Source organism: Zobellia uliginosa (genome assembly GCF_900156625.1).
GTDB classification, from domain to species: domain Bacteria; phylum Bacteroidota; class Bacteroidia; order Flavobacteriales; family Flavobacteriaceae; genus Zobellia; species Zobellia uliginosa.
This window is the reverse complement of record NZ_FTOB01000004.1, coordinates 288,358-346,028: the sequence shown is the minus strand read 5'-3', so window position 1 is coordinate 346,028 and position 57,671 is coordinate 288,358. Positions and strand designations below refer to the sequence as shown.

At 43.3% G+C, this 57,671-nt stretch carries 48 protein-coding genes (2 of these 48 only partly in view); 28 read left to right on the top strand and 20 right to left on the bottom strand.

Annotated features, from left to right (window positions below; all coding sequences use genetic code 11):
* Both radC and BW980_RS13940 read right to left on the bottom strand, forming a co-directional pair.
* Nucleotides 1-268 carry the start of a RadC family protein gene (gene radC, locus BW980_RS13945; RefSeq protein ID WP_076455822.1) on the bottom strand. The gene continues 431 nt to the left of window position 1, outside the view, so only the first 268 of its 699 coding nucleotides appear in the window; it begins with the start codon at nt 266-268; its stop codon lies off the left edge, out of view.
* 109 nt (nt 269-377) lie between these two features.
* Complete coding sequence (locus BW980_RS13940; RefSeq protein ID WP_076456271.1) at nt 378-1,736, bottom strand: UDP-N-acetylmuramate--L-alanine ligase; 1,359 nt, start codon at nt 1,734-1,736, stop codon at nt 378-380.
* A 257-nt stretch (nt 1,737-1,993) separates the two neighbouring features.
* Here BW980_RS13940 and BW980_RS13935 point away from each other — a divergent pair, with 257 nt between their 5' ends.
* The 6 genes from BW980_RS13935 to BW980_RS13910 all read left to right on the top strand — a co-directional run bounded on the left by BW980_RS13935 (nt 1,994) and on the right by BW980_RS13910 (nt 15,521).
* Entirely contained in the window at nt 1,994-4,879 is a 2,886-nt protein-coding gene (locus tag BW980_RS13935; protein ID WP_076455821.1) for a gliding motility-associated C-terminal domain-containing protein, read from the top strand.
* 3 nt (nt 4,880-4,882) lie between these two features.
* Nucleotides 4,883-5,821 carry a PorP/SprF family type IX secretion system membrane protein gene (locus tag BW980_RS13930; RefSeq protein ID WP_076455820.1) on the top strand — a complete coding sequence of 313 codons (939 nt, stop codon included), beginning with the start codon at nt 4,883-4,885 and terminating at the stop codon, nt 5,819-5,821.
* A gap of 2 nt (nt 5,822-5,823) precedes the next feature.
* Nucleotides 5,824-7,968: an OmpA family protein gene (locus BW980_RS13925; protein WP_076455819.1), complete on the top strand. Its 2,145-nt coding sequence runs from the start codon at nt 5,824-5,826 to the stop codon at nt 7,966-7,968.
* Nucleotides 7,969-8,109: 141 nt separating this feature from the next.
* The gene (locus BW980_RS13920) at nt 8,110-8,421 is read left to right on the top strand and encodes a cupin domain-containing protein (RefSeq protein WP_076456270.1); all 312 of its coding nucleotides are present in this window, start codon (nt 8,110-8,112) and stop codon (nt 8,419-8,421) included.
* Nucleotides 8,422-8,456: 35 nt separating this feature from the next.
* Nucleotides 8,457-9,242 (top strand): SDR family oxidoreductase, encoded by a 786-nt coding sequence (locus BW980_RS13915; protein WP_076455818.1) that lies wholly within the window; start codon nt 8,457-8,459, stop codon nt 9,240-9,242.
* Nucleotides 9,243-9,476: 234 nt separating this feature from the next.
* A complete protein-coding gene (locus tag BW980_RS13910; RefSeq protein ID WP_076455817.1) occupies nt 9,477-15,521 on the top strand; it encodes an alpha-2-macroglobulin family protein in 6,045 nt (2,014 codons plus the stop codon).
* A 13-nt stretch (nt 15,522-15,534) separates the two neighbouring features.
* On the opposite strand, the gene BW980_RS13905 is transcribed toward BW980_RS13910, so the two are convergent.
* The 4 genes from BW980_RS13905 to BW980_RS13890 all read right to left on the bottom strand — a co-directional run bounded on the left by BW980_RS13905 (nt 15,535) and on the right by BW980_RS13890 (nt 18,977).
* Nucleotides 15,535-15,900: a hypothetical protein gene (locus BW980_RS13905; RefSeq protein ID WP_139327682.1), complete on the bottom strand. Its 366-nt coding sequence runs from the start codon at nt 15,898-15,900 to the stop codon at nt 15,535-15,537.
* A 193-nt stretch (nt 15,901-16,093) separates the two neighbouring features.
* On the bottom strand, nt 16,094-16,615 hold the full coding sequence (locus BW980_RS13900; protein WP_076455815.1) for a DUF4136 domain-containing protein: 522 nt from the start codon (nt 16,613-16,615) through the stop codon (nt 16,094-16,096).
* A 67-nt stretch (nt 16,616-16,682) separates the two neighbouring features.
* Entirely contained in the window at nt 16,683-17,684 is a 1,002-nt protein-coding gene (gene obgE, locus BW980_RS13895; RefSeq protein WP_076455814.1) for a GTPase ObgE, read from the bottom strand.
* A gap of 186 nt (nt 17,685-17,870) precedes the next feature.
* Entirely contained in the window at nt 17,871-18,977 is a 1,107-nt protein-coding gene (locus tag BW980_RS13890) for an adenylate kinase (protein ID WP_076455813.1), read from the bottom strand.
* A gap of 110 nt (nt 18,978-19,087) precedes the next feature.
* Between BW980_RS13890 and BW980_RS13885 the strand changes: the two genes are divergently transcribed.
* The 5 genes from BW980_RS13885 (at nt 19,088) to BW980_RS13865 (ending at nt 23,998) form a co-directional block, all read left to right on the top strand.
* A complete protein-coding gene (locus BW980_RS13885) occupies nt 19,088-20,260 on the top strand; it encodes a 5-(carboxyamino)imidazole ribonucleotide synthase (RefSeq protein ID WP_076455812.1) in 1,173 nt (390 codons plus the stop codon).
* 4 nt (nt 20,261-20,264) lie between these two features.
* Nucleotides 20,265-20,756 (top strand): 5-(carboxyamino)imidazole ribonucleotide mutase, encoded by a 492-nt coding sequence (gene purE, locus BW980_RS13880; RefSeq protein WP_076455811.1) that lies wholly within the window; start codon nt 20,265-20,267, stop codon nt 20,754-20,756.
* A 31-nt stretch (nt 20,757-20,787) separates the two neighbouring features.
* Nucleotides 20,788-21,189 (top strand): hypothetical protein, encoded by a 402-nt coding sequence (locus tag BW980_RS13875; protein ID WP_076455810.1) that lies wholly within the window; start codon nt 20,788-20,790, stop codon nt 21,187-21,189.
* 22 nt (nt 21,190-21,211) lie between these two features.
* A complete protein-coding gene (locus BW980_RS13870) occupies nt 21,212-23,230 on the top strand; it encodes a M3 family metallopeptidase (protein ID WP_076455809.1) in 2,019 nt (672 codons plus the stop codon).
* Nucleotides 23,231-23,476: 246 nt separating this feature from the next.
* Entirely contained in the window at nt 23,477-23,998 is a 522-nt protein-coding gene (locus tag BW980_RS13865; protein ID WP_076455808.1) for a 5' nucleotidase, NT5C type, read from the top strand.
* Here BW980_RS13865 and BW980_RS13860 read toward each other — a convergent pair.
* Nucleotides 23,995-24,351 carry a rhodanese-like domain-containing protein gene (locus tag BW980_RS13860; protein ID WP_076455807.1) on the bottom strand — a complete coding sequence of 119 codons (357 nt, stop codon included), beginning with the start codon at nt 24,349-24,351 and terminating at the stop codon, nt 23,995-23,997. The two genes, BW980_RS13865 and BW980_RS13860, sit on opposite strands and share 4 nt — an antisense overlap.
* Nucleotides 24,352-24,471: 120 nt before the next feature.
* Here BW980_RS13860 and BW980_RS13855 point away from each other — a divergent pair, with 120 nt between their 5' ends.
* Together BW980_RS13855 and BW980_RS13850 are read left to right on the top strand one after the other, a co-directional pair.
* On the top strand, nt 24,472-25,026 hold the full coding sequence (locus BW980_RS13855) for a sigma-70 family RNA polymerase sigma factor (protein ID WP_076456269.1): 555 nt from the start codon (nt 24,472-24,474) through the stop codon (nt 25,024-25,026).
* A gap of 2 nt (nt 25,027-25,028) precedes the next feature.
* A complete protein-coding gene (locus tag BW980_RS13850) occupies nt 25,029-25,256 on the top strand; it encodes a hypothetical protein (RefSeq protein ID WP_076455806.1) in 228 nt (75 codons plus the stop codon).
* On the opposite strand, the gene BW980_RS13845 is transcribed toward BW980_RS13850, so the two are convergent.
* Nucleotides 25,253-26,077: a UbiA prenyltransferase family protein gene (locus BW980_RS13845; RefSeq protein ID WP_076455805.1), complete on the bottom strand. Its 825-nt coding sequence runs from the start codon at nt 26,075-26,077 to the stop codon at nt 25,253-25,255. The genes BW980_RS13850 and BW980_RS13845 overlap by 4 nt on opposite strands.
* 125 nt (nt 26,078-26,202) lie before the next feature.
* Here BW980_RS13845 and gcvP point away from each other — a divergent pair, with 125 nt between their 5' ends.
* The 4 genes from gcvP to BW980_RS13825 all read left to right on the top strand — a co-directional run bounded on the left by gcvP (nt 26,203) and on the right by BW980_RS13825 (nt 31,756).
* On the top strand, nt 26,203-29,055 hold the full coding sequence (gene gcvP / locus BW980_RS13840; RefSeq protein WP_076455804.1) for an aminomethyl-transferring glycine dehydrogenase: 2,853 nt from the start codon (nt 26,203-26,205) through the stop codon (nt 29,053-29,055).
* A gap of 166 nt (nt 29,056-29,221) precedes the next feature.
* Nucleotides 29,222-30,277: a 3-oxoacyl-ACP synthase III family protein gene (locus BW980_RS13835; protein ID WP_076455803.1), complete on the top strand. Its 1,056-nt coding sequence runs from the start codon at nt 29,222-29,224 to the stop codon at nt 30,275-30,277.
* A gap of 43 nt (nt 30,278-30,320) precedes the next feature.
* Nucleotides 30,321-30,857, top strand: a complete 537-nt coding sequence (locus BW980_RS13830) for a class I SAM-dependent methyltransferase (RefSeq protein ID WP_076455802.1) — start codon at nt 30,321-30,323, stop codon at nt 30,855-30,857.
* Nucleotides 30,858-30,904: 47 nt separating this feature from the next.
* Nucleotides 30,905-31,756, top strand: coding sequence for a glycosyltransferase family 2 protein (locus tag BW980_RS13825; RefSeq protein WP_076456268.1), 852 nt, complete (start codon nt 30,905-30,907; stop codon nt 31,754-31,756).
* A 69-nt stretch (nt 31,757-31,825) separates the two neighbouring features.
* On the opposite strand, the gene BW980_RS13820 is transcribed toward BW980_RS13825, so the two are convergent.
* The 7 genes from BW980_RS13820 to BW980_RS13790 form a co-directional block, all read right to left on the bottom strand.
* On the bottom strand, nt 31,826-32,335 hold the full coding sequence (locus BW980_RS13820; RefSeq protein WP_013993810.1) for an OmpH/Skp family outer membrane protein: 510 nt from the start codon (nt 32,333-32,335) through the stop codon (nt 31,826-31,828).
* Between the two features lie 143 nt (nt 32,336-32,478).
* Nucleotides 32,479-33,300, bottom strand: a complete 822-nt coding sequence (locus tag BW980_RS13815) for an OmpH/Skp family outer membrane protein (RefSeq protein WP_076455801.1) — start codon at nt 33,298-33,300, stop codon at nt 32,479-32,481.
* Between the two features lie 91 nt (nt 33,301-33,391).
* The gene (locus BW980_RS13810; protein ID WP_076455800.1) at nt 33,392-36,004 is read right to left on the bottom strand and encodes a BamA/OMP85 family outer membrane protein; all 2,613 of its coding nucleotides are present in this window, start codon (nt 36,002-36,004) and stop codon (nt 33,392-33,394) included.
* A gap of 4 nt (nt 36,005-36,008) precedes the next feature.
* Nucleotides 36,009-36,749, bottom strand: a complete 741-nt coding sequence (locus BW980_RS13805) for an isoprenyl transferase (protein WP_076455799.1) — start codon at nt 36,747-36,749, stop codon at nt 36,009-36,011.
* A gap of 176 nt (nt 36,750-36,925) precedes the next feature.
* Nucleotides 36,926-37,624: a type IX secretion system protein PorG gene (gene porG, locus BW980_RS13800; RefSeq protein WP_076455798.1), complete on the bottom strand. Its 699-nt coding sequence runs from the start codon at nt 37,622-37,624 to the stop codon at nt 36,926-36,928.
* Nucleotides 37,625-37,725: 101 nt separating this feature from the next.
* A complete protein-coding gene (locus BW980_RS13795; RefSeq protein ID WP_076455797.1) occupies nt 37,726-38,607 on the bottom strand; it encodes an NAD kinase in 882 nt (293 codons plus the stop codon).
* A 102-nt stretch (nt 38,608-38,709) separates the two neighbouring features.
* Nucleotides 38,710-39,366, bottom strand: coding sequence for a CBS domain-containing protein (locus BW980_RS13790; RefSeq protein WP_013993804.1), 657 nt, complete (start codon nt 39,364-39,366; stop codon nt 38,710-38,712).
* A 93-nt stretch (nt 39,367-39,459) separates the two neighbouring features.
* Between BW980_RS13790 and BW980_RS13785 the strand changes: the two genes are divergently transcribed.
* The 6 genes from BW980_RS13785 to clpX all read left to right on the top strand — a co-directional run bounded on the left by BW980_RS13785 (nt 39,460) and on the right by clpX (nt 44,943).
* A complete protein-coding gene (locus BW980_RS13785) occupies nt 39,460-40,173 on the top strand; it encodes a pyridoxine 5'-phosphate synthase (protein WP_076455796.1) in 714 nt (237 codons plus the stop codon).
* Nucleotides 40,174-40,944 (top strand): alpha/beta fold hydrolase, encoded by a 771-nt coding sequence (locus tag BW980_RS13780; protein WP_076455795.1) that lies wholly within the window; start codon nt 40,174-40,176, stop codon nt 40,942-40,944.
* 113 nt (nt 40,945-41,057) lie between these two features.
* Nucleotides 41,058-41,408, top strand: coding sequence for a phage holin family protein (locus BW980_RS13775; protein WP_076455794.1), 351 nt, complete (start codon nt 41,058-41,060; stop codon nt 41,406-41,408).
* A 96-nt stretch (nt 41,409-41,504) separates the two neighbouring features.
* Nucleotides 41,505-42,827: a trigger factor gene (gene tig, locus BW980_RS13770; protein ID WP_076455793.1), complete on the top strand. Its 1,323-nt coding sequence runs from the start codon at nt 41,505-41,507 to the stop codon at nt 42,825-42,827.
* 102 nt (nt 42,828-42,929) lie between these two features.
* The gene (clpP, locus tag BW980_RS13765; RefSeq protein WP_046287895.1) at nt 42,930-43,610 is read left to right on the top strand and encodes an ATP-dependent Clp endopeptidase proteolytic subunit ClpP; all 681 of its coding nucleotides are present in this window, start codon (nt 42,930-42,932) and stop codon (nt 43,608-43,610) included.
* Between the two features lie 97 nt (nt 43,611-43,707).
* Entirely contained in the window at nt 43,708-44,943 is a 1,236-nt protein-coding gene (clpX, locus tag BW980_RS13760) for an ATP-dependent Clp protease ATP-binding subunit ClpX (RefSeq protein WP_076455792.1), read from the top strand.
* Between the two features lie 123 nt (nt 44,944-45,066).
* On the opposite strand, the gene BW980_RS13755 is transcribed toward clpX, so the two are convergent.
* The gene (locus BW980_RS13755) at nt 45,067-45,630 is read right to left on the bottom strand and encodes a hypothetical protein (RefSeq protein WP_076455791.1); all 564 of its coding nucleotides are present in this window, start codon (nt 45,628-45,630) and stop codon (nt 45,067-45,069) included.
* Between the two features lie 73 nt (nt 45,631-45,703).
* On the bottom strand, nt 45,704-47,218 hold the full coding sequence (locus BW980_RS13750; protein ID WP_076455790.1) for a GH3 auxin-responsive promoter family protein: 1,515 nt from the start codon (nt 47,216-47,218) through the stop codon (nt 45,704-45,706).
* 77 nt (nt 47,219-47,295) lie between these two features.
* Here BW980_RS13750 and BW980_RS13745 point away from each other — a divergent pair, with 77 nt between their 5' ends.
* From BW980_RS13745 to BW980_RS13740, 3 genes are all read left to right on the top strand, one after another.
* Nucleotides 47,296-48,090, top strand: a complete 795-nt coding sequence (locus tag BW980_RS13745) for a DUF2797 domain-containing protein (RefSeq protein ID WP_076456267.1) — start codon at nt 47,296-47,298, stop codon at nt 48,088-48,090.
* A 123-nt stretch (nt 48,091-48,213) separates the two neighbouring features.
* The gene (locus BW980_RS22835; RefSeq protein WP_245800053.1) at nt 48,214-48,384 is read left to right on the top strand and encodes a hypothetical protein; all 171 of its coding nucleotides are present in this window, start codon (nt 48,214-48,216) and stop codon (nt 48,382-48,384) included.
* Nucleotides 48,385-48,915 (top strand): TVP38/TMEM64 family protein, encoded by a 531-nt coding sequence (locus BW980_RS13740; protein WP_245800051.1) that lies wholly within the window; start codon nt 48,385-48,387, stop codon nt 48,913-48,915.
* Nucleotides 48,916-48,927: 12 nt separating this feature from the next.
* Here BW980_RS13740 and BW980_RS13735 read toward each other — a convergent pair whose 3' ends face one another.
* Nucleotides 48,928-51,642, bottom strand: coding sequence for an AsmA family protein (locus tag BW980_RS13735; protein ID WP_076455789.1), 2,715 nt, complete (start codon nt 51,640-51,642; stop codon nt 48,928-48,930).
* Nucleotides 51,643-51,806: 164 nt separating this feature from the next.
* Nucleotides 51,807-52,517 carry a queuosine precursor transporter gene (locus BW980_RS13730; RefSeq protein ID WP_076456266.1) on the bottom strand — a complete coding sequence of 237 codons (711 nt, stop codon included), beginning with the start codon at nt 52,515-52,517 and terminating at the stop codon, nt 51,807-51,809.
* Between the two features lie 106 nt (nt 52,518-52,623).
* On the opposite strand from BW980_RS13730, the gene BW980_RS13725 reads away from it, so the two are divergent.
* Nucleotides 52,624-54,723: an OmpA family protein gene (locus BW980_RS13725; protein WP_076455788.1), complete on the top strand. Its 2,100-nt coding sequence runs from the start codon at nt 52,624-52,626 to the stop codon at nt 54,721-54,723.
* 74 nt (nt 54,724-54,797) lie between these two features.
* Here BW980_RS13725 and sppA read toward each other — a convergent pair whose 3' ends face one another.
* Nucleotides 54,798-56,561, bottom strand: coding sequence for a signal peptide peptidase SppA (gene sppA / locus BW980_RS13720; protein ID WP_076455787.1), 1,764 nt, complete (start codon nt 56,559-56,561; stop codon nt 54,798-54,800).
* A gap of 71 nt (nt 56,562-56,632) precedes the next feature.
* On the opposite strand from sppA, the gene folK reads away from it, so the two are divergent.
* Nucleotides 56,633-57,671, top strand: the 5' portion of a protein-coding gene (gene folK / locus BW980_RS13715) for a 2-amino-4-hydroxy-6-hydroxymethyldihydropteridine diphosphokinase (RefSeq protein WP_076455786.1). It continues 107 nt past the right edge of the window; 1,039 of the gene's 1,146 nt are visible here — the first part of the coding sequence; its start codon is at nt 56,633-56,635; its stop codon lies off the right edge, out of view.

The following is a 57,671-nucleotide window of genomic DNA, read 5'->3' as shown; positions in this document are numbered from 1 at the left end:
TGGTTACCGCCTTGGCCTCACCAATACCCTTGAACGCCATCAGTTGTTTTAAGGATAGTTTACCCAGTTCATTTAGATTGTTGTTCGCCGAAGCCAAAATTCTTTTGGCCAGCTCAACGGCGCTTTCTTCCCTACTGCCGGAGCCGATCAAAATAGCGACCAGTTCGGCGTCGGATAACACCGACCTTCCTTTACGGACCAATTTTTCACGTGGTTTATCATCGTCCGACCAATGCTTGATCGAGAACGAGACTGGCTTTTCATGCATGATATAAATATAATAAACTCTAATTCCTTATAAGAGCCCTATACCCCGCAAAACATATAATCACCTAAGCAAGAGCTTCTTTACACCGCGCTCCCAAGCAAAACTCCCGTTACGAAGTGAACTTCCCTTTCAATTCGTTTAGGTCCAATCCCCCATAATTACCCGAACTCATTAAAAGCAATACCGAGTTGTCGTAATCTTGACCAAAGACAAAGTCTTTAAAATCTACCGCATTGGTATAGATCTTAAGGTCATTTCGCTCAAAAGCTTCCGAAATTTGTTCGGGAGTGACTTCCTTTAGTTTTTTAATGGCAACGGACTCTGGCAAATAGAAAATCACCGCTTCGTCGGCTGCATCCAAAGCCCCTTTGTATTCCTTCAAAAACTCTGGATTAAAACTGCTATACGTATGCAATTCCAAACAGGCAATTAGTTTCCTGTTCGTATATTGCTCCTTTACCGCTTTTGTAGTTGCAGCCACTTTACTTGGTGAGTGTGCAAAATCTTTATACGTTACGGAAGTTTTTCCTTCCGCAATTTTCTCAAGGCGCTTTGACGCTCCTGAAAACGTTGCAATGGCTTCATAGAAATCGTCTTCATCTACGCCCATGTTCTGGCAGATCCACTTGGCACCTGCCAAGTTGCTCAGGTTGTGCTTCCCAAAGACTTCAATAGGCATTGGCCCTTCTGGCGTCTCCAAAAAAGTGGTACCATCTTCTATCGAATATTCGGGCGTGGCATAAGGTAATTTTCGGATGGCATTTTCCGAAGCCTCGACCACCTTTTTAACTTCGGGATCTTCCTCGTTATAGGTTATGCTTCCTCCTTTGACAATGCTATCCACAAAAATCCGGAACTGCTCTACGTAGTTTTCGAAAGTGGGAAAAACATTGATATGGTCCCAAGCTATTCCACTTAAAAGCGCAATATTCGGTTTGTACAGATGAAATTTGGGCCTGCGGTCTATGGGGGAAGAAAGGTATTCGTCTCCTTCCAAAACCATAAAATCGTTATTATCGGTCAGATGTACCATCCGTTCAAAACCCTCCAACTGTGCCCCTACCATAAAATCAACTTCCCTATCGTGATAGTTGAGTACATGAAGAATCATTGAAGTTATCGTAGTTTTTCCATGACTGCCCCCGATAACCACCCGGGTCTTGTCTTTTGAATGTTCGTATAGAAATTCGGGGTAGGAATATATTTTAATCCCCAACTCTTGGGCCTTTAGCAATTCAGGGTTATCTTCCTTTGCGTGCATCCCCAGAATTACAGCGTCTAAATTTCCATGGATCTTTTCTGGATACCAGCCAAAACTTTCAGGAAGGAGCCCCTTCGCTTTCAATCGTGATTTGGACGGCTCAAAAATGACATCGTCACTTCCTGTTACCACGTCACCTTTATGTGCTAGGGCCAAAGCCAAATTGTGCATGGCACTACCACCAATTGCAATAAAATGAATCTGCATAAACGCTGTATTTGCAACAAATATAGGCATTGATTTCCCGAAAAAAAATAGCAAATCCAGCTACCGTTCATCGATGCACCACCCTGATAAAACCAAGGAAACATCGACAAAATACACTATTTCACATAGCTCCTGCTACGTATTTAATAAGATTCACCCTTCATTTTTCCCCATTGACAACATTTATTCCCTTACACCTAATCGACGAACTACATTTGTTTTCAGACAAAATGCACCTTGTCCCCTAACATCATAAAATGACCGACCGAACTTACATGAGAAGCTTTTTGCAATTGGCACTGCCTTTATGCCTGATCTTATTCTCCGTAAATGCAATGGCGCAATGTGCGGGTACCGACAACTCCGTAACCATATGTGAAAAAGATGCCGACGACACCTATAAAACATTCAACCTTTTCACGGTTTTGGGAGGCACCCCAGACCCTGGGGGCACTTGGTCAACCAACGACCCGGCCAACTTTTATGCCCTAGACCGTAATACCGGTATCGTCAACCTATGGGAAGTTAAGAATTCAGGGGCACACGAATTTACCTACACCAATACCTGCGGTGGCTTGGAGGAATCGGCGGTAGTGACCGTAATGCTCGGCGGCTATCCCGGCGAAGACAACATAGATGGTTCCGCAGATGCCTGTGGAGACGACCCCGCGGTAAACCTCCATGGTTTTATTGGAGATGAAACCGAAGGAAAGTTCCAAGATTTCAATGGCACTTGGGATGCGATTACCCCCGAGGCCATTCCCCACTTATCGCTAAACTTCTTCAATGCCGAATTGGCCGGCCCCGGTATTTACGAATTCACCCACACCGTACCCGCCGTAGGCTCTTGCCCTAGTAGACAGGTTACCTTATTACTGGAAGTACAAAGACCTGCTAATTCAGGAATAGGCTCTGGGCTAACGCTTTGTACCACTGATGATTTATCTGGTTATACTGATTTTGATTTAAATAGTCTTTTAGAAGACGAGGACAATAATGGTACTTGGTCAGAAGGAGCAGAAACGAACCAATTATCCGACCTTACAGACCATAATATAGATATACAGGCTATTAGAGACAACCACATCTACGGCTCTTTCTCTTTTACCTATACGGTATACCCTTCTCATGCTGTTTGTGATATACATAGAACAACCGTAGAAATTAATATTCTACCGGCATTTCGCGGCACGATGACGGCACCTAACTTTTGTGAAGGCCCTCCAAGGTACAGAATAGACATTACGGATTATGACGACACATTAATTTCCGATGGCACCTATACCGTTAGCTACCGATTGGATTCTGACAGTGGATTTCAAACAGATGCCGCTCAACTCACATTAAATACAGACCGGACCGGTTTTTTTGAAGTCGATGCCAACTCTGTTCAAAAAAATGAAACTACTACGTTATCGATTACTTCCTTAGGGGAAGATGTTTGCAGCGATATTCAAATTACGCCAATACAATTTATAGTAACCGACCCCATAGCCCATGTAACGGATACGTGCGAAGACGAAGATATTCTAGTTACTTTAGGCGATATTTTCGACCCATCTTTTACCCGAGCAAACGGCACTTACGATATAAATTATACCATTACCGCACCTAGTGGAGCGGAAACCGCACATATTGCAAGCGCCATTACCTTCAATTCGGGGAATGCAGAATTTGCCATACCCTCTTCCCAGATTACGGAAACCGGAGAATACGATTTTGATTTTAAAGTGGATAACGGGTTCCCTATGGAATGTGACATTACCAGCACTGCAATAATTACCGCTATACCAGAAGCAATACAGTTAGATGTAGTGGTAGATAATTCATGTAACGCTACAGGTATTGACGTTTTAGTAACCGCCCCTACCCTCTTGGACGGAACGTATATCGTCACTTATGAAGTTGTTTCTCAAGAAACCAATGCCGTTTTAATAGATAATACCATTAATTTCTCTGGTGGTACCGCAGATTATCAAATTGACGTAGCTACCCTAGAACAAGGTAATTATACGGTTACTGTAAAAAGCACTCAAAACGATACAACGCCTTGCAGGACCCAATTTGATTTCGAAGTCAATGAAAACTTTGCCATAGAAGGCGTACCGGCCCTACCGGAAGCCGAACCCTTACAAACCCTTTGCCTTGCCTCTTTTGCCCCAGCCTTACCGACCCTTCAGGATATTGAGGTAGAAGCCAACGGTGAAATTCTTTTCTATGATACCGCCACAGATCTAAACATTCTTCCCTTGGATACCGAACTTGTAGATGGGGAAGATTACTTTATATCGAACATTGACCCGAACAACAATTGTGAAGGTTCTGACCGAATTCAGGTTACCGTTTCGCTCTCCGACCCCGAAATGCCCACATTAGTAGAAGGAAGCCCGACATTCTGTGGTTCCGAAAACCCTACTGTCGGCCTTTTAAACGCTAGCGTGGCCAGTAGCGACGGTATTGCCTGGTACGATTCGGCTATTGGCGGAAACGTTCTCGACAACAACGAGGGCCTGACCCATGGCAAAAGTTATTTTGCCGCTACGGAGGTCAACGGAAAATGTCAAAGTTCCGGACGTATAGAAGTTATCCCTATCGTTTACGAGCTCGAGGCCGCTTCCCTTGAATTTTCAACACTGGCCCTTTGTGGATTGGACGACCCCACCATAGCGAACCTACGTGAGGCCGAAAGCAACAATCCGTACGACGTACTCTGGTACGACACCCCTGAAAACGGCTCTCCCCTCGACGGAAGCACTCTACTGGTTAGCGGTACCACTTATTACGCCGAAAGCTACAATCCTGACACCGGCTGTATGAATCCCGACAGAAAGGCCATAACCGTTGACCTTACCAATTGCGACCCCGAAGATTACGGGTTTTTCGTCCCTGACGGGTTTTCACCTAACGGCGATGGCAGAAACGACACCTTTTTTATACCGAACATCGAAGTCATATTTCCCGAATTTACACTTGAGATCTTAAACCGTTACGGCACCTCCCTTTTTAAGGGAGACCGGAACAACCCCGCTTGGGATGGTAAAAATGGAAGCGGAACGGCCCCGAACGGAGTGTATTTCTATATCATAAATTATAACAAAGAAGGTCATAACCCAGTACAGGGCCGATTGTACCTCAACCGCTAAACCATGAAAGAAATAAAACGCTATCTTGTTTTTCTGATGTTGGTATGTGCTGCGGCCCAAGGGCAACAAGACCCTCAATACACCCAGTATATGTACAACATGAACGTTGTAAACCCTGCGTATACCACCAACGAACTAGGAATGCTCAACTTTGGGGCCCTCTATCGATCACAATGGAAGAATGCCGTGGGTAGTCCAAAAACATTGACTTTCTTTGCCCATGCGCCTATGAGCGACAAGGTAGAGATGGGACTCTCCTTTATCACCGATAATATTGGCGATGGTGCCCTGAAGGAAAATAACATCTATGCCGATTTTGCCTACATCCTAAAGTTGGATGAAAAGAGCAACCTATCTCTGGGTTTAAAAGGTGGTATTACCACTTTCGAGACCAATTTCAATGGCTTTATGCTTCCTGAGTTTCAAGACGACCCCGCTTTTAACGAAAACCTCAACAGCACTTTTCCGAATGTAGGCGTTGGCGCTTTTTACCATAGGCAGAATTTCTATGCCGGAATTTCCGCACCGAACCTATTGACGACGAAGCATCTGGAAAACAAAGACGGCATCAACCGCATCGGCTCTGAAAAAATTCACTTCTTTATGACTTCGGGTTATGTTTACGAACTGAACCCCGACCTAAAATTAAAACCATCGGTACTGGCCAAAATGGTTCAGGGCGCCCCGTTGACTTTCGACCTTTCGCTTAACGCCCTTTTCCTAAACCGCTTTGAAGGCGGATTGTCGTATCGCTTGGAAGACTCGGTAAGCGCCATGTTCAATATTGCGGCCACACCGGCTTTGCGTATTGGCTATGCCTACGATTACACCCTATCGAACCTCAGTACCTACAGCTCCGGTTCCCATGAAATTTTCATCCTTTTTAACCTCGATTTACTGGGCCTAGGCAAAGGATACGACAAATCCCCAAGATTCTACTAAACATGAAAAAAATACTCTTCATATGTTTTATTCTGGGGCTTACGGTACCAACCCTTGCCCAGCAAGAACTTAAACGCGCCGACACCTATTTTGAACGCGCCTATTACAGTGACGCCATTCCCCTGTACGAACAATTATTGCCCCGCAACAAAAGTTCAAAACTCATAAAAAACCTCGCGGATTGTTATTACCGCACCTTCAACATGAAGTCGGCCGCCCGTTGGTACGGCTACCTGGTTTCCAACTACGGGGAAAACCTTGATGAAAGCTACTATTTTAAGCTCAACCAATCACTAAAGTCCATCGGGGAATACGAAAAAGCCCAACAAACACTGTTGGATTTTTATACCGAACACGATCAGGGCGACAAGGCATCACAGCTAGCCGAAGACTACACTTATATTGAAAATGTTCGCGCCATAGGTGACCGTTTTAAAATCGAAAACCTCAACCTCAACACGGCAAGCTCTGAATTCGGGGCGGCAAGAATAGATTCAAACCTGATCTATAGCGCTTCTCGAAAACAGGCTTCCGCCCTACCCAAACTATACCGATGGAACAACGAAAACTACCTTGACATCTATTCCCATCCTATCGATAAAATCGGTATGGGCGACAGCTTAAGTACCTCCCTAAGCAACAAGATCAATTCAAAAATGCACGAGGGCACCTTTGCCATTACCAAGGATAGAAAAACAATATATTTCACCAGAAACAGCAAAAAGAAGACCGAAGACGATAAAATCAGCAACCTAAAGATCTACCGCGCCGAATATATGGATGGTGCTTGGAAAAACGTCATAGCCCTCCCCTTCAACAGCGACGATTTCTCTACGGAACACCCCGCTTTGAGTCCTGATGAAACCAAACTCTATTTCTCATCGGACCGCGAAGGTGGCTTTGGATCTTTTGACCTATATGTGGTCAGCATCCAAAAAGACGGTTTCTTTGGAAACCCTATTAATTTAGGTAAAGAGATCAATACCGACAAGAAAGAGCAGTTTCCGTTTGTAGACAACAAGGGCAACCTCTATTTTGCCTCAAATGGCCATCCCGGTTTCGGACTGTTGGATGTTTTCGTTTCGAAAATGGAAAATGGAAATTTTGCAAGGCCAGACAATCTTGGACTTCCCGTAAACAGCGGGTACGACGATTTTTCCTTGTCTTTGGACCCCGATTCCGGTACCGGTTATTTTTCATCGAACCGACCTGGCGGGAAAGGGAGCGATGACATCTACTCCTTTTTGGAAACGAAGCCCTTGGTCATAGAAAATTGCAAACAGTTCCTTACCGGTGTTTTAACCGACAGAACTACCAAGCTGCCCTTGCCCGGTGCCTATATTGAGCTTGTAGATGCCAAGGGAAAGCTTATCGAAAAAATAACGATGGCTAAGGATGCCTCGTTTAAATTTCAGCTTAGCTGCTCCAGTGAATACCGTATAAAGGCCTATAAGGAAGGGTATGAAGACAATTCGAAGTATATTTTTTCAGATACCGAAAGAAACGCCGTAAAAGACGGTTCCCTTTCCCTATATTCAATTGAAGAACGGGAAGCGCAAAAGGCAAAAGAACTACTCGCCCAAAAAGAAGCAGCCGAAAAAGAAGCCTTGGCCCAGATAAAAAGGCAAAAAGTGCAAGAAAAAGCCGCGGAACTCGAACGGATCAAAAAAGAGCAAGAAATGGCCCTCAAGCAAAAGGCCGACCAAGAAAAGGAAAAACGGGAGCGTTTGAAAAAAATCGATGAGATCATTGCAAAAGAAGACGCCATTGTCAAAGAAAAGAATCGCATCGTCATCAAGACCGAGGAAATCCATTTCGACTATAGCCTCTGGTACTTACGACGGGAAGCGCGTGAACGCCTGGCAAAGGTCATTGCCATCATGAAACAAAACCCAGGCATGATCATCGAAATAGGTACCCATACCGATATTCGGGGCAATGCCGAATACAACCGCGACCTCTCCCAAAAAAGGGCCGATTCGGCAAAGGAATTCATGGTCAAGAACGGCATAGCCCCAGAGCGGGTCATAGCCAAAGGCTATGGTGAATCTAAGCCCATTGTAAAATGTGAAACCGAAGAAAGCTGTACCGAAGAAGACCATGAGTGGAACAGAAGGTGCGAACTCGTCGTCGTAAAATGGGAATAAGCCCATAAAACACCCGTAGGGGCACAAGTTTCTACAAACGATAATTACCATTCCAAACTTTGCCCCAAATCAGAAAATATGGTTTGGGGCTTTTTCTTTTCTGTAGGTATTCTTTATATCTTCGTTAGACAATCATTCACTATGAACCTATCCGATATTCCTTCAAAAGAAATTATGCCGGGCTACCACGGTAAATTGGTGCATTCCGAAAACATGTCCATTGCCTTTTGGACGGTGGAAGAAGGGGCCGAAGTACCTGAACACTCGCATATGAACGAACAAATAATGCACGTACGGCAAGGCCGTTTTGAATTTACGCTCGATGGAGACACAAAAATTTACGAGGCCAACGACATCGTTATCATACCGCCCCATAGTCTCCATAGCGGCAAGGCCCTCACGCCCTGCAAACTTATAGACGTGTTTAGTCCCGTACGGGAAGCATACCGATAAAAACTGAATTAAAAATTCCCAAAAAATCTTACACTATGAATATCTCCCTAAAAGGTAAAAACGCACTAGTGGGCGGCAGCTCAGGTGGAATAGGCAAGGCCATAGCCCAACAACTGGCCGAAAGCGGGGCAAGCGTCACCCTAATGTCAAGAAGTGAGGAAAAGCTCAAAAAAACAGTACACGAACTACCGACCGACCAAGACCAGAAACACAGTTATTTGGTGGTCGATTTTTCAGATTTTCACGGCTACCGCGAAACCATATACCACTATTTTGAAAACCACAGTGTCGATATCTTGGTCAACAACACCCAAGGTCCTTCGGCCGGAAGTGCCCTAGAAAAACAGACTTCCGATTATCAGGAAGCGTTCGACCTTCTTTTTAAGACCGTTTCCTACACTACCGAACTGGCACTAGAGCACATGAAGAACAACAAATGGGGCCGGATCATAAACGTCGCCTCGGTTTCGGTAAAGGAACCCTTGTCGTATTTGGCACTTTCAAACACCATCAGGGCCGCCGTAGTTACCTGGGGCAAATCGTTGGCCAATGACGTGGGACCTTACGGAATAACCGTAAACAGTGTACTTACGGGCTACTTCGACACCGAACGCATTGCCCAACTTAATGCAAGGAAAGCGGAGCAATTGGGCATTTCGGAAGACGAAGTACTTGCCGATATGGAGTCGCGAGTCCCGGTTAAACGTATTGGAGACCCAAAGGAATACGGGTATCTCGCCGCTTTTTTGGCCTCAGACCAAGCGGCCTATATCACCGGCACCCAAATACCCATCGATGGCGGACTCTTAAAAAGTTTATAAGCGATTTGCCTATAGACCCTTCTTCTAGCGACACGAAGGAAAGATGATTTTATAAGCAAAAAATATCGTCTATAAAATCTAATATTTTAAGGCATCTGCACGTTAGGATTTTAAACTAATAAGTTGTTTCCTATTGTTCAAAATACCCCATTCACTAACCCAATGCCCTCGTTCACTCATTTAGAGTTTTGGTTGGCACTGATTTTGCCCAGTTTTGCCCTATAATCTTATACTATGAAAAAATTGTCCTTCATATTTACCCTAATCCTTTTTTCGCAAATGCTACCAGCCCAAGACAACGGAGATTCCTATACATCGCTTTGGAAAAGCGTGCAAAAACTAGAGAACGAGGCGCTGACCAAGTCAGCCTTAAAAGTTGTGGAAAGTATTTCCGAAAAAGCGAAAAAGGAAAAGAATTCAGAACAGATCATAAAAGCCTTACTGTTTACCTCCAAATATGCCATCACCTTAGAGGAAGACGCCCAACTGAATATTGTCAACCGTTTTAAATCCGAAATCGAAAAATCCGATTTCCCTACGAAAAACATTCTAGAGAACTATTTGGCCAATCTCTACTGGCAATATTTCCAAAACAACCAATATCAGTTTTACGACCGTACCACTACCGAAACCAAGGTAGACAGCATCGATTTTCGCACGTGGGACCTCACTACCCTATTCCATGAAATAGACATTCATTTTAAGGCTTCCCTTGAAAACAAAAACGAGCTTCAAAATACCGGTTTAGAAAGCGTCAAAGAATTATTGACCCAACAGGAAAACTCGGCGACCTTCCGCCCTACGCTTTACGATTTGCTCGCCCATACGGCGCTTCAAATTTATAAGACTACCGAAACCGCGATTACCCGACCCGCGGACAAATTCGAAATCAACGATCCGGAAACCTTATGCGAGGCCTACCAGTTTGTGCATCATGACTTGAGCACAAAAGACGAAACTTCGCTACAGGCGAAAGCCCTGCAAACCTATCAAGAACTTATACGTTTTCACTTCGATGACCCCAAGTTGGAACCTTTGGTCATGGTCGATATCGAGCGTATGAATTTCGTGTACCGGAACGCCACTTTCCCTAACAAGGATACCTACTATGAGGAAACCTTAAAAAATTCGATAGAACACCTAAAGCACCATGAACTTTCTGCGCTCTACAACTATGAACTGGCCGTACTGTACAATATTCAGGGAAAAACTTATCATTCTAAAACCAACAAGGAAACCCGCTGGAAAAAGAAAGAAGCACTAAGCTTATGCGATAAGGTTATTGCCGAATTTCCAGGCAGTATGGGCGCCGAAAAATGTAAGGCGCTACGGACAGAGATCCTTGCTCCAAGTCTTTCCCTTGTAATGGAAAAGCATATTCCGGTGAACCAGCCTGCAAAACTATTGGTCAACTATAAAAACCTAAAGGAATTACAACTGACCGCCTATGTGGTCAACAACGACCAAGCCAAGCAACTACGGGATCTCTACCCACAACACAAGCAATACGACTTTATTCAAAAACTGAAACCGGCAAAAACCTGGTCGGCTCCGTTGAAAAACGAAAAAGACTACCAACAACACAACATAGAGGTATTGCTTCCACCACTGGAAAACGGACAATACGTCATCTTAGCTTATCCAGAAAAGAAAAGCGATAAAAATTTTGCCTTCAGTCAAGTTCAAGTGACCAATATGGCCTTGACAGAAATCAATAGCAACACGGAACAACGCTACCAAATCATCGACAGGACTACGGGCCTCCCCATTTCGAACGCAAAATTGAGGTTTACCTATCTTAAAAATTACAACAGACCTTATCTGACCAAGACAAAACATACGGATAAAGTAGGTTTTGTAACCCTACCCCTTACCGATGACTCTTGGAACGATGTAAATATTAAAGTGGAGTATAATGGTGAGACTGCCTTCTTCGGGGAATATTATGTAAACAATAAACGTATAGAACACAAAAACAACGATGTTCAGAAACGCATCTTTTTATTTACCGATCGAAGCATATATAGACCGGGACAACCTGTCTACTTCAAAGGAATCCTTATGGAAACTTTTGAGGAAAAATCAGAGGTTGTAGCGAATGAAGCCGTCACCGTGGGCCTTTACGACGTGAATGGTCAAAAAGTATCGGACCTTGAGTTCACCACCAACGAATTCGGTTCTTTTAACGGAGAATTCATCTTACCGAATTCAGGACTTACCGGGGAATTCCGTATAGAAGCCGATAACCTTTCAAAAACGGCCGGGTATGCCCAATATTTCTCCGTAGAGGAATACAAGCGTCCGAAATTTGAAACCTCGTTCAAACCGGTCACCGGGAGCTACAAAGTAAACGACAGTATTACCGTAACCGGTGTCGCTACGGCATATGCCGGAAGTAAAATTACCGATGCCAAAGTGAGCTATCGCGTAAAACGCGCCGTGTATTTTCCACGTTGGTTCTATTGGCGAATGCCCTATTACGATAGCCCTCCCCAAGAAATAGCCCAAGGCGAAACAACTACGGACGCTTCGGGTAACTACGGCATCACCTTTAAGGCCATCCCCGACAATAGTACATCAAAAGAAAACCTGCCCACCTTCAATTATGAAATTACTGCCGACGTTACCGACATCAACGGAGAGACCCATAGCGCCACTACCTTTGTATCGGTAGGCTACCATTCGGTAGTTGCCCTTATTAATGCTCCCGATCAGTGGGACAAGGGCAAAAACGAAGATCAAATACACATTTCGACCACGAACCTTAACGAACAGCCCGTTCCAACAAAAGGAACATTGAAAATGTACAAACTACAGGCCCCCGATCAAGTTTTACGGAATAGGCCATGGCCGGCACCGGACTATAAAAACTGGAGCAAAGAAGAATACCGTACCTTGTTTCCTCATGAGGCTTACGACAAAGAGGACAAAGCCGTAAACTGGAACAAAGGCAAACTGGTCTGGCAAACCGATTTCGATACTGAAAAATCTACACAGTTCGGCATTAAAAACCTTGAAAATTACGCATCGGGAAAGTATATCATAGAACTTGAAACCAAGGATAAATTTGGCCAACTTGTTCAAGAAAAAACAATAACCACGCTTATTGGCCAAAACGACAAGCAACTGGCGGACAACCGCCTGTTCGATATCAAAACGGACAAACAACGCTATAATGTCGGCGATAAGGTAGAAGTTACACTTTACTCCAATTCAAAAGATCTGACGGTAACGGTTTTTGTTGAAAAAGGGAGAAAGCTTGTCGACATCCACAAAGTACAATTGAGCCAAAACTCAAAGTCTATTAGTATACCCGTTACCGAAGATGATTTGGGCGGCTTCGCCATCAATTATATGTATTCTGCCTATAATTCGTTTCAATCGGGCAATCTTTCGATAATCGTACCTTACCCTGAAAACCAACTCGAAATTGAAACCACCACTTTTAGAGACAAATTGCAACCGGGGACCGATGAAACCTGGTCGTTTAAAATAAAAGGACCTGAAGGCGAAAAAACATCGGCAGAGCTTTTGGCCAGCATGTACGACGCCTCCTTAGATGTTTTTCGGTATCATTCATGGAATTTCAATCCGCTGGCACGCCGTTCGTATTACGCTTCCCTCTATACCAATGTCCGTACAAGTTACGGAACGGACTCATTTCGCACTTATCTTGAAATACCTCACCATAACTACCCTTATCAAGGATTCGACTCCTTTAACTGGTTTGGATTACAATTTGGGCATACCAACTATTATCGTAACTCCTTATCGAGAAAAATGTCGATGACCGAAGAAGCTCCCCTAGGTATCACGGCAGAGGAGTCAGAATTGGAAGATGTTGCCGAGATATCGATCCAAGCTCCCCAAGCGAACGAAATGGATATAACGGCCCCTACCCCGGCACAAGTACAACCTGGTTCAAAAAACAATCCGGAAGCCCTACAAATCCGAAAAAATCTTCAGGAAACAGCCTTTTTCTTTCCTGAACTACGCACCGATAAGGAAGGTAATGTTTCTTTTAATTTCACTACGCCGGAAGCCCTTACCAAATGGAAACTGCAATTGATGGCACATACCAAATCTTTACAGAGTTCGGTAAGGACGCTTCAGACCGTTACCCAAAAAGAATTGATGGTCATACCCAATGCCCCCCGCTTTCTACGGGAAGGCGACAACATTACCATAAGTAGTAAAATTGCGAACCTAAGCGATAAAAAATTATCGGGACAAGCCCAATTGGTTCTCGTTGATGGTATTTCCGGAAAGGATATCTCGGATCAGCTTTTAAATGCAAAGACCGAACATGCCTTTACTGTAGATTCCTTAGGAAACACCCAGGTATCATGGCAATTGCAAATACCCGAAAACCTACAGGCGGTTCAATACACCGTAATAGCCAAGGCAGGAAATTTTAGCGATGGCGAACAAAGCCTACTTCCTGTATTGACCAACCGCATGTTGGTGACCGAGACCCTTCCCCTATGGGTACGAAGCGACCAGACCAAAACCTTTGTTCTGGACAAGCTAAGGAACCACACCTCGACCACCCTTAAGAACCACAAACTGACCCTTGAGGTGACTTCCAATCCGGCATGGTATGCCGTACAGGCGCTCCCTTACCTAATGGAGTACCCTTACGAATGTAACGAGCAAACCTTTGCCCGATATTACGCGAACAGTTTGGCAAGCCACATTGCAAATTCGAACAAAAGAATTAAGGAAGTATTCGACCAATGGGCCAATTCCGATGCCCTGATCAGCAATCTTGAAAAAAACCAAGAGCTGAAATCGCTCTTGATCCAAGAAACCCCATGGCTAAGGGATGCCCAATCGGAAACAGAACAGAAAAAGCGCATTGCCCTCTTGTTCGACCTCAACAAAATGAAGAACGAAGAGGCCAATGCCCTGAACAAACTCCAACAAAACCAAATGTCCAATGGAGCCTGGCCATGGTTTAATGGTGGGCGTGAAAACCGCTTTATCACCCAACATATCGTTACGGGACTTGGTCACTTGCAAAAACTTTCCGTCGTGCCCCAAGAAAAAGCCAAACAAGACGAAATGATCGCCAAGGCAGTCCACTATTTAGATGATGCGTTTGTGAAGGAGTACGAAAACATGAAGAAATACGCTATCAATCTCAAGAGCGATCATTTAAGCCAGTCGCAAATCCACTATTTGTATATGCGCAGTTTCTTCAATGACATTAAAACCTCTAAGAAAGTCGACAAAATCAGGTCTTATTACCTAGGCCAAGCCCAAACATATTGGACCAACAAAGCGCTCTATACAAAAGGGATGTTGGCCTTAATATTGAATAGGACGGGAGACACTTCCACTTCCATGAAAATCCTAAGGTCGTTAAAAGAGAACAGCATTGTTTCAGAAGAACTCGGTATGTATTGGAAGGAAAATACGCCTTCATTGTACTGGTTCCAAGCCCCTATTGAAACACAGGCGCTCTTGATCGAGGCTTTCGGGGAAATAGAAGGCGACATAAAGACTATAGACAACCTTAAGATTTGGCTCTTAAAGCACAAGCAGACCAACCAATGGTCTACCACGAAATCTACCACCGAAGCGGTTTATGCCCTATTGCTTCAAGGTAGCGACTGGCTTTCGGTGACCGATGCCGTAGACGTTCGCTTGGGAGGCACCGAAATCCGCCCCGAAAAGTTCGAAAACACCAAAGTCGAAGCCGGAACAGGTTATTTTAAAACTTCTTGGAACACCAATGAAATAGAGCCAAAAATGGCAGAGGTACAGCTCAGCAAAAAGGGAGATGGTATCGCTTGGGGCGCCCTGTACTGGCAATATTTTGAAGATTTGGATAAAATAACTTCGGCCGACACCCCCCTTAAACTCAAGAAAAAGTTGTTCTTGAAAAAGAATACGGATACAGGTGAGAAAATTTCGGAAATCACCGATGCCACTCCCTTACAAGTAGGCGACTTGGTACGCGTACGAATCGAACTGCGTTCTGACCGCGATATGGAATTTGTTCATATGAAGGATATGCGAGCCGCCGGTTTTGAACCCGTAAATGTAATTTCAAGATACAAATGGCAAGATGGTTTAGGCTATTATGAAAGTACAAAAGACGCCAGCACCAACTTCTTTTTCGACTATCTACCCAAAGGGGTATTTGTTTTCGAATACGATCTAAGGGTAAACAACGCCGGGGAATTCAGCAATGGCATTACAAGGATCCAAAGCATGTATGCCCCCGAGTTTTCCAGTCACTCAGAAGGTGTTCGGGTAAGCGTCGACAACTAATGAACCGAACGAATTACACGCCTGAAGTAGGCCAGAGCATCTTATAAAGGACAACGCCCAAAATAAAGCCGGTCCCCAGACCACAAAGAACGACCATAATAAACATCTGATGGGACGGCCTTCGGGACAGTCTATTGACCAAGGATATAGGTGAGCCGTTCTTTCGAATTTCAAAACGATTTAATTTCTCACCATAGGATATGTCACGCTGGGCAATGCGATACCTGTTTTCCCCGATCGTAAACAAATGCTCTACCCCTACTTCAAATACTTTTTTGGAAACGGTTCTGCCGTTCAGAAGGATTTTTTCCTTTCCAAAAAAAGTATGTACCACTTCAATCTTATGGTTATCAATATAATAAAGGGCACGCTTCGACATTAGGAAAATTTCCTTTTTAAGTTCAGTTTGGGGTTGAAAACAGCCTTCCAACACATAGGTCACAGGCTCTTTGTTTGTAGCCCGGAAAACATAAATTGAAAGAAGGTTCGAAAATATGGAATAATAAATTACCTACACAGGAAAGTTTTTAACACCAGGGGAGATACCTGCTTCAAAAAAGCTAAACCACTCCCTATTTTTTGGGGGGATATTTTGAAAAAACCTTGGCGGCCAAGGCGCGCAATTTTTCCTCACGTTCTTCAGGGCTTATGTTTTCCTTGAAGGTACTTTGCCCCTGGCCTTGCCAAAAGAGCTCATCTTTTTTGGTATCGACAAAATCGAAACGTATTTCGCGTTCCATTTTAGGTTGTCCAACGGGTATGCCTACCGATACACCACCACCTACACTGCGGCCCGTACCCCCGACACCTACTCCCACGGTATTACTCCTGGGCGCCTGAAACGAATTGCTCTCTATATTGATAAAAAAATCAGGGTCTTCCGAAAAACGTATACCCTTTAACTGCATTTCGGAGTTTACGGCATCCAATAGGCGTTTGGCATCGAGTTCGCTCAATCCCGTATCCATATCCGGATAATAGTTGTACGTGCTATAATTGGTGAAATCGGTCTTCTTGTCATAATCATAGTTAACCCGAATCGCATTACACGAGGCCAAAAACAGAACCAATATAAAAGTAAAGACATTTTTCATCGTCTCGATTTAAAGTAAATGTAAGTAATTTATCAGGATAACACCCTGAGCCCTAAAAGCCCCGAAGCTAGTTGTTCAACATAGTCCACAGTTTGTCCTTCAACTCCCTTATGCCCTGTTGTGCTACGGAAGAGATGAACATATAGGGAATCCCTTTCAAATCTTTATCCAGTTCTTGCGTCATTTCATCGATGAGTTCCTGATCCAACATATCACTCTTTGATATGGCGACCAAGCGCTCTTTATCCAACAATTCAGGATTGTACCGTCTAAGTTCGTCAAGTAAAATTTGGTACTCCTTGGCGATATCATCACTGTCGGCCGGTATCAAGAACAGCAAGGTGGCGTTACGCTCGATATGTCGTAAAAAGTAATGGCCCAACCCCTTTCCTTCGGCGGCCCCTTCAATGATTCCCGGAATATCGGCCATTACAAAACTTTGAAAATCGCGATACTCAACAATACCCAAGTTGGGTTTTAGGGTAGTAAACTCATAATCCGCTATTTTGGGTTTTGCCGATGTGATTACCGACAACAAGGTCGATTTACCGGCATTGGGAAAACCGACAAGGCCGACATCGGCCAATACTTTCAACTCAAGGATGACCTCTACCTCCTGCCCAGGGATTCCGGGCTGCGCATATCTAGGGGTCTGATTGGTACTGGTCTTAAAATGCCAGTTTCCACGACCGCCCATTCCGCCTTCGGCCAAGATTCGCTCCTCACCGTGTTCGGTAATCTCAAAAAGGATTTCCAGGGTTTCGGAATCTTTGACCACCGTCCCCAAGGGAACGTCTAAATACACATCTTGCCCATCTGACCCCGTACTACGGGATTTACTGCCATGCTCGCCGTGACCGGCCTTAAAATGCTTTTTAAACTTAAATGTAACCAGCGTCCAAAGGTTTTCATTCCCCCTTAAGATAACATGACCACCGCGACCTCCGTCTCCACCATCGGGACCACCTTTGGTAATGTACTTCTCCCTATGCAAATGCACAGAGCCCTTTCCTCCTTTACCAGATTCCGCATAAATCTTAACGTAGTCTACAAAATTACCCTCGGTCATAAAAATATCCTGAATTATATATTGACAACAGCCAACATTTCTGCAAAAATACGCATTTCGCATGAAGCTTGAACATGCTAGGCCCTTAGAAGTTAGCCCTATAAAACTAAAAAGGGAGTCGAAATAGGCCAAAACTACAGCTTGCCCCCTTCAACTCCCTCTAATATTGATGATATAGCGAAGAAACTACAGTTCTTCGATAACCTTGCCCAAACGATGGGTAATCTCATCTATGGCCCCAATGCCGTTCACACTGTGGAACTTGCCTTGATTCTCGTAAAAATCCTTTAAAGGAGCCGTTTTCTCATTATACTCGTCAAAACGGTTACGTATCTTAGATTCATCTTGATCATCACTACGGCCGCTTACCTTGCCCCGTTCCAACAAACGTTGAATAAGGACTTCATCATTGGCCTCCAAGGCGATAGTTGCATCTATTTTCATGTCTTTGGTCGCCAAAAACTTATCGAGAGCCTCGGCTTGGGCCACGGTACGCGGAAAACCATCAAAAATAAACCCACTAGCTTCAGGGTTCTTTTCGACCGCATCTTGTAGCATTTTTATGGTTACTTCATCGGGCACCAAATCGCCGCGATCAATATATGATTTCGCCAATTTACCTAGTTCGGTATCGTTTTTCATGTTAAAACGGAAAAGGTCCCCTGTTGAAATATGTTTCAGGTTATACTTATCCTTTAAAAATTCAGCTTGCGTTCCTTTTCCGGCACCCGGTTTCCCGAACAGCACGAGATTGATCATATGTTTCTGGTTTAATTGGTAAACTTCCCTAAGGTTTCGGCCCAACTCATTATAATCGAGACCATAACCCACAATAAATTTATCGGGTATATCTATACCCACATAGTCAATGGTATACTCACCATTGTATACTTCAGACTTATAAAAAAGACTGGCTACCCTGAATTCCTTCACGTTCGCCTTTGAAAAAAGGTGTACCAACTTTTTCAGGGTACGCCCCGTATCGATTATATCTTCTAAAATTATGACACTGCATCCCTCTATGTTTTCAGAAACATCTAAGAGGGTCTCCACAATGCCCGTAGAGGTCAACCCCTGGTACGAGCTCAACTTCACAAAGGAAACTTCGCACGGATACTGGTATTCCTTTAAAAAATCGGAGATAAACATAAAGGCCCCGTTGAGCACTCCCACAAAAATGGGCGTCTCATCTTTATAGTCGGCGGCAACTTGATCGGCCACCTTTTTTACGGCCGCCTTAATTTGCGCTTCGCTCAAGAACGGTTTAAAATGTTTATCGTGTAGCTTTATCACATCGCTTTTTTAAAGAACGGCTAATATAACACTTTGAATTTGCTTTTTTAAGCACACGGCTTCCGTTTTAAGAATTCAACGTATTTTTGCACCATTCATAAAACAAATGCATGTCAACAGATAATTCATCGGAGTACTTTTCCTCACAATTCAAACTGGGCATCCTAGGCGGTGGCCAACTCGGAAAGATGTTACTTTACGAAACCCGTAAATTCGATATTTATACCGTAGTTATGGACGCTTCCAACGAAGCTCCCTCAAAAATTGCTTGCAACGAATTCGTTTTGGGCGACCTGATGGACTTTAACGCGGTTTACGATTTTGGGAAACGGGTAGACGTGCTTACCATTGAAATTGAAAACGTAAATATTGACGCGCTTGAAAAACTCGAAGACGAAGGTCTAAAGGTTTTTCCTCCGACCAAAGCCCTTAAAATCATTCAGAACAAGGCCAAGCAGAAACTCTTCTATGTAGACCATAACATTCCCACAGCCGATTTTCAGCGATTTGCCTATAAAAGTGAGATCAAGGACAGCATCGCGAACGGGGCCTTAAACTTTCCCTTTATCTGGAAGGCCGCCCAGTTCGGTTACGACGGACAAGGGGTGGCCGTCATACGCAAAACCGAAGATTTAGACCGGTTACCTACCGGCGAGTGCATTGCCGAAAAAATGATCGATTTTAAAAACGAACTTGCGGTTATTGTAACCCGAAGTGCCAGTGGTGAGGTAAGGACCTATCCCGTAGTGGAGATGGAATTCCACCCCGAGGCCAACCAGGTAGAGTATGTTATTTGCCCGGCGAGAATCGATGCCACGGTAGCCGCCAAAGCACAGGAAATAGCCCTAAGGGTGAGCGAAAAAATACAGCATGTGGGCATTTTGGCCGTAGAGCTTTTTCTGACCAAAGACGATCAGATCTTAGTTAACGAAGTTGCCCCAAGACCCCACAACAGTGGCCATTACAGTATCGAGGCCAGCTACACCAACCAATTTGAACAACACATCCGCGCAATTTTAGACCTCCCTTTGGGAGATACCAAAAGTAAGGTGGCCGGTATTATGGTAAATTTAGTAGGGGCCGAAGGCCATACAGGTGCGGTCGTCTATGAAAACATGTCCGAAATTTTAGGAATGGAAGGAGTAACTCCCCATATTTACGGCAAGAAAGAAACCCGCCCTTTTAGAAAAATGGGCCACGTTACCATCGTGAACGAGTCGATCTCGGAAGCGCGAAAGATTGCACAACAAGTAAAGGAAACGATAAAAGTCATAAGCAAATAACCCTATGAACAAAGTAGCCGTAGTAATGGGCAGCACTAGCGATATGCCCGTAATGCAAGACGCCATTGATATTTTAAGAGGATTCGACATTGAGGTCGATGTAGACATCGTATCGGCACACAGAACCCCCGAAAAACTCTTTGATTTCAGTAAAAACGCCCATACCAAGGGTTACAAAGTAATTATAGCCGGTGCCGGTGGTGCCGCCCACTTACCCGGGATGGTGGCATCTATGTCTCCCTTACCCGTTATAGGCGTACCGGTAAAAAGCAGTAATTCCATAGATGGATGGGATTCCGTTCTCTCCATCCTTCAAATGCCCGGCGGCGTTCCCGTAGCCACAGTAGCCCTAAACGGGGCAAAAAATGCCGGTATTTTGGCCGCACAAATCATAGGGAGCTCTGACAAATGCGTTTTAGACAAAATTATTCTCTACAAAGAAGGGCTAAAGCAAAAGGTTATCGACGGAGCAAAATCGGTAGCTGGCAAAAAGTAATACTTTACACTTCAAAACCCTCCTTTTCATTATGAACTACCCATCTCTTTTCGGTTTTCTGATAAGTATTGTGGCCATTTTTGTTCTGTTTTTTTTAAGAGGAAAAGTCAAAAACCCTTACGTTAGAAGTGCGTGGCGCTGCTCGCTACTGTTCTTCTCGATGTATGGACTGATATTGGTACTCGTATTTTTACGATGGAAGTATTACCAAATGCAGTTAGACACTTTTGACCTTAATTCGAACGGCACCATAGATCTGGCCGAATACACCAAAGATTATCGAAACGTAAGAGACAAGGTATTGATCGACACCACTAGAAATTTGGCTTTTATGACAGGTGCGGCACTATCCTTTCTTCTCGCCGGCCTCGCTTTTATTTTAGATTTGATCAATACCCGTTTTCAGCTAAAAAACAATCCCTTGAAAATATAACGCAACAAAAATCTTACGACATATGAATCCTTTATTGACCCCTTTTGACACCGCTCCTTTTTCACAGATAAAGAACGAAGATTTTAAACCCGCCTTTTTACAGGCCATGAAAGAGGCCCGTGCCGAAATAGACCGGATTACCGAAAATTCGGAGGCACCTTCTTTTGCCAACACTATCGAGGCCCTTGAATTTTCAGGACAACAACTAGACCGGATCTCGAGCATATTCTTCAATTTGAATTCAGCGGAAACCAATGAAGAGATTCAAAAGATAGCTCAAGAAATTTCACCCTTGCTATCTGAATTTAGCAACGACATCACACTGAACGAAGCCTTGTTCAAACGTATAAAAACGGTTTATGGGCAAAGAGATTCATTAGACCTAACGGTAGAGCAACAGACCTTGCTCGACAAAAAATACAAGAGTTTCAGCAGAAACGGTGCCAACCTGAGCGATGACAAAAAGAAGCGCCTACGTGAAATCGACGCCGAACTGTCCCAACTTAAACTCAAATTCGGGGAGAACGTACTGGCCGAGACCAATACGTACGAAATGCACCTGACCGATGAAAATGATTTAGACGGTTTACCTGAAGGAGAAAAAGAAGCTGCGGCCCAATTGGCCCAATCAAAAGGTAAAGAAGGCTGGCTGGTCACCCTAGACTACCCGAGCTATATCCCTTTTATGAAGTACGCCAAAAATCGTGGGCTCCGAAAAAAACTGGCACTGGCCTTTGGCAGCAAAGCCTTTCACGGCGATGAACATGACAACCAAGAAAACGTTCTTAAAATTGCCCAATTGAGGTATGAACGCGCCAATTTACTCGGCTACAAAACACATGCCCACTTTGTATTGGAGGAACGCATGGCTGAAACTCCCGAAAAAGTGCACCAATTTCTAAATGAATTGCTAGTAAAGGCCAAACCCGCCGCTAAAAAAGAATTTATCGAACTGGAAAAATTCGCAAAAGAACTTGACGCCATCGACCGATTGGAAAAATGGGACGGCAGCTACTACTCTGAAAAACTCAAGCAAAAACGGTTCAACCTTGACGACGAAAAGCTAAAGCCTTATTTCAAACTTGAAAATGTAATAGATGGGGTTTTTAAAGTGGCGGAAAAATTGTTCGACCTAAAATTCGAAGAGGTATCCGACATTGAAAAGTATCATGACGAAGTAAAAACTTACAAGGTTTATGACACTTCAGGAAACTTCATCTCGGTCTTTTATGCCGATTTTCATCCAAGAAAAGGAAAACGTGGCGGCGCTTGGATGACATCGTACAAACCACAATACCGATTGAAGGGTAAAAATGTACGTCCGCATATATCCAACGTCTGTAATTTTACACGATCGACTCCCAGCAAACCTTCACTTTTGACCTTTAACGAAGTTACCACATTATTTCATGAGTTCGGTCACGGACTTCATGGTATGCTGGCCAACACCACCTACCCTAGTCTTTCAGGAACTTCGGTGTTCTGGGATTTTGTTGAACTGCCCAGTCAGGTCATGGAAAATTGGTGCTATGAAAAAGAGGCCCTAGAGCTTTTTGCCAAGCATTATGAAACAGGGGAAGTAATTCCAATGGAATTGGTACAAAAAATCAAGGAGTCGTCCACCTTTCAAGAAGGCATGCAAACCTTGAGACAATTGAGTTTTGGTTTATTGGATATGTCTTGGCACGGTATCGACCCATCGGGCATTACCGATGTTAAGCAACACGAAAGTGAAGCCTTTAAAGACACCAACCTGTATCCCGACACCCCGGAAACCTGTATGAGCACGGCTTTTTCCCATATATTTCAAGGTGGCTATTCTTCGGGCTACTACAGTTATAAATGGGCCGAAGTTCTCGATGCCGATGCTTTTGCCCTTTTCAAAGAAAAAGGTATCTTTAACAAGGAAGTCGCTACAAAGTTCAAGGATAACGTGCTTTCAAAAGGCGGCACCGAGAACCCTATGGTGCTATATAAACGCTTTAGGGGAGCAGAACCAAAGGTAGAAGCCTTACTGGAAAGAGCCGGCCTGCTTGAATAAATCCAAATTTTTAAAAAAAATTAACCTAAATTATGTTTTGTAAGTTTTTTCTTATATATTTACGTAACATAAGTAGGTTGAAAAGGTTATATCAAATAATTTTTTTAACGGTTTAAAAGAGGGTGTGGGGACGCCCTCTTTTTTTATTCCCCAGAAACTTCTACAAAATACAAATTAAATCATCGTCAAATTTGGGCTTAGGTTTTTTTACCTCGCAGGCTTTTTAGAACTTCGCCAAAAAAAGCGATGGTCATATTCGTTGACATGGACGAAGTTATTGCGGACACCTACGGTGCGCATATAGAAATTTACAACAAACAGTTTAACGAGAACCTGACAGTGGAGCTTTGCAACGGCAACGAGGTCTGGCGTATGGTTCCGTCCGAACGTCAGCAAAGTGTTCGCGACCATGCCCGGAACAGAGGCTTCTTCCGCAACCTGAAACCCATTAAAAATGCCCAAGACGTATTAAGGAAGCTAAACGAAAAGCACGAAGTATACATAGCCAGTGCCGCCATGCAGTTTCCGAATTCACTCGAGGAAAAATCCGATTGGTTAGATGAACACCTTTCCTTCATTCCATGGCAAAACCGTATTCTCTGCGGTCATAAGCACATTCTGTTGGGCGATGTTCTCATCGACGATCGCAGTTACAACCTTGAAAAGTTCAATGGGCGAACCCTGCTGTTCACCTCTCCACATAATATAAACACTACGGGTTTTGAACGTGCGAACAATTGGTTAGAGGTGGCCGACAAGCTCCTTTAATTCTTTTTAGAAGCCACATAAGCGTCGTAGCCGCCTTCTAGGTCAACCACATTAAAGCCTAAAGAATCAAGTACCTGGGCCGCTTTGGCGCTACGTCCGCCTTTCTTGCAATACACGTATACGGTCTGCGCCCGATCGATGCTATCGACGCGTTCTGCAAAATCAGCATCGAACCAATTGATATTTACGGCCTTATCTAAATGTCCCCCATTAAATTCTTCGGGAGTACGAACATCCAGCAAAATCGCATTTTCTATATCATTCTGTGAAAAATCTGTGATAGGTTTTGTTTTACTTTGAGCACAACCTAAAGTAATCATACATAGTAAAAGAGTGAATATGTAGACTTTCATGTTCAAGAAGTTTAATCAAAAATAAGAAATATGGCGGCATTAAATTATATTAGAAGCAATGAAAAAAAATTAAAGGTCATTAAATCTAATTCCATTACTTTTGACAATGACACGAAACCTATGGCACAACACCAACTACAGCCCGAAAACTGGGTAGATTTATATGCAGATTACCTTTTCAACTATGCCATCGGCCGCATAAGCGATTCGGAAGTAGCAAAAGATTTGGTACAGGAAACCTTTATGGCCGGACTAAAATCGGCAAAAAACTATAAGGGAGATGCCGCTGAACGCACTTGGTTGATTGCTATTCTGAAACGAAAAGTAATCGATTATTATCGAAAGATAAATTCAAACAAAGGCAAGGCCGAGGTTCGAATGAACTACAGTGCACAAAGCGACGCGGAAGGCGATTGGCTAGAAGAACAAGTAGCCGACCCTTTTAGTTCGTTTGAAAACAGCAACATAGAAAACGAAGAACTAGGTCTCGCCATACAAGACTGCATCTCTAAATTACCAAAAAAACAGGCCCTGGTATTTACAATGAAAACCATTCAAGGAATTAGTACCGAAGATATTTGTAATGAGCTCGATATTAATCCGTCTAACCTGTGGGTAATGATACATAGAGCTAGAACGGCCTTGATGGATTGCCTTAATCAAAATTGGTTTTAAATATGATTTCTTGCGAAAAAGCTGCAATAATTTGCAACAAGGCCCAATATAGGGAAGCCACTTTTATCGAGAAGTTAAAGCTTCGCTTCCATTTACTTATGTGTAAGACCTGTTCAAAGGCCACAAAGAAAAACACCCAACTTACTTCTCTATGCGACAAGGCCAACCTACATAGCCTCACGGAAAACGACAAGCTTAAGATGAAGGAAATTTTACAGGAAAAAGACTAAATGTACATGGTGGTCAATAGCAACAGAAACCACCAAAATATAGAAATAGCCTCCACCCAAAACGAAGCAAAATACCGATTTTGCCTTCGTCCCGTTATAAACATTAGGGAACCAAGTATCAAAAAGACTATACCCGCCGCTATCGCCTCACCACTAGATACACTATTTTTCAGGAAAATCAAGAAAAAGAACGGAACGCTCAAGAAAGAACCAAAGATTTTAGTGTTGGCAATGCCGTAACGCTGTGGCAAAGTCTTTAAATCAGGAGCATCAAAGGCCAAATCACGAATTTCGAAGGGAATCAATAAGATCAACACAAAAATAAAGCGTTGAACGGTTTCTACCCAAACGTCTTTTGTCATAGGTTGTTCGGCCGCCAACATAGGCAAGATTACCGTTGCCCCCGCCCATACCAGGGCCACAATAAAAATTTTTAACCCGCCCCAACTTCTCAAGTTTTTTGCATGGGGCAATAAGGGTAAGGCATAGAGTCCCGTCAATCCCACGAGCCCCACAACACCGAACCAGACTTTCAATGACAAAAACCAACCATGGTAAAGTGCAATGAGCAAGGCTATTATACTTACCAACTGAATATTCTTGTGATAGCGATTGGCCACAAGAATGTACTTTTTTGCCTCCACCCCGTACTTTACGAAATTGTAACAAGCCACCGAACCAAAAAAAAGAAACCAGGCCAAGTGACTGTCTACCTCAAAGCCCAAGGTAATATCGGTAATATGTACAAGGGCATACACCCCAAAGGCTATATGTATACTTGCATCAAGGTAAAAGTCGAAAATGCGCTTTATAGCCTTCATCTTACAAAATTAACCAAACTGTTCATAAACTGCCGTTTTAGTTAAAAACTTTAATGACCTAACACAATTATGTGATTTTTTTAAGGGATTAAATGTCTAATTTTACGCCACTTTTACAATAAGCTATGAAGACAGATGTATTTGCTTTACGCCATATAGGCATTAAGGAAGAAGATCGAGAGCACATGCTCAAGACTGTAGGTACCGAAACCTTGGACCAGCTCATTTACGAGACCATCCCCAACGACATTCGTTTAAAGGAACCATTGCAGCTGAATGCCGCAATGAGCGAACACAAATTTCTGGCCCATATTCAAGAATTATCGGAGCAGAACCAGGTATTCCGTTCATATATCGGTTTAGGATACCATGAGAGTTTGACGCCTTCCGTAATCAAAAGGAATATTCTTGAAAACCCGGGTTGGTATACCGCTTACACCCCATATCAAGCTGAAATTGCACAGGGCCGACTAGAGGCGCTTTTAAATTTTCAGACCCTAGTCGCCGACCTTACAGGTATGGAACTGGCCAATGCATCACTATTGGACGAAAGTACGGCCGCAGCGGAAGCCATGACCATGTTGTACGATGTTCGCAGTCGTCAACAAAAGAAAAACGGTATTCTAAAATTCTTCGTATCAGAAGAAGTTCTTCCGCAGACCCTATCCCTTTTAAAAACACGTTCAAAACCTTTGGGTATTGAACTGGTAATAGGAAACCATGAAGAATTTACCTTTGGACAAGATTTTTACGGGGCCCTATTACAGTACCCTGGCAAATACGGACAAGTAAACGACTATAGCGACTTTGTTTCCAAAGCCCAAGAAAACGATATTAAAGTTGCCGTTTCCGCAGATATCTTAAGCTTGGTGCTGCTTACCCCTCCAGGGGAATTCGGCGTAGACGTAGTTGTCGGCACCACCCAAAGATTCGGTATTCCTTTGGGCTATGGAGGCCCTCACGCCGCATTTTTCGCTACCAAAGAGGCCTACAAAAGAAACATTCCCGGCCGTATTATCGGTATTACAAAAGACACTGACGGGAATATGGCATTGCGGATGGCACTTCAAACGCGAGAACAGCACATAAAACGCGACAAGGCCACATCGAATATATGCACCGCGCAGGTACTATTGGCCGTTATGGCCGGTATGTACGCCGTTTATCACGGACCTGAAGGCCTGAAATACATTGCAAGAAAAGTCCACCATACCGCCGTAACCTTGGCCGATGCCCTTGAGAAATTAGGCCTCTACCAAACCAATCTTTCGTATTTTGATACGATTACGGTCAAGACCAAGGCCAACCGCGTTCGTACAATAGCAGAGCAAAACGAAGTAAACTTTCTTTACATAGACGACGAAACAGTTTCCATAGCGGTAAACGAGGCGACCTCATTGCAAGACCTAAATCAAATCGTTTCCATTTTCGCTGAAGCACTTGAAAAGAACGCAGCCCCAATCGAGGAGCTATCCACAAAAACCGCGCTACCTTCAAATGTGCAGCGCCAATCGAATTTCCTACAGAACGAAGTCTTCAATCTATACCATTCAGAGACCGAGCTTATGCGCTACATAAAAAAATTGGAGCGCAAAGACCTTTCCCTGAACCATTCGATGATTTCCTTGGGATCATGTACCATGAAATTGAATGCAGCCTCAGAAATGTTGCCCTTGAGTATGGCACGTTGGGCGAATATCCATCCCTTCGTACCCATCGAACAAGCAAAAGGCTACCAATACGTACTCAAGGAACTGGCCAAAGACCTTTCTACGATTACCGGATTTGCCGCAACCTCGTTGCAGCCGAATTCCGGTGCACAGGGCGAGTATGCCGGACTCATGGTCATCAGGGCCTATCACGAATCACGTAACGAAGGCCATAGGAACGTCTGCATCATTCCCGCTTCGGCGCACGGCACCAACCCGGCTTCTGCCGTAATGGCCGGTATGAAAGTCGTCGTTACCAAAACCGATGAACGAGGAAACATAGACGTAGCCGACCTAGAGGACAAGGTCTTGAAACACGCAGACCAGCTTGCCGCCTTAATGGTTACCTATCCCTCTACCCATGGTGTTTTTGAATCATCTATAAAACAGATTACCCAACTCGTACATGACCACGGGGGCCAAGTGTATATGGACGGTGCCAACATGAATGCCCAGGTCGGACTTACCAATCCTGCCATTATCGGTGCCGATGTTTGTCACTTGAACCTTCACAAGACCTTTGCCATACCCCATGGTGGTGGTGGTCCTGGTGTAGGCCCTATATGTGTAGCCGAACAACTGGCACCCTTCCTTCCCGGAAACCCAGTAGTGGAAACCGGTGGCGATAAGGCCATTACCGCAATATCGGCCGCTCCTTGGGGCAGTTCATTGGTATGCCTGATCTCTTATGGCTACATTAAAATGCTCGGGGAAAAAGGACTTAGACATTCCACAGAAATCGCCATTTTAAATGCCAACTACATCAAACAGAAACTTAGTGGAGCCTATGATGTACTTTATACAGGCGAAAACGGACGTGCAGCCCATGAGATGATCATTGATTGCCGCCCCTTTAAAAAGAACGGTATAGAAGTTACCGATATCGCCAAGAGATTGATGGATTATGGCTTTCACGCCCCTACCGTTTCTTTTCCCGTTGCAGGTACCTTAATGATCGAACCTACCGAAAGTGAAAGTCGGGCCGAACTTGATCGTTTTTGCGAAGCCATGTTATCGATCAAGGAAGAAATCAATGCTTCTTCTTCCGACGAACCTAACAATGTGCTGAAAAATTCGCCCCACACCTTGGGTATGCTTACGAACGATACATGGAACTTTCCTTACAGCAGACAAAAAGCGGCATTTCCGCTTCCATTTATTCAAGAAAACAAATTTTGGCCTTCGGTCAGGCGAGTTGACGATGCCTATGGAGACCGTAATTTAATATGTACGTGTGCGCCAATAGAAGCCTACGCCGAGGCTGAATAAAACAACACAAACAATTATAAGACAACCCTTTACATTCAAACTGTAAAGGGTTTCTATTTTAAGTATTCCCCTACAAAAACTCCTTGAACATCGTAATAACTACTATGCATGCATAGCAGTAAATCTATTATACCGTATCTTGTAAGGTGCTAAAATAATATATACTATGTCGATTGCAATTACAGGAACAGGAAGTTACATACCCTCACTGGTCGTCGCTAACGACAGCTTTGAAAGTCATGATTTTTTAAATGCGGACGGGTCTCCGTTCCCCCATGACAACGCAGTTATTATAAAAAAGTTCGAGGGTATTACCGGCATCGGTGAACGCCGATACGCCGAAAACAATCTAAAAACATCAGACCTAGGTGTCTTAGCCGCTGAAAAAGCGATAGAAGACGCCAAAATTGACAAAGAAACCATAGACTACATTATTTTCGCCCATAATTTCGGGGATCTATCACCAGGTCAAATACAGGGAGATACGCTTCCCAGCTTGGCCAGCAGGGTAAAACAGCTTTTGCAAATTAAAAACCCAAGCTGCATAGCCTACGATCTTATTTTTGGTTGTCCGGGATGGATTCAAGGCGTCATTCAAGCCAACGCCTTTATAAAAAGCGGCATCGCCAAGAGGTGCTTGGTCATTGGCGCGGAAACCTTATCGCGGATTACCGACCCCCACGACAGGGATTCCATGATCTACTCCGATGGTGCCGGAGCGGCCATAATCGAAGAAAAAGAAGGTGCAGGGGAAATACTATCCCACATAAGTGCCACCTACACAAAGGACGAAGCCTATTACCTCTTCTTTGGAACGTCGTATAACAAGGAACACGACAACACCAAGTACATTAAGATGTACGGCCGTAAAATTTATGAATTTGCCGTTACCCATGTACCTCAGGCCATGAAGGATGCCCTGGACAAAAGTGGACTGGGTATAAACGACCTCAAAAAAGTATTCATTCATCAAGCCAATGAAAAGATGGACGAGGCCATAGTAAAACGTTTCTATGGGCTTTACGACATGGAAGCACCGGAAAACATCATGCCCATGAGCATTGGCAAACTAGGCAATAGTTCCGTAGCCACAGTACCTACCCTGTTCGATTTGGTACTTAGTGGAAAAATAGAAAATCAAGAGGTTCAAAAGGGAGATGTTGTTATATTTGCAAGTGTCGGTGCAGGCATGAATATCAATGCCATCGTCTATCAGGTATAACACCCGGTAGATGCACGGGCAACCAACCTTGCAAGCTGTTCAAATGTACGAGAATACCTATCCGAGCAAACGTTTTCAACACACTCTAGAATTTCTTAGAAAGCACGTATCGACCGATGAGTCTATACTGGATCTAGGCGTTGAGAATCCGTTTTCAAAAATCATGAAAGAACAGGGGTATTCCGTAGAGAACACCAAGGGAGAAGATCTAGACCTTGATTTTTCGTCAGTGAAGGCATCCGAGGCCCAGGTCGTTACGGCTTTTGAAATATTCGAACACCTTTTGGCCCCTTTTAACACCTTAAGGGAAATCAAAGCCAATAAACTAGTGGCCAGCATACCTTTGAAACTCTGGTTTTCGCCGGCCTATCGAAGCAAGACCGACCCATGGGACCGTCACTACCACGAATTTGAAGATTGGCAGTTCGATTGGCTCTTGGAAAAGGCCGGTTGGGAAATCAAGGATAGGGCCAAATGGACGAATCCCGTCAAAAAAATAGGTTTACGCCCCTTATTACGAAGTTTTACCCCTCGGTACTACATTGTATATGCCGAAAAAAAACCTGCCGATCAAGCCTGAGAATCCAATTCAATTTCATAGCTTTTGACCTTTAACACCCTATGGCCATGCATTACTATGTTATTGTTCCCGCACATAATGAGGAAGGCTTTTTGGCCGATACCTTAAACTCTATTTTAAGACAGTCATTACAGCCCAAAAGAGTGGTTGTAGTGAACGATAATTCTACAGACGACACAGAGGCCATTATCGACCAATTTTGCACGCTCAGCCCTATTTTTATCAAACTGAACACCCTATCCTCTACCGAACACATGCCAGGGAGCAAAGTGATCAAGGCTTTTAACAAAGGACTCCAACTTCTCGACAAGGATTATGAGTTTATCGTAAAGCTGGATGCCGACCTTATTCTACCCGATAATTACTTTGAAAAGATCGCATATATTTTGCGGGGACAACCCAAGGTCGGCATAGCCGGGGGATTTATTTACGAACAGGACGAAACCGGGGAATGGAAATTAAACCACCCTATGGACAAAAACCATGTTCGCGGGGCCTTTAAAGCCTACACTAATAAGTGTTTCAAAGCCATAGACGGATTACGCAATGCCATGGGCTGGGATACGGTAGACGAATTACTGGCCCAATACCATGACTTCGAAATCTACACCGATGACTCCTTAAAGGTAAAACACCTTAGGCCTACGGGAAACGCATACAACCAAAAGGCCAAACTGCTTCAAGGCAAAGCCATGTACACCATGCGCTATGGCCTTTTAATTACGATAATAGCCTCGTTAAAAATGGCTTTTAAACAGCGTAAACCACAAGCGTTTTCCGATAACCTATATGGCTACCTTGAAGCCAAAAAAGAGAATACCCCTTTCTTGGTCAGCAAATCCGAAGGTCAGTTCATACGCAACTTGCGCTGGAAAAATATAAAGAACAAACTCTTTTGACCGACCCCTTACAAAATAAAAAAGCCCGCTATTGCAGCGGGCTTTTTTACTGATATGATCTGAAGTCGATTAAATACCTAACTCTTTCTTTACGTCTGGCAATAGATCCTTACCTTTTGCAACGATAAGACCACCACCTGGCTGGGCATCGATCACGTAGTCAAAACCTTGGGCGGCCGCTACTTTTTCTATGGCCGCTTTGGCTTTGTCGGATATCGGTGCAAAAAGCTCCTGTTGTTTTTTCTGTAGTTCACGTTGTGCAGCTTGTTGTGCTTCACCAATATTCTTTTGAACACCTTGAAGCTCTATCGCTCTTTTTTCGTTCTCTTCTTTTGATTTGGAAGGCGCTTCGTTTTGATACAAGGTAGCCTTGTTCTGAAACTCGGTCATAGAACTTTCAATATCGGCATTATACGTTTCAGACAATTTTTTAAGCTCCGCTTCAGCAGCTTTCATCTCCGGCATTGCACTTAATAATTGGGTAACATCAATATGTGCTACTTTGCTCTGTGCGTTAACAAAACCTGTAGCGGCTACGAACAATACTAAGGCTACTGCTATTTTCTTTAAGTGTTTCATGATAATTCTAGTTAATAAAATTGAGTGTTAATTTCAGGTTAATGTATTTTTCAATGTTCGACATTTGGTATACAAATCGCCGCAATGTATTAAAATTATGTCTATTTAGCAGATGATTGCGGCACTTTGTTAATTAAACCTTCTTACTCTTCGGTTTCCTTCTCATCTTGCCCGCCTCCTTTGCGTTCTTCGAGCTTCTCTTTGCGTTTGGCCTCACGTTCCTCCAAGAGTTTCTTTCTTCGGGCTTCATACGCCTTTTTGCGTTCCTCCCTTAGTTTTAACTGCTCGGCCCGTTTCTCCTCTACACTCTTCTCTCTGGCCTCTTGCGCCTTTTCCGCATTCTCTTTCCTTTCCTTGAGGGCTTCGCTCATTTCCTTTTCGGCCTCTTCCCCATCTTCAAACTTACTCCTACTATCTTTCTTGGGCTTGCTGATCTTTCGCGTTCTGGAAATACCCCTGAGCACCAAGTCGCTAATATCGTGCCTTTTTTCGGAATACAACATAACCACATCGGCCGATTTATCGAAAATAAAGTCGTATTTCTTATTGGCCCCGATTTTTTGAACCTCGTTGAACACTTGATCTTGAATCGGTTGGATTAGGCGTCGTTTCTGTAATACCAAGTCACCTTGCGGACCGAAACGATCTTGTTGGTATTCTACCATTTCCTTTTCAAGAATCTGGATCTCTTCTTCCCTTTCGGCAATCAGCTCATCGGTCAAGAGCACACGTTCGGCCATCAAATCTTTCTTCATCTGCTCAACCTCGCTCTGCTTCTGCTCAATATCGATTTTCCATTTCTGGACCTTGTCCGCCAATTGTTTGTTGGCATCCCTATACTCTTCTACGTTCTCCAAGATATATTCCATATCTACGTATGCGATACGTACGCCACGTTGAGCAAATGTATATACCGAACACAAGGTTAGTACCAGTACAAAAAGAACGTTTGATTTTGTTTTCATTATTTTATCGTTTTATCCAATAGAAAATATCGTGCCAAAATTACTAAAACCTTTAAAATGAGCGCTTTAGCATATTAAACGATTCCTTAAATTAAAACTGTTGGCCGATAATGAAGTGTGTTTGAAGTCCGCTAGGTCCGTTTCCGATAGACTGAGGTCTATTATCTTCATCAAACCCATAACCAAAATCAATACCCAATAACCCGAATGCCGGCATAAATATGCGCAGCCCCACTCCGGCCGATCGTTTTATTTGAAACGGATTAAATTCCTGAAAATTGTTGAAAGCGTTACCTCCTTCCATAAATGCAAGCATATAAATGGAAGCTGAAGGTTTTAAGGTTAATGGATAGCGTAGTTCCATAGAAAACTTATTGTAGACCAAACCACCTTCTTGCTGACTTGTTACGGGGTCGATAGGGGTCAACGATTGGTTTTCGTAACCTCTCAACTGCACCACGTCACGACCATCCAAAGTAAAGTTCCCTAGACCGTCACCACCGACGAAAAAACGCTCAAAAGGCACATCGCCCACATCGTTGTTATAGTTCCCCAAGAAACCGAATTCCGCATTGGTACGCAAGACCAATTTATCAACCAAGGTCGTATACCAATCTCCTTTAAACTTTACCTTATAGTATTCCAACCACCTAAAGCGTTCTTGGTCGATTTCTTCCAATTCCGCATCGTCTGCTGCACTAAGTCCTCCCTGTTGGGCCTCCAATAAGGTCAACTCCTCGCTACGGTCTCGTAAGCTCTCGAAATCTTTGCTGCTAAAAAGGGAGTATGGCGGTGTAAACTTGGCGGTAATTTCAAAATTAGACCCACCCCTCGGGTAAATACGTCCACCAGAAGTAGCGTTTCTTGAAATCCCCAAGGTATAGGCAAAGGAATTTGATTTTCCGTTACCAAAGTTGAACAATCCGATATCATAGTTATTAAACTCGTACAATTGGTAGCTCAAGGAATGTGAAATGGTGAAAAAATCGTCGGGCCATTGTACACGCTTTGCCAAACCTGCAGAAATACCTGTAATGGAAAAACCACGGTCTTTATCAACTTCGATCTTACTACTGGTAGAGTTGTTGTAATCTACCCCGAACTGTTGTGTTCTCGAAAGGTTCAAACTAAATTGAACGGGCTTTCTTCCACCCAACCAAGGTTCTGCAAAGTTAAGACTGTAAACCCTAAAGGTTCTACTGGCCTGCACCCTCATGGCGAAAGTCTGACCGTCACCCATAGGCACCGGCTTATACTCCTCGCCCTTTAAAATATTTTTTATAGAGAAGTTATTGAACGAAAGTCCTAAAGTTCCGATAAAACCTCCACCGCCATAACCACCTTGCAGTTCTATCTGGCTCGATCCCGACTCTACCAAGTTGTACTTGATATCAACCGTACCTTCATTAGGGTTCGGATTAAGAATATCCGGTTTAATTTGTTCCGCATCAAAGTATCCCAACTGTTGTAGTTCGCGAATCGTTCTAATGATATCACTCTTATTGTATTTTTGACCTGGTCTTGTACGGAGCTCACGATAGATTACGTGGTCATTGGTACGGTCGTTACCGACTACGTCTACATGGTTAAGAAAAGTTTCCTTTCCTTCAATGACCCGTATTTCAAAATTAATGGTATCGTTTTCCGCAGAAACCTCTACGGGATTGATACTAGAAAACAAATATCCGTTATTCTGATACAGGCTGGTAACATCCTGGGGTTCAGGTTTTGAATCATCGGCAATACGCTCCCTCAATAAAACACCGTTATACGTATCCCCTTTTTTAATACCCAGTACTGCGGCCAACTGACGGTCGGTATAAACACTGTTACCTACAAAATCAATATCACCGAAATAGTACTTATTACCTTCTTCTATCTGATACTTTAATATAATGTTGTTCTCATCTACCTTTATAACCGAATCGGAAAGGATACGTGCATCACGGTAACCGTTTTCTGCATACTTATCGGCCAGAAGGTCTAAATCATTTTCGTAATCTTCTTCAATGAATTTAGATTTCTTCCAGAAACGCCAAAAGCGTTTTTCCTTGGTTTTCTTAAAGGCACCTTTTAACTTTTTATCGGAAAGCTGTTCGTTCCCTTCAAAGATGATTTTCTTGATCTTTACCTTATCCCCTTTGTTTACATTGATAACCATCTTCTGGGCATTGGTCTCAGAAGTATCGTTGGCCACGATGATAGAGGTCTTTGCATTTAAATACCCCTGTTTCTTATACTTATTATCGAGATAGTTTTTAGTATTGGCAATTAAGCTTTCTGTAATCTTCTTGCCTTTTTTCAGGTCGGTATCGTCAAGAATGTCGTCTACCTTTCTAGGTTTTACACCGTTTATGGTGATATCCGACAAAGTAGGGCGCTCTATAATGTTCAATTCAAGAAAGACCTTATCACCTTCGATATTAGTAATATAAAAATCGATATTCTTGAAAAGCTCAAGCCCCCAAAGTTTATTGATAACACTACTGATCTCATCTCCCGGTAAGGTGATGGGCTGCCCTACCCTTAATCCGGTATAGGTCTTTACCGTCTGCTCGTTATAACTTTGCAGTCCTGTTACTTCCAAGCCGCCTAAAATGTATTTTTTGCCATCCTCAAAAGAAAGTTCTTGTGCGGAGCAAAATACGGTAGTAAGAAGTAATAGAAGTGTAATTAAAGGTTCGAAGGATATGAACCCTTTCATATCGCTAATTGAGTTGTTCGCTGGTTTTTCCAAATCTTCGTTCTCTGTTCTGATAACTTTTTATGGCTTTTGCCAATTGTTGACTACTAAAATCGGGCCAAAATACATCAACGAAATATAATTCCGCGTAGGCTATCTGCCACAGCAAAAAATTGCTGATACGATGCTCTCCACTAGTACGGATAAGCAAATCTACATCTGGCAAATCATGCGTGTAAAGATGGTTATTTATAATGGTTTCGTCAATGTTTTCAATTGAAATTATATTATTTTTAACTTTGGTACTTATTTGTTTTACTGCATTTTTCAGCTCTTCCCGTGCACCATAACTCAAGGCCAAAGTAAGCGTCATTCCTGTATTTTGCTTTGTTTTCCCCATAACCTCAACAAGCTCTTTATAAGCTCGTTTGGGCAAAGACTCAATGTTACCTATAGCATTTAACCGGATGTTGTTTTCCGAAAAGGTCTTTAATTCTTTCCTTAAAGACGACACCAAAAGCTTCATCAAAGTGTCGACTTCCAGCTTAGGTCTTTTCCAATTTTCTGTAGAGAATGTGTACAGCGTAAGGTACTCTATACCAAGTTCAACACAGCTTTCAACCGTTTCACGGACCGTATTGACCCCGTTCTCATGGCCAAAAACACGTAATTTCCCTTGTTTTTTGGCCCAACGCCCGTTCCCATCCATAATGATAGCAACGTGACGTGGCAGTTTGTTTTTATCTAATTCTTCTAGGTTGTCCATAGTGAATTGATCATATCGCGCTGTTCAACAAAATTTTAGCCCAGACTTTCACGGCACTAAAACATTACAAAATTTGATTTTTTTCACGCGCTCGGCAAAAGTAGCCCATAAATTTTAATTATTCCTATTTTAGAACCAACTCATGAAGATAAAAATGAGGAAACACAGTGGTTTACCTACTCGAAACATTCCAGACAAGGCTTTCTTCCGAAGGTATAGGTCAAGGTAAGTCCTGAGAAAACGTACCAATCGTCACTAAAAACATTTCCGAACCTCAGGTCTGACAACTGTCGACTCACATTGAGTTTTTCAGGATTACTACCATCTAGGTTATCGGTAAAGGTATAACGCGCACCTATTTCGGCACCCAATATCAAAAATTGGTTCAAGCGGAGTTTGGCCCCAACGGTCATAGGTATGGCAAAGGCACCATCCCTTTGGGAAACATCTATATACGTGCCGGCGTCGAAATAATTATAATCGTACCTAAAATAGGTAAGACCGGTATATAGATAAGGTGTAAAGGCCGGCCCCAGTTTATGTAGATTGTACTCTACAAAGTTGAATTCGAGTCCCGCAGAGGCCTCAAGAATGGAATTATCCATCTCATACCCTCTTTGTTTACGTGAGGGGTTGTTCGATTTGCTGTCGTCGGCATTGAACTTTCCGTAGATCACACTGGCCCGCCACGCATAGCGTTTGGCGATATTCCATTTAAAAATCCCCCCCAAGGCAATGTTCGAGGGCAAAATATAATTCGTACGTCCGACGTCTCCAATATTATTGGCTCCCCCGGCAAATACACCCACTTCGTAGGTCTGTGCCGTTATGCTGCCAAAAGTGCATAGCAAGACTATGACAATGAATCGCTTCATAAATAGTATTAGTTTGCGAATATAACAATTGCACCCAACTATTATATTAATGTTCTCACATGATAAACAGGATTTGCCGTTTTTTATTGCCCGTTACGAATTCAATTACGGCGATCTTCTCCCCATAACAATTTATTACGCAGGGTTTTCAAAAAGCTCTCTGAAGTATATTCTATCATTTTAATGGTAAAATCGGCCTTTTTGATAAGGATTTCCTTTCCGTTGGCCACCGATGCTATTCTCGAGTCCAAAGAAATAAGGTGGTGCTCTTCCCTACCCGACACCTTTAGCCTGATTTGGGTATCATCTGAAATCACCAAAGGCCTGGCATTGAGATTATGAGGCGCTATCGGCGTCAAGACAAGTGATTTTGCAGTAGGCTCGATAACCGGCCCCCCACAACTCAAGGAATATCCGGTAGAGCCCGTAGGCGTAGAAACAATAAGTCCATCGGCCCAATAGGAAGTCAGATACTCATTGTTCAGATAGGTCTCCACCGTTATCATAGAGGTCGTATCCTTTCTGCTTACGGTAATTTCGTTCAAGGCAAAATTCAATCCGTTCAACTCGGGTATACCGGACCTCCCATCCACTTCCACCAAGCTTCGCTCCACTATAGTGTATGCCCCCTTATTAAACTCTTGCACCACTTTGCGCACTTCTTCCTTACTAAAGGTCGACAGAAAGCCCAAGCGTCCGGTATTCACCCCAACAATCGGAATGCCCAGATCGCCCACAAAGGTAGTCGCCCTAAGAATGGTACCATCACCCCCAAAACTCACAAACATATCAAAGGAAGCGTCCAAGCCTTCCGAATCGGAAAACGTACTATAGGCCCCTGCGCTATGTTTTTGGGAAAGAAAGGCATGAAACTCCTTTTCTATCGCTATCTCGGCCCCTTCCTTTTCAAGTTCATCAAGCAACTCCATTACATACTGTAAGGTGTCTTCTTGATACATTTGACTATAGACGGCAACTTTCATCACTTTTCTTTATCAGGTTACAAAAACCTTATGGCTTTAGCGACAAAAATAGCGATTGTACTTTTGATTGCGGATTATTTTATTGAGAATCGAAGGAATAATCTAGACGTTGAGATATTTGTCCAAATAATCGGACCTTTCCTTAAGGTCTTCCAAAAATTGGTCGTCGCTATTTCCGAATAACACGTTGTAATTGTACCGTCGGAAAGTCTGTAGAATATCGTTCAAGTTAGACGAAGCGATCTTAATGGTAATCTGAACCACGTCGTTTTTTGAATCCGTTATAAAACCACCGATAAGTTTAGTGTTGTTGCTTTCCACGATTTGGGCTATCTCACTAAAAGAATAATCTTTAATGCCCTTAGCCACGACAATAATACCTCCCGGCTCCGTAAAGAAGGGCGTATCGATAAACACGCTTACGATATCGGTAAGATCGTAATATCCATCGATCCTTCCCTTTTCATCGATAATGGGCACGAGATTAGATTCATTTCGGGCAAAAGTTTCGAGCACGTCCAACCAACTCGTTTCCTTTCTCACGAAAAAGGTATCGAGTTCGTAGCGGTATTGCTCTACTTTTTCGTTTTTATCGAAATTCTCAAGGTCGTTTTCACTGAGCAACCCCAAATAGGCATCGTTCTCCGTAACGGCAACATGCGAATGTGTGGTTCCTTCAAAAAAGGTGATAACCCCCGCCAAGGAGTCCCCTATCTTAAACGACGGAATATTGGTGACTATGTGGTCTTGAATATGCATAACTCTTTATACTAAACGCAAAATACTAATTAAAAATATCAAAAGGCATGCCTAATTTGTATTTTTGTGCCGAATGGTAAATTCTATCGGCAAATGACAAAATTAAGCGTTAATATAAATAAGATTGCAACCCTTAGAAACGCCCGAGGTGGCAATATGCCCGATTTATTGAAAACGGCAGCAGACATTGAATCTTTTGGGGCACAAGGCATAACCATACATCCAAGGCCCGACGAAAGGCATATTCGCTACCAAGATGCACGTGACCTAAAAACATTGGTCACTACCGAATACAACATCGAAGGCAACCCCGTGACACAATTTATCGACCTCGTACTCGAAGTGCGTCCCACCCAGGTCACCCTCGTACCCGATGCCGTAGACGCCATTACCTCGAATGCCGGTTGGGACACCATAAAACATAAAGACTTTCTAAAAGAAGTTATACAGACCTTCAAAAATGCAGGCATACGTACTTCCATATTCGTAGATGCCGAAGCCAAGATGGTCGAGGGGGCGGCAGAAACCGGTACGGACCGAATTGAGCTCTACACCGAAAGTTACGCCAAAGATTACGGAAATGGGCCGGAAAATGCTGTCAAACCTTTTACGGAAGCTGCCAAAATTGCATATCAATGCGGTTTGGGCCTTAATGCCGGACACGATTTAAGCCTAGACAACATTAAGTACTTTAACGAAAACGTCCCCCATTTACTAGAGGTCTCCATTGGCCACGCCCTAATTTGCGAAGCGCTCTACCTCGGACTTGAAAACGTTGTAAACATGTACATGAACAAATTGAAATAAATGACTACCCTACACTCCAAAATCATAGGCGAAGGTTCGCCCCTTATAATTTTACACGGTTTCCTTGGGATGTCAGACAACTGGAAAACCTTGGGCGGACAATATGCCGAAGCCGGCTTTGAAGTCCACCTCATCGACCAGCGCAACCACGGCAAAAGCTTTTGGTCCGATGATTTTGACTACGACCTGCTCGCCGGAGACCTTAAGGCCTATATGGAAGCACACCATTTGAACCGGGCCGCAATTATCGGGCACTCTATGGGCGGCAAGACCGCCATGCAGTTCGCCTGCTCCTACCCCGAGCTTACCGACAGGATCATCATTGCCGACATCGCCCCTAAATATTACCCCCCGCACCACCAAGCCATAATCGACGGTCTAAACGCCCTTCGGCTAGAGACCATGACATCACGAAACGAAGCCGATGCGGCACTAGGGCAGTATATCACCGATTTTGGCACAAGACAGTTTTTACTCAAAAACCTTTATTGGATAGAAAAAGGCCAATTGGGTTTTCGGTTCAACCTAAAGGTCTTAAGCCAAAAAATGAACGAAATAGGGGAAAATATCAATCCTACGGATATCTACAACGGCCCCACGCTGTTCCTTAGGGGCGACAAATCGGAGTACATCATGCCCAACGACATCACCAAGATCAAAAAGCATTTCCCACAGGCACTGTTACAAACCATAGATCGGGCCGGACATTGGCTACATGCCGAAAACCCAAAACAGTTCTTTGAAAAATCATTGGCATTCCTGAAAGGGTAAACCGTTTTTACACACTTGCTTATTTTAAGGGTAAGATCATAAAACCGCGTACAAATTTCTATCTTTAAGGGTAGCGAGCCGATTCGCAATGCATAACCAAATACATTTTACCCATGAAACTAATATTACGAATACTCTTGAGCGCGCTTGCCGTAGTCATACTTTCAAAAGTGCTGCCCCATGTCTTTGTCGACAGTTACACCACCGCAATCATCGTTGCCGTTGTAATCAGTCTTTTAAATTTTATAGTCAAGCCGATTTTGGTATTGCTGACCCTACCGGTAACCATTTTAACCCTAGGGCTTTTTCTTCTGGTCATCAATGCCGTAATCATTTTATTGGCCGATAACCTTATCGATGGTTTTACCGTTGACGGCATTTTATGGGCCATACTTTTCAGCCTGTTGCTATCCTTTTTGCAATCAATATTGTTTTCACTTTTAAAAGAGGATGAAAAATCGTAACGATTGTTTGAATTCCAAGGGTTTAAAAACTTGCTAGGCTACATTAAATGTACTACTTTTGCATCCCATTTTATGGAAACAAAAAAGAAGATTTAGATGAATATTACAAAAGAGCAGATCGACGATCTAAATGCCGTCGTTAAAGTGGCCATCACCAAAGAAGATTACCAAGACAAGGTAGATAGTATTCTAAGGGACTACAGAAAGCAGGCCAACGTGCCCGGTTTCAGAAAAGGCCATGTGCCCATGGGCTTGATTAAAAAGCAGTACGGAAAGGCCGTTTTGGTCGACGAAGTGAACAAACTTCTTCAAGATAACCTAAACAAATACCTTACGGAGGAAAAATTGGATGTTCTTGGAAACCCACTTCCCAAGCAACAAGACAATTTTGATTGGGACAATGAAGAATTAGCTTTTGAATTCGAGTTGGGCCTTGCTCCCGATTTTGAAATCTCGCTTCAGACCAAAAAACCGATTACCCATTACAAGATCATTGCCGACGATAAAATGGTAGATGAGCAGGTTGACCGTATTCAAAAACAATACGGCAAACTGGTCAGCAAGAACGAAGTTTCCAAAAATGACGAAGTAAGCGGTACGTTCAAGAACGAAGAAGAGGAGATAGACAATAAGGCTACACTAGAACTGGACAAGATCAAGAGCAAAAAAGCTTTGGATGCCCTGAAAGGGAAAAAAGTAGGCGATGTCGTAACCTTAAAGTCGAAAGGCCTGTTTAAAGAAGACTACTTGCTTTCAAGCGTTTTCGGTGTTTCACAAGAAAAAGCAAAAGACCTTGACATTGAAGCTTCTTTTACCATAGAAGAAATCAACGAAAGGGAGCCTGCCGCTTTAGACCAAGAGCTTTTCGATAAACTTTTCGGCAAAGACGAGGTCAAATCGGAAGAAGAATTGAAGCAACGTATCAAAGATGATTCGGAAAAACAGTTCGAACAACAGTCCGACCAAAAATTATTGAACGACGTTACCGAGCATTTTATCGAAAACACCAAGTTTGAACTTCCTGCGGACTTTTTGAAGAAATGGATCCAGATGACCGGAGAAAACCCATTGACCGAAGAAGAGGCCAGTGAAGAATACCAAAAATCGGAAAAAGGGCTTCGTTATCAACTTATTGAAGGTAAGATCATCAAAGAGAACGATATTCAAATTCAGTTTGACGAGCTTAAGGAATTTGCCAAAGGTTTCATAAAATCACAAATGGCACAGTTCGGACAATTGAACCCACAAGAAGAAGAATTGGACAATATCGCCGCTCGTGTATTGGGCAACCAAGACGAGGTCAAGCGTTTATCGGAACAATTGATGAGCCAAAAACTACTTACCCTTTACAAAGAAAAACTAAACCTCAAAACGAAAGAGGTTACCTATGAAAACTTTGTGAAGGAGGTATACGGGTAATATTTCCAAAAAATTATAAGTATCTTTACGGTGCCGAAAATAATGTTTTCGGCACCTTTTTTATTTTACACCCCAGGGTACCTAAACATCGAACAGAAAAATATGGATTACGGAAAAGAATTCAAGAACTATGCTATAAAACATCAAGGTATCAGCAGTACCTATTACGATTCTATCTTAACAAGCATGTATCCCGTTGGTCTAACGCCCAATATTATTGAGGAACGTCAGATGAATGCCGTGGCCATGGATGTGTTTTCCAGGTTAATGATGGACCGTATCATCTTTTTAGGAACGGGCATCAACGATCAGGTCGCCAATATCGTCCAAGCACAATTGTTGTTCTTGGCCAGCACGGATGCCTCAAAAGATATTCAGATCTACATCAACTCACCAGGCGGAAGCGTTTATGCCGGTTTGGGCATTTATGACACCATGCAGTTCATCTCTCCCGATGTAGCTACCATCTGTACAGGAATGGCCGCTTCAATGGGTGCCGTATTGCTATGCGCCGGTGAAAAGGGAAAACGCAGCGGACTGACCCACTCTAGGGTAATGATTCACCAACCTATGGGCGGAGCCCAAGGACAGGCAAGCGACATTGAAATAACCGCCCGCGAAATCTTGAAATTAAAATCGGAATTGTACGATATCATCGCCAAGCATTCAGGTCAATCTATAGAGAAGGTCAACGAAGACAGTGACCGTGACTACTGGATGAAAGCCGAAGAAGCACAAGCCTACGGTATGATCGATGAAATTTTGGTAAGGGAAAAAGCATAATCTCGACCAAGTATATACGAATTATCGGTTTTTCGACTATATCGATGAACCAAAACGCAGTTATCTGCGTTTGTTTTTTGAAAGAAAGTAGATTTATATGGCTAAAGAAAATTTAGAATGTTCGTTTTGCGGCAGAAAGAAACCTGAAACCAATCTTTTGATTGCAGGTCTTGACGCGCACATATGCGACAGATGTATAGAGCAGGCCCACGGTATTGTTACCGAAGAATCTAGACAGACCAAGACCAATGACCTTTCTTCAGAACTTACCCTGAAGAAACCTATTGATATCAAAGCATTTTTAGACACGTTCGTCATAGGGCAAGAACGTACCAAAAAAGTTATGTCGGTAGCGGTCTACAATCACTACAAAAGGCTTTTACAGCCCAAGTCGAAAGATGACGACATAGAGATCCAAAAAAGTAATATCATAATGGTGGGCCAAACCGGCACCGGTAAGACCCTTATCGCCAAGACCATTGCAAAAATGCTCAACGTACCCTTGGCCATTGTAGATGCCACGGTCTTGACCGAAGCGGGCTATGTTGGTGAAGATGTGGAAAGCATACTTACCCGCTTGCTACAGGCGGCCGATTACAACCTTGAGAAAGCCGAGCGCGGCATTGTCTTTATCGATGAGATAGATAAGATCGCCCGTAAAAGCGACAACCCTTCCATTACGCGTGATGTATCTGGTGAAGGTGTTCAACAAGGGCTCTTGAAATTACTGGAAGGTACGGTAGTAAACGTACCGCCCAAAGGAGGAAGAAAACATCCGGACCAGAAATTTATAGAGGTCAACACAGAAAACATCCTCTTTATTGCGGGAGGTGCTTTCGACGGAATTGAGCGCGCCATTACCAAAAGGTTGAACATGCAGGCCATTGGGTACAGTGCGGCAAAAACTGACGACAACCTAGACCAAAGCAATATCCTTCAATATATTATCCCAAAGGATTTGAAGGAATTTGGACTGATCCCAGAAATAATAGGAAGGCTTCCGGTATTGACCCACATGAACCCATTGGACGAAAAGACCCTAAGGGCTATTCTTACCGAACCTAAAAATGCCATTATAAAGCAATACGAAAAACTTTTTGCGATGGACGACATAAGCTTTACCATTACGGACCAAGCTTTAGACTATATCGTTAAAAAAGCCATTGAGTATAAATTAGGGGCCAGGGGCCTACGGTCATTGTGCGAGGCCATTTTCACCGACGCCATGTTCGAAATGCCGAGCAACGACGAAACCGTATTCAAGGTAACCAAGGCCTATGCCGAAGACAAATTATCTCATGAGACCATAAAAAAGCTAAAAGCGGTCTCTTAGTTTCCATAAGAATACAAACCCATAAAAAAGCGGGACCACTTTGAGTGGTCCCGCTTTTTTATGTTATTGAGTGTTAGTTTAAAACCTAAGTATTCGCAAGCTTGCCCATAGGCAAAACTTCCTTTATATCACTTTTTGCCCAACCCTTCTTCCCGCGTTTTGCGTAACCGTATTCAGAAGGTCTAGACAGACTTTTTTAATAATTTTCTCATCACTGTACATATCATGGCCAAAACCCTCGACCAACTCGCCTGTTAGGCCTAATTTCTCATACCAAGATGCCTTAGGACGGTACATATCACCATCACCGAACAAAAGACGGATTTCACCCTCGGGCTTTTCGGTCTCTGAACGTATTCTGGTAGCGGAAACCGCATACAAGGATTTCATGGGCAAACCTAAGAGGCCGGCCTTCCAAGTTATGGCCCCACCGATACTAAAACAAAGATAGTGTGCCGGTTCTTTTTCCTTTTTGAGCAGGTGTGCTACCGCAGTGTCAATTCCCCCGTCGACAAACGCTTGGTGCACGTTCTCCGCAGAGTTGATTTTTTCATCTACATTCCCCAATTGTTGGCAATCGTAAAAGGCGATATTAAAATACTGCTGAAGATACCCAAGATACGAGGTTATCCAGAGCCCCTTTTTAGCTCCCCACATATCGGATACAATTACAAGTCTTTCTGCCATAATACTGGTTTTATTTGCCGTTTGGTTCAGTTATTGGTGTCAATTTCCAATATTAAACGGACAAATCCCCTTTTTATTTGTTCATGTGAAGCAATTCTTCGATGTAGTCCCTCTTGTTCGACAATCGCGGAATTTTATGTTGCCCTCCCAGTTTCCCTTTCGACTTAAGCCAATCATAAAAAAGATTTTCACGCGCCACATGTATCTTAGGGGTATTCAAAGTAATATTATTGTATCGTTTCGCCTCATAATCGGAATTCAAGGATTTTAAGGCATTGTCTAAATATTCAGTAAAAACATCTATATCTTCAGGCGGTTTTCTGAACTCTATGACCCATTCGTGGGCTCCTTTTTCCTTACCCTCCATAAAGATCGGGCCCGCCGTATAATCTTTAATCTCTGCATCGGTCTTCATACAAATAGTTTTCAGGGCCTCCTCTGCGTTTTCTATGATCAGTTCCTCCCCAAAGACGTTGATATGGTGTTTGGTACGCCCCGTAACCTTAATACGATAGGGATCGATAGAAGTAAAACGTACCGTATCACCCACCTTGTAACGCCAAAGGCCCGAATTTGTGGTAATGATTATGGCGTAATTGGTATTTACCTTCACTTCCCAAAGTGGAATGGCCTTTTGATTTTCCGTACCATATTGGTCCATTCCAATAAATTCATAGAATATGCCGTAGTCGAGCATCAAGAGCAGGTCATCGGCATTATTCCTATCCTGAATGGCAAAAAAGCCCTCCGACGCATTATAAATTTCATAGTACTTGAAATTCTTTCGAGGCAGTAATTTCTTGTACTGCTCTTTATACGGGTTAAAACTTACCCCTCCATGAAAGTACACCTCAAGGTTTTCCCACACTTGAAAAAGATGGTCTTTTCCGGTCTCCTCGATCACATTATTCAACAATACCAGCATCCAAGAAGGCACTCCCGCTAAACTGGTCACGTTCTCCTGCGTACTTTCCTTGATTATGGCCTTGAGCTTGCTTTCCCATTCGCTCATCAGCGACACCTTGTTGCTCGGCGTACTGCTGAACTCCGCCCATAAGGGCATATTGTCAATTAGAATGGCCGACAGGTCTCCGAAGAAAGAACCATTGTCTTCATACAACTCCTTACTTCCTCCAAGACGAAGGCTCTTACCGGTGAACAATTGCGAATTTTCATTATTGTTCAGATACAGGCACAAAAGGTCTTTACCCGACTTATAATGGCAATCTTCAAGTGCTTCTTCGCTTACCGGAATAAACTTGCTCTTGGCATTGGTAGTACCGCTGCTCTTGGCGAACCACTTGATAGAGGTAGGCCAAAATATATTCTGTTCGCCCCTACGGGTTCTTTCTATAATAGGCTCCATTTCTTCGTAAGACACGATAGGTAGCCGTTCGCGAAAGGTCTCGTAGTTGTTAATAGACTCAAAACCATAGCGTCTACCGATTTCGGTATCTTCCGCAATTTCCAATAATTGGTGCAACACCTCCTCTTGAACCTCTCCAGGATATTTCAAAAAAAGCTCTATCTGGTGATATCGCTTTTTTAGCAACCACGAGGCAATGGAATTGAATAGGGTAATTGGCATTTTTGGGTATCTTTGAATTCGCTAAATTTAGGTTTAATAGTTATCATTTTCAAATCGATTTTAAATCAAACTTTTTTATGCAGTACGAAGGCGTTCTAAGAAAAATGCAGACGGAAATAGGAAACCCCATTCAATACTACATGGTATTCGAAAATGATTTTCTAAACGTAAACCAAGTTTTAGGCAAAGCCCTAGAAATCAATTTTATAAAATTCCAATGTTTAAACTGCGGAAATGACCGCCCTATTTTTCGCCAAGGTTTTTGCAAGACCTGTTTCTACGAAATTCCCTCCGCAGGCGATTGGATCATGCGGCCCGAACTTAGCACCGCCCATCTCGACAAAGAAGATCGCGACCTAGAATACGAGAAAAAAGTACAATTGCAACCCCATATCGTTTACCTGGCCAACTCGAGCAACATCAAGGTCGGCGTCACCCGAAAGACGCAAATACCTACGCGATGGATCGACCAAGGGGCACACGAGGCCATTGAAATAGTTGAAGTACCGAATAGATACTTGGCCGGAATTACGGAAGTAGCCCTTAAAGACCATATAGGCGACAAGACCAATTGGCGAAAAATGCTCACGAATAACGTAGAGGATGAAAACTTGGTCGAATGGCGCAACAAACTAAAGCAGTACATTCCCGACGAGGCCCAAGCGTATTACATTGCCGACAATACCGAGACCAATCTTGAGTTTCCGGTACTGAAATATCCTGAAAAGGTAAAAAGCCTTAACCTCACAAAAACCCCAAACTACAAAGGCATTTTAAAAGGGATAAAGGGCCAATATTTTATTTTTGAAGACAATACCGTGTTCAACGTCCGCAGCAATGAGGGATATTACGTATCGCTCCAAATTAGCTAAGGTGCGTCAAAACCGACCAAGCATATAACCTTACACCTTCGTTTTAGCGCCAAAAATTGAACGCTTTGCCTCATTCCCTCCCGACTATCCCGACTATCTTTTGTTCCTCAAAATATAGATCGTATGAAGCAAGGGAATACAAAAAGGAATAAAAGCAAATGGCCGACATACCTTTCCTTAACTACAGTTATACTTCTAGTGATGGGCTATTTCACCCTGCCCTCATTTGAAATGTTCTTAAACAACGCCTGGCACGTACTCACCAGTGGCAATCGCGAAGCGGTCAAAAACTGAGTGGCACAGTTCGGGGCATGGGGGCCGATTATTTTGGTAATCTCCATGATCGCACAGATGTTTATGATCGTGGTACCCTCCATAATGCTCATGGTCGTATCTATTTTAGCCTATGGGCCTATTTGGGGAAGTATGATCATTTTAGTTTCCGTTTTTTCCGCTTCTTCGGTAGGCTACGCCCTTGGAACATATTTAGGACAAAACCGTGTGGAACAAATTATCGGAAGAAAGACCCAAAAGAAAGTTAGTGCCTTTTTGAACGATTACGGATTCTGGGCCATTATCGTGACCCGCTTGAACCCGTTTCTATCCAATGATGCCATTAGTTTTGTAGGAGGCATCTTAAAAATGGGCTATTGGAAATTTATTGGGGCTACGCTCATTGGCATAACCCCATTGATAGTTTTTATTGCTATTCTGAAAAAAAGCACCCAGTCGCTTACAACCGGACTCTTATGGGGGTCGTTAGCCAGCTTACTCCTTTTCCTGCTTTACGTTGGATACGACAAAAAGCGCAAACGAAAGCACTAGCGCTTGTTTTTGTTATTCACTTTTCTTTTTTCCCAAGAGACCGCCCAATATGCTCTTGGCCTTCTCCTTGACCACATCTTCATCTTCCTTAGGTGTGGCCGAATCCGCCTTCACCTCTGTCGTATCTTTTTTACTTCCTCCCAAAAGACCGCCCAAGACCTCTTTCACGCCATCTTTGGTCGAAGTTTTGGTAGAATCGGTTTCAGATTTGTTTCCTCCCAATACATCACCCAATAGATCTTTGGCCTTATCCTTTCCTTTACCGATAAGCTTTTGCTTTTGGATTTCCACCAATTGACCGGTCAAGTTCTTCACTCCTGAACTCAGGTCGGTACTTACACTAGGGTTATCATAATTACCTCCAATGCTGGCTACAACGGGAATCGTCAAATCTTTTAAATCGTCCTCGCCTATTTGTGAAATCAATTTGTTCACATCACTGCCGAGATATTTCGCCGGCACTTCCATAGTCGCCTTATAATCCATCTTCTTGTCGAAGGTATGGCTGCCCCCAACATTGATAGCAATATCCTTATACTTTACAGTGAAAGGCTTCACGCTTACAAGTCCGTTTTCGAAGGTAAGCTTGGTCTTCAAATCGTCAAGGTTCAATTGTTTGAGGTCGACAAAGCTTAACTTACTATCTAAAGCGGTAAGCAAGGGAGCGCTTTCCGAATCGATTTCCTTGGTCATTATATCGGCAAAAATATCACCGCTCAAGGTCAATAAATCAGGTACCAGGTCATCAGTAAGGTTACCTGAAAGTTTTATATCGGAATCGAGGGTACCCTTTAAGATTTGGGCAATCGGGGCAACCGCCTTAAAGAGTTCCAGAGACTTGAACGTTTCGCTTATTCCCAGTTGTTTCATGTCGAGATTCATGGCAAAGGTGGGAGTTTCCTCCTTGGTCGAAACCTCACCATTAAAGGCCATAGTACCATTAAAAATAGAAGAGGTCATATTGGTCAATGTGGCCTTTTCATCTTTTATACGCAGATTTCCCTTTACATCTTTTAAAGTAAGATTGTCATAAAGCACGGTATTGGCCGATGCATTGATATTGGCATCCAAAAATGACGGAATCTTAATTTTTTCTTCCGTGGTCCCTCCCGTTTCAACCTCTTCGGTCTTACCTTCTTGAGTTTGCCCCTCAGTTTCTTCTACCATAAAATCGCCCAAGGCAAAGGTATTGGATGAAAGATCAAAATCTCCCTCAACCTTCTCGTCGTTGAACATAAAGCCCAACAGGTTTTTGATGGTTCCTTTCGCGTTAAAATCGGTTTTGCCCGTAGTACCGCTCAACTCATTTAAGGTCACCGTAGTCGGGTTAAAGGTCAAACTTGTGGTCTTCAGTTTTACAGGATTGGGTATCTCGGCAGACTTATATTCAAAATCACTGATACTAAGTTTACCATTGGTCGTGGTTTTCCCATACTGCTCTTTTTCTATGGAAGCCATATCAAAAGACGTATTCACATCGGCGACCAACAGCCCTTTTAAATCGAGGTCTTCGGGTACGGGATACGCTTGTTTGAGGTTGGCCAAATTCATATTCCCATCAATATGGGCCTTTACCTTTGTGTTCCCCATAAGCTCCTTGATATTGGCCGTCATATTAAACTTGTCCTCATCGATCATAAAGGACAATTTTTCAATATCGACATAAGTATCTTCCACTATACCCGTATTGTTGTTTATTTCGGTATCGATAAAAACGTTACGAACCGATTTCGGCAAATCGGGGTATTTAAAGGATGCGTTTTCCGAATTGATCTTTATATTGAATTTAGGGATGTGCCCTTCATCGACAATACCTTTAAACTGACCTTCCAAGATAAAGTTTCCGGTAGTCTTTACGCTTTCTATGTTCTTTGAGTACTCTGCAGGAATGACCGCCAAAAAGTTTTTAAAGTCAGAAGACGGGGTTTTAAAGCTGATATCTACCTCCTGGTTGTTTTCGTTCAGTTTAATAAATCCGTCAAAGACCAAGGCCAACTGATTGATCAGCGCCTCGTTTTCAAGGAAGCTATATTTATTTTCATTCAAGTCTACCCCGATAAGGGCGTCGAGTTGAATTTTGTTTTTGTTCAGGTAATTGGTGCTATCCATTTCAAAAGACACCAAAGCTTCAGTAAAGGTATCGAGTTCCGATTTTTCCAAAGAGAGATCTCCCTTGCCATTGTGCTGCATTTCGGAAATTTCCAAACGCATACCGGTAGAGCGGTCATCATAAACAATTTTGGTATCGGTAATGGCATACGACTGCAAATCTAGGACAAAGCCCTCGCCGGAAGTATCGGCAGGCGCACTTGGCTCATCGGAAGGTAGGGCGATATCGAAACTCGCATTCTCTTCCTTATCTATAGTAACATTTACCACGGCTCCATCAAGCGTTAGGCTTTTAATACCTATTGCCTCGCCCTGCCCCTTGAACAATTCACCTATTCCCATTTTAAGCGCTACGCTCTTGGCGGCAAAAAGGGTATCGCCCTCAAAGGGGGCCTTGTTCAAAAGCACCACATCTTCCAAGCCAACCTCAGCATTGGGAAAATTGCTAAAAAGGCTCAAATCGGCCTTTGAAAAATCGAGAGTTGCGTTCACATTATTGTTTACGTTATTCTTTATGATCTCACCGATTTTAGATTCAAGGAAGAAGGGTGCGGCCACAAGTACGGCCACAATAAGCAATACAAGCACTCCTACGATCCTAACTATTTTCTTTTTCATAATTCTATTTCAAATACTGATTTATAAAATGTAACGGAATACAAAATACATAGGCCAAGACCAAGCTTGAAACCACGCCCAACCTAACAAAAGAAGAGCGGTTTTTTTAGCTCTCATATCAAGATTCTTAACCCTATCGATACAACTCAAAAAAGCTATGAATATTATACCTCTAGCGCTATTTCTTCCCCCATGGCCAATTTGAACCGTTTTCGCATGATATATACGAAGAAATACAGAAAAGGAGTGTCGAGAAATGCTATTAAAACCTTAAAAACAAAACCGCTTACCACCAAACCAAAAAAGAGGTCCCATGGCAAAACGCCAAAAACACAGAGCAGTCCCACTACGGTAAAGGTATCTACGAACTGGGAAAGAAAAGTAGAAAAGTTGTTCCGGACCCAAAGGTATTTGCCCTTGGTAACCTTTTTCCAAAAATGATAGATGGCAATATCGATATACTGGGCAAAGAGATAGGCGATCATCGAAGCCAAAACGGCTATAGGGGAAAGGGCGAACACCTTGGTAAATGTTGAATCATCTACAGGGGAAGAAGTTATGGCCGGGGCCATTTCGGCCACCAAAATGATGACCATTGAAAACAGGCTGGCAAAAATACCTGCAGTAACGATTTGATTGGCCTTTTTCCTTCCGTAGATTTCCGAAATCAGATCCGTAATCAAAAAAGTTATCGGATAAGGCAAAACGCCCACCGATATTTCGAACAACGAGACCCCAAAAACGGTAAAATTGCCAAAGGGATTCCAATAAAAAAACTTCTGAAAAATAAGATTAGAGACTACCAGAGAAGTTATAAAAAGTGCTCCTAGATAAAGATATATCTGATACGCCAACCGGCTATCCTTTAGATTCATAAGCTTTTTCATGTTAAAATCATCGATGAACCATACAATTTCGTCGATGATTACCCGTTATTGCATGACTCTCTAAAAACCAAAAATAGCTTAAAAAAACCCAAGCATGAAAAAAACGATACTTACATCATTACTCGTTCTAGGCGGGCTAAGCGCCAAAGCCCAGTCGTACGTTGGCTATCTGACGGACAACTACAGCGGTGTCAACGGCCTTATCGCCAACCCTGCCAATATTACGGATTCAAGGTTCAAAACGGACATCAATATTGCAGGTGCCAGTACATTTTTTAGTAATGATTACTACGGATTAAAGTTGGGTGACGTGGTCACCTCCGATTTCGACTTTGATACCGATGGTAAAAAATACCCCAAAGACAGTAACAACTTCTTTGGAAATGCCGATGTCTTAGGGCCATCGTTTATGTTCAACCTCACCCCTACCAGTTCCTTGGCCATTTTTACAAGGGGAAGGGTCGGCTACAATGTAAACAAAATCAATGGAAACACCTTTGAAAGCATCTCCAACGATTTTGACGAAAACGAAGACCTATTGATCGATGAGGACGATGTCTACCTTACGGCGAATGCTTGGGCCGAAGTTGGCGTCACCTATGCCCGTGTGTTACTAAACAAAGACCAGCACTTTTTAAAGGGAGGGATCTCTTTAAAATACCTACAAGGTTTAGGCAACGCTTATGCCAGCGGTAAAAACGTCACTATAGATTATGATGCCGACGGCACTCCCCTTTCAGGAGGGCAGACCACCGGAAGCATTGAATCGACAGGTGAGGTAAATTACGGGCACAGCGATAATATTGACGATAATTTCGAAGATTTTGAAGTTGAAATCGTAGATGGGGCAACCGGCTTCGGCGCCGATCTAGGTGTCGTTTACGAGTGGCGCCCCGATTACGCCTCCTATGCTTCCAACGACGGTTCGAATACTTTCAAACATCTGAACAAATACAAGTTAAAGTTCGCGCTTTCCATCAGCGACATTGGGTCGATCAACTATAAGAACGGTACCCAAAATACCTATGACATTACAGGAACGGTAAATGAGGACGATTTTGAGAACGAAGACAATCTCGAAGACCTTCTCAACAATCTCTATACCCAGACCGGCTCCAGTAGTTCAGAGAAATTCGCCTTACCAACGGCCTTGCATTTTAATGTAGACTATAGCCTGAACAAAAGTTTTTACCTGAACTTGAATACCGATTTCTCTTTACGATCTAACACTAAGGTAAACTCCAATAGAATACCTACAATGGTATCATTTACCCCTCGCTATGAAAGCAAATGGTTCAGTTTTTACATGCCCGTTAGCCTTATACAAGGTTCAGGTGCACAATGGGGCGCAGGTTTTAGGGCCGGACCTCTTTACATCGGTTCCGGATCTGTTATGAGCTTATTGTTGAGCGACAACTCTAAAGCTGCCGACGTTTATGCCGGATTAAAAATACCTGTTTACCATGGAAAACCCAAAGACAGGGATGGCGATGGCATCGTAAACCGAAAAGACGACTGTCCCGATGAATTCGGTCCAGCCGAAAACAACGGTTGCCCATGGCCCGACACCGATGGTGACGAGGTAGTCGACAAAGACGACAAGTGCCCTGAAGAAGCAGGTGAAGTCATGAACAACGGCTGTCCCTTGGTAGATTCCGATGGTGATGATGTACTTGACGAAGACGACAAATGCCCTAACGAACCCGGAGCCGCAGAAAACGAAGGATGCCCATGGCCCGACACTGACAACGACGGAGTTTTGGACAAAAACGACGAATGCCCTAACGAGATGGGAACCGTTGCCAACAAAGGCTGCCCTGAAGCTCCCGAAGTTACCGAGGAAGTACAGAAACAGCTGAACGATTACGCCAAGACCATACTTTTTAATTCTGGAAAAGCAAGTATAAAGTCGGAATCTACCGCCGTTTTAGTAGACATCATAAGCATCTTAAAAGAATATCCGGATGCGAAGTTTACTGTGGAAGGGCATACCGATAGCATAGGAAGCAAAGCTACCAACCAAAAACTATCAGAATCTCGGGCCATGTCGGTCAGGGATTTCTTGATCAAAAACGGAATCGACCCTTCGCGTTTGACCGCCGTTGGTTTCGGGGAAGACAAGCCTATTGCCTCCAACATGTACAAAGATGGTCGTGCCCAAAACAGAAGGGTTGAAATCAACCTTGTAAAATAGCATACCAAGACCACCTATTATATACCAAAAGAGCCAGCAATATGCTGGCTCTTTTTATTTTTCCAATAACAGAACTACTTAATATCAAGTACAAATGGCATGCGTGCCTGAACCCCTTCCCGTTCCATAACGGACTTCACTTGTTTCAATATAGAATAAGCTTCCGTTCCTATTTCCTCTTCAATAAGCCCTTGTTTCACCTTGGCGCTGGCACCGCCTAAATCTTCCATAAACCTTTCAAATCCTGATTTATACTTAGGGTATTTTTTAAGTCCGTAATCCCCCAATTCGGCCATATTTGCGGCTTCGTCTATGGCATCCTCTAAATTACCCAGTTCATCTATGAGTCCCATTCGCTTGGCATCTACGCCGCTCCAGACCCGGCCTTGTGCCAAACTATCTGCCTGGGCCATACTAATGTTACGCCCTTGGGCTACCCGTTGTAAAAAAGTATTATAGGTACTCTCAATACCTTCTTGAACATAGTTCCTGAAATTATCGGTCATCGGTTCAAAAAGGGAGTATTCAACCGAGTTTTTATTGGTTCCTACCTGCTCGGCGTTGATACCGATATTCGCGGCCAGCCCACTCATATTGGGTATGGTTCCAAAAACCCCTATGGACCCCGTAATGGTTGTAGGTTCCGCGAAAATTTTATCCGCACCCACGGCGATATAGTACCCACCGGAAGCGGCCACATTCCCCATGGACACCACCACAGGTTTTTTCTCTCGGGCCAATTCAATTTCCCTCCAAATTATATCAGAGGTCAAGGCACTCCCCCCCGGGGAATTTACCCTGAGCACAATGGCCTTTACCTTATCATCTTCCTTGGCCTCTATAATCGCCTCATTGATAATGCCCTGACCTATAACATCAGGGCCTCCTTCACCGTACAATATTTCACCTTGTGCAAAAATAACGGCAATTTTATCGGCACCTTTTTTAACGATTTTCTTGTTCGAACGAATGACATAGTCGTCTAGTGAAACCAAGTTCATATCGTCATCTTCACCAATGTTGAGCGCATTCCTGAGTTTCTGCTGGTATTCATCAAAGAAAATCACCCCGTCCAAAAGCCCTGTTTCCTTGGCATATTCAGGGGTTCTTCCCCCCAAGGTATCGGCAATGACGTTCAGGTCGGCAGGTGGTATATTCCTTCCTTTGGAAATATCCTCCAGCATTGAATTCCACAACGAACCTATCAACTCTTTAATTTGGGTTCGATTGGCCTCGCTCATTTCATTTGATATAAAAGGCTCAACGGCGCTCTTATACTTTCCATGGCGTATGACTTCCATCTTCACCCCTGTCTTTTCCTGTAAATCTTTAAAGAACAACACTTCCGAAGACAAGCCTCTAAAATCTAAGGCCCCGACCGGGTTCATAAAGATAGAATCGGCCACACTTGCCAGGTAGTAATCTTTCTGCATGTAAAAATCACCATAGGTATACACGAATTTACCGCTGGTCTTGAATGCCTCAAGTGCCTTACGAATGGCCTGCGTTTGGGCAAGGCCCGCCATCATAAAATTATTGTTGATACTAATGCCCTTGATATCGTCATCGTCCTTTGCCACAGAAATGGCATGTAAGATTTCGTCAAGACCTTGCGACTGCTCATACAGTGCCCCGGCAAAAGGATCCATTGCATTATCTCCTACATAATCACTGATCGGACGTTTTAACTGCAGCTCTAAAACCGAATTTTTCTTTATGGTCACCGTGTCTTCAGAACTGCCCACGATACCAATAAAGATAATGAACATAATAAACACAACACCAAAAGCAATAAGGCAGCCTATGATGGCCGCCAAGAGATTTCTTAAAAATTTCATGAAAATTAGGTTAGTATTTTTATCCAAAGATAATGAACTCACCTCTACTTTTTGTTACTTTGCCTTATATTATGAATGACCCCAAAACAGTATACCTCTCACTAGGAAGTAATCTTGGTGACACTTTGAACAACCTGCAGGATGCAGTGTTCGCTATACACAATACCGCCGGAGAAGTGCAGAAGATATCGCATGTATATCAAACAAGCTCTTGGGGTTTTGAGTCTAGCGACTTTATGAACATTTGTATTTCGATCAAAACGGTCATGCCCCCACAGGAGCTTTTGCACACCCTTTTGAACATTGAGACCAAACTGGGACGAGTGCGGTCTTCGGAAGACGGCTACCACCCTAGGTCTATTGACATCGATATTCTATATTACGAAAGGGAAACCTTTATTTCAGAGAATTTAGTGATACCACACCCCGAACTCACCTACCGTAAGTTCGTGTTAAAACCTTTGGCGGATATCGCTCCCCAGTTCTATCACCCGATACTGAACAAAGACACCCGCAACCTCATTCAAGAATGTCGTGACAAGGGCAAACTTGAACGCACGACCTACCGATTGCACAAGAACAGGGCCGACCTTTTTGCCCATTTGAACTTTATAGCCATCGAAGGGAACATCGGGGCCGGCAAAACCACCTTGGCCAACAAAATCGCCGAAGATTTCAGCGGCAAGCTGGTCTTGGAACGCTTTGCCGACAACGCCTTTCTGCCGAAATTTTACGAAGACCAAAGCCGGTATGCCTTTCCTTTGGAAATGTCTTTCTTGGCCGACAGGTACCAGCAGTTTACCGACGACACCTCTCAGTACGACCTGTTCAAGAAATTCATGGTAAGCGATTACGACATATATAAGTCCCTCATATTTGCCCGTATCACGCTACAGCAAGAAGAATTTGAACTGTACCGAAAACTCTTCCACCTCATGTACAAAGAGGTAAAGAAGCCCCGTTTATACGTCTACCTGTATCAAACGACCGAGCGTTTGCTCGATAACATTAAACAAAGAGGCCGTGATTACGAGCAAAAAATCGCCCCCGATTATCTCCAAAAGATCAACAAAGGGTATTTTGAGTTCATCAAGGGCTACCCTGAGCAGA

Excerpts from the sequence above, each read along its gene's own strand:
- BW980_RS13940 (WP_076456271.1), bottom strand. The coding sequence starts at position 1,736 with ATGCAGATTCATTTTATTGCAATTGGTGGTAGTGCCATGCACAATTTG.
- BW980_RS13935 (WP_076455821.1), top strand. The coding sequence starts at position 1,994 with ATGACCGACCGAACTTACATGAGAAGCTTTTTGCAATTGGCACTGCCT.
- BW980_RS13930 (WP_076455820.1), top strand. The coding sequence starts at position 4,883 with ATGAAAGAAATAAAACGCTATCTTGTTTTTCTGATGTTGGTATGTGCT.
- BW980_RS13925 (WP_076455819.1), top strand. The coding sequence starts at position 5,824 with ATGAAAAAAATACTCTTCATATGTTTTATTCTGGGGCTTACGGTACCA.
- BW980_RS13920 (WP_076456270.1), top strand. The coding sequence starts at position 8,110 with ATGAACCTATCCGATATTCCTTCAAAAGAAATTATGCCGGGCTACCAC.
- BW980_RS13915 (WP_076455818.1), top strand. The coding sequence starts at position 8,457 with ATGAATATCTCCCTAAAAGGTAAAAACGCACTAGTGGGCGGCAGCTCA.
- BW980_RS13910 (WP_076455817.1), top strand. The coding sequence starts at position 9,477 with ATGAAAAAATTGTCCTTCATATTTACCCTAATCCTTTTTTCGCAAATG.
- BW980_RS13905 (WP_139327682.1), bottom strand. The coding sequence starts at position 15,900 with ATGTCGAAGCGTGCCCTTTATTATATTGATAACCATAAGATTGAAGTG.
- BW980_RS13900 (WP_076455815.1), bottom strand. The coding sequence starts at position 16,615 with ATGAAAAATGTCTTTACTTTTATATTGGTTCTGTTTTTGGCCTCGTGT.
- obgE (WP_076455814.1), bottom strand. The coding sequence starts at position 17,684 with ATGACCGAGGGTAATTTTGTAGACTACGTTAAGATTTATGCGGAATCT.
- BW980_RS13885 (WP_076455812.1), top strand. The coding sequence starts at position 19,088 with ATGTCAACAGATAATTCATCGGAGTACTTTTCCTCACAATTCAAACTG.
- purE (WP_076455811.1), top strand. The coding sequence starts at position 20,265 with ATGAACAAAGTAGCCGTAGTAATGGGCAGCACTAGCGATATGCCCGTA.
- BW980_RS13875 (WP_076455810.1), top strand. The coding sequence starts at position 20,788 with ATGAACTACCCATCTCTTTTCGGTTTTCTGATAAGTATTGTGGCCATT.
- BW980_RS13870 (WP_076455809.1), top strand. The coding sequence starts at position 21,212 with ATGAATCCTTTATTGACCCCTTTTGACACCGCTCCTTTTTCACAGATA.
- BW980_RS13865 (WP_076455808.1), top strand. The coding sequence starts at position 23,477 with ATGGTCATATTCGTTGACATGGACGAAGTTATTGCGGACACCTACGGT.
- BW980_RS13860 (WP_076455807.1), bottom strand. The coding sequence starts at position 24,351 with ATGAAAGTCTACATATTCACTCTTTTACTATGTATGATTACTTTAGGT.
- BW980_RS13855 (WP_076456269.1), top strand. The coding sequence starts at position 24,472 with ATGGCACAACACCAACTACAGCCCGAAAACTGGGTAGATTTATATGCA.
- BW980_RS13850 (WP_076455806.1), top strand. The coding sequence starts at position 25,029 with ATGATTTCTTGCGAAAAAGCTGCAATAATTTGCAACAAGGCCCAATAT.
- BW980_RS13845 (WP_076455805.1), bottom strand. The coding sequence starts at position 26,077 with ATGAAGGCTATAAAGCGCATTTTCGACTTTTACCTTGATGCAAGTATA.
- gcvP (WP_076455804.1), top strand. The coding sequence starts at position 26,203 with ATGAAGACAGATGTATTTGCTTTACGCCATATAGGCATTAAGGAAGAA.
- BW980_RS13835 (WP_076455803.1), top strand. The coding sequence starts at position 29,222 with ATGTCGATTGCAATTACAGGAACAGGAAGTTACATACCCTCACTGGTC.
- BW980_RS13830 (WP_076455802.1), top strand. The coding sequence starts at position 30,321 with ATGTACGAGAATACCTATCCGAGCAAACGTTTTCAACACACTCTAGAA.
- BW980_RS13825 (WP_076456268.1), top strand. The coding sequence starts at position 30,905 with ATGCATTACTATGTTATTGTTCCCGCACATAATGAGGAAGGCTTTTTG.
- BW980_RS13820 (WP_013993810.1), bottom strand. The coding sequence starts at position 32,335 with ATGAAACACTTAAAGAAAATAGCAGTAGCCTTAGTATTGTTCGTAGCC.
- BW980_RS13815 (WP_076455801.1), bottom strand. The coding sequence starts at position 33,300 with ATGAAAACAAAATCAAACGTTCTTTTTGTACTGGTACTAACCTTGTGT.
- BW980_RS13810 (WP_076455800.1), bottom strand. The coding sequence starts at position 36,004 with ATGAAAGGGTTCATATCCTTCGAACCTTTAATTACACTTCTATTACTT.
- BW980_RS13805 (WP_076455799.1), bottom strand. The coding sequence starts at position 36,749 with ATGGACAACCTAGAAGAATTAGATAAAAACAAACTGCCACGTCACGTT.
- porG (WP_076455798.1), bottom strand. The coding sequence starts at position 37,624 with ATGAAGCGATTCATTGTCATAGTCTTGCTATGCACTTTTGGCAGCATA.
- BW980_RS13795 (WP_076455797.1), bottom strand. The coding sequence starts at position 38,607 with ATGAAAGTTGCCGTCTATAGTCAAATGTATCAAGAAGACACCTTACAG.
- BW980_RS13790 (WP_013993804.1), bottom strand. The coding sequence starts at position 39,366 with ATGCATATTCAAGACCACATAGTCACCAATATTCCGTCGTTTAAGATA.
- BW980_RS13785 (WP_076455796.1), top strand. The coding sequence starts at position 39,460 with ATGACAAAATTAAGCGTTAATATAAATAAGATTGCAACCCTTAGAAAC.
- BW980_RS13780 (WP_076455795.1), top strand. The coding sequence starts at position 40,174 with ATGACTACCCTACACTCCAAAATCATAGGCGAAGGTTCGCCCCTTATA.
- BW980_RS13775 (WP_076455794.1), top strand. The coding sequence starts at position 41,058 with ATGAAACTAATATTACGAATACTCTTGAGCGCGCTTGCCGTAGTCATA.
- tig (WP_076455793.1), top strand. The coding sequence starts at position 41,505 with ATGAATATTACAAAAGAGCAGATCGACGATCTAAATGCCGTCGTTAAA.
- clpP (WP_046287895.1), top strand. The coding sequence starts at position 42,930 with ATGGATTACGGAAAAGAATTCAAGAACTATGCTATAAAACATCAAGGT.
- clpX (WP_076455792.1), top strand. The coding sequence starts at position 43,708 with ATGGCTAAAGAAAATTTAGAATGTTCGTTTTGCGGCAGAAAGAAACCT.
- BW980_RS13755 (WP_076455791.1), bottom strand. The coding sequence starts at position 45,630 with ATGGCAGAAAGACTTGTAATTGTATCCGATATGTGGGGAGCTAAAAAG.
- BW980_RS13750 (WP_076455790.1), bottom strand. The coding sequence starts at position 47,218 with ATGCCAATTACCCTATTCAATTCCATTGCCTCGTGGTTGCTAAAAAAG.
- BW980_RS13745 (WP_076456267.1), top strand. The coding sequence starts at position 47,296 with ATGCAGTACGAAGGCGTTCTAAGAAAAATGCAGACGGAAATAGGAAAC.
- BW980_RS22835 (WP_245800053.1), top strand. The coding sequence starts at position 48,214 with ATGAAGCAAGGGAATACAAAAAGGAATAAAAGCAAATGGCCGACATAC.
- BW980_RS13735 (WP_076455789.1), bottom strand. The coding sequence starts at position 51,642 with ATGAAAAAGAAAATAGTTAGGATCGTAGGAGTGCTTGTATTGCTTATT.
- BW980_RS13730 (WP_076456266.1), bottom strand. The coding sequence starts at position 52,517 with ATGAATCTAAAGGATAGCCGGTTGGCGTATCAGATATATCTTTATCTA.
- BW980_RS13725 (WP_076455788.1), top strand. The coding sequence starts at position 52,624 with ATGAAAAAAACGATACTTACATCATTACTCGTTCTAGGCGGGCTAAGC.
- sppA (WP_076455787.1), bottom strand. The coding sequence starts at position 56,561 with ATGAAATTTTTAAGAAATCTCTTGGCGGCCATCATAGGCTGCCTTATT.